The organism is Streptomyces bullii, assembly GCF_042657145.1.
GTDB classification, from domain to species: Bacteria; Actinomycetota; Actinomycetes; order Streptomycetales; family Streptomycetaceae; genus Streptomyces; species Streptomyces bullii.
This window is the reverse complement of sequence record NZ_JBHSNY010000003.1, coordinates 55209-112879: the sequence shown is the minus strand read 5'-3', so window position 1 is coordinate 112879 and position 57671 is coordinate 55209. Positions and strand designations below refer to the sequence as shown.

At 71.7% G+C, this 57671-nt stretch carries 48 protein-coding genes and 8 tRNA genes (1 of these 56 only partly in view); 22 read left to right on the top strand and 34 right to left on the bottom strand.

From position 1 onward, the window contains the following. The first annotated feature begins 132 nt into the window (after positions 1-132). On the top strand, positions 133-1641 hold the full coding sequence (locus ACFPZJ_RS08405; RefSeq protein ID WP_381019190.1) for a N,N-dimethylformamidase beta subunit family domain-containing protein: 1509 nt from the start codon (positions 133-135) through the stop codon (positions 1639-1641). A gap of 119 nt (positions 1642-1760) precedes the next feature. Next, positions 1761-2660, top strand: a complete 900-nt coding sequence (locus tag ACFPZJ_RS08400; protein ID WP_381019188.1) for a phosphoribosylaminoimidazolesuccinocarboxamide synthase — start codon at positions 1761-1763, stop codon at positions 2658-2660. Between the two features lie 74 nt (positions 2661-2734). On the opposite strand, the gene ACFPZJ_RS08395 is transcribed toward ACFPZJ_RS08400, so the two are convergent. The 8 genes from ACFPZJ_RS08395 to ACFPZJ_RS08360 form a co-directional block, all read right to left on the bottom strand. After that, positions 2735-2807, bottom strand: a tRNA-Gly gene (locus ACFPZJ_RS08395). A gap of 23 nt (positions 2808-2830) precedes the next feature. Continuing rightward, complete coding sequence (locus tag ACFPZJ_RS08390) at positions 2831-3451, bottom strand: response regulator (protein ID WP_381019186.1); 621 nt, start codon at positions 3449-3451, stop codon at positions 2831-2833. Next, positions 3448-4830, bottom strand: coding sequence for a sensor histidine kinase (locus tag ACFPZJ_RS08385; RefSeq protein ID WP_381019185.1), 1383 nt, complete (start codon positions 4828-4830; stop codon positions 3448-3450). The genes ACFPZJ_RS08390 and ACFPZJ_RS08385 overlap by 4 nt, the downstream gene beginning before the upstream one ends. 65 nt (positions 4831-4895) lie before the next feature. After that, positions 4896-5675 (bottom strand): ABC transporter permease, encoded by a 780-nt coding sequence (locus tag ACFPZJ_RS08380; RefSeq protein ID WP_381019183.1) that lies wholly within the window; start codon positions 5673-5675, stop codon positions 4896-4898. Between the two features lie 23 nt (positions 5676-5698). Then, the gene (locus ACFPZJ_RS08375) at positions 5699-6652 is read right to left on the bottom strand and encodes an ABC transporter ATP-binding protein (RefSeq protein ID WP_381019182.1); all 954 of its coding nucleotides are present in this window, start codon (positions 6650-6652) and stop codon (positions 5699-5701) included. 131 nt (positions 6653-6783) lie between these two features. Next, a tRNA-Gly gene (locus ACFPZJ_RS08370) sits at positions 6784-6856 on the bottom strand. A gap of 80 nt (positions 6857-6936) precedes the next feature. Beyond that, positions 6937-7008 (bottom strand) — tRNA-Gly (locus ACFPZJ_RS08365). 123 nt (positions 7009-7131) lie between these two features. Beyond that, a complete protein-coding gene (locus tag ACFPZJ_RS08360; protein WP_381019180.1) occupies positions 7132-7449 on the bottom strand; it encodes a histone-like nucleoid-structuring protein Lsr2 in 318 nt (105 codons plus the stop codon). A 349-nt stretch (positions 7450-7798) separates the two neighbouring features. Here ACFPZJ_RS08360 and purS point away from each other — a divergent pair, with 349 nt between their 5' ends. The 9 genes from purS (at position 7799) to purM (ending at position 16864) form a co-directional block, all read left to right on the top strand. Beyond that, entirely contained in the window at positions 7799-8062 is a 264-nt protein-coding gene (purS, locus tag ACFPZJ_RS08355) for a phosphoribosylformylglycinamidine synthase subunit PurS (RefSeq protein WP_010045045.1), read from the top strand. Continuing rightward, positions 8059-8739, top strand: coding sequence for a phosphoribosylformylglycinamidine synthase subunit PurQ (gene purQ, locus ACFPZJ_RS08350; RefSeq protein WP_381019178.1), 681 nt, complete (start codon positions 8059-8061; stop codon positions 8737-8739). The genes purS and purQ overlap by 4 nt, the downstream gene beginning before the upstream one ends. Then, on the top strand, positions 8736-10994 hold the full coding sequence (gene purL / locus ACFPZJ_RS08345; protein ID WP_381019176.1) for a phosphoribosylformylglycinamidine synthase subunit PurL: 2259 nt from the start codon (positions 8736-8738) through the stop codon (positions 10992-10994). The genes purQ and purL overlap by 4 nt, the downstream gene beginning before the upstream one ends. 110 nt (positions 10995-11104) lie before the next feature. Continuing rightward, positions 11105-11605 carry an ArsR/SmtB family transcription factor gene (locus tag ACFPZJ_RS08340; protein ID WP_381019175.1) on the top strand — a complete coding sequence of 167 codons (501 nt, stop codon included), beginning with the start codon at positions 11105-11107 and terminating at the stop codon, positions 11603-11605. Between the two features lie 68 nt (positions 11606-11673). Then, complete coding sequence (locus ACFPZJ_RS08335) at positions 11674-12507, top strand: M23 family metallopeptidase (RefSeq protein WP_381019173.1); 834 nt, start codon at positions 11674-11676, stop codon at positions 12505-12507. 10 nt (positions 12508-12517) lie between these two features. Beyond that, on the top strand, positions 12518-13315 hold the full coding sequence (locus tag ACFPZJ_RS08330) for a maleylpyruvate isomerase family mycothiol-dependent enzyme (protein WP_381019171.1): 798 nt from the start codon (positions 12518-12520) through the stop codon (positions 13313-13315). Between the two features lie 47 nt (positions 13316-13362). Continuing rightward, positions 13363-14148 (top strand): META domain-containing protein, encoded by a 786-nt coding sequence (locus ACFPZJ_RS08325; RefSeq protein ID WP_381019169.1) that lies wholly within the window; start codon positions 13363-13365, stop codon positions 14146-14148. A gap of 62 nt (positions 14149-14210) precedes the next feature. After that, complete coding sequence (gene purF, locus ACFPZJ_RS08320) at positions 14211-15740, top strand: amidophosphoribosyltransferase (protein WP_381019167.1); 1530 nt, start codon at positions 14211-14213, stop codon at positions 15738-15740. A gap of 44 nt (positions 15741-15784) precedes the next feature. After that, positions 15785-16864: a phosphoribosylformylglycinamidine cyclo-ligase gene (gene purM / locus ACFPZJ_RS08315; RefSeq protein ID WP_381019165.1), complete on the top strand. Its 1080-nt coding sequence runs from the start codon at positions 15785-15787 to the stop codon at positions 16862-16864. A gap of 68 nt (positions 16865-16932) precedes the next feature. Here purM and ACFPZJ_RS08310 read toward each other — a convergent pair whose 3' ends face one another. Beyond that, complete coding sequence (locus tag ACFPZJ_RS08310) at positions 16933-17181, bottom strand: DUF3073 domain-containing protein (RefSeq protein ID WP_381019164.1); 249 nt, start codon at positions 17179-17181, stop codon at positions 16933-16935. A 300-nt stretch (positions 17182-17481) separates the two neighbouring features. Beyond that, positions 17482-18579 carry a Leu/Phe/Val dehydrogenase gene (locus ACFPZJ_RS08305; protein WP_381019162.1) on the bottom strand — a complete coding sequence of 366 codons (1098 nt, stop codon included), beginning with the start codon at positions 18577-18579 and terminating at the stop codon, positions 17482-17484. 222 nt (positions 18580-18801) lie between these two features. On the opposite strand from ACFPZJ_RS08305, the gene ACFPZJ_RS08300 reads away from it, so the two are divergent. Beyond that, positions 18802-19644 (top strand): DUF8083 family protein, encoded by an 843-nt coding sequence (locus tag ACFPZJ_RS08300; RefSeq protein WP_381019160.1) that lies wholly within the window; start codon positions 18802-18804, stop codon positions 19642-19644. 566 nt (positions 19645-20210) lie between these two features. Beyond that, complete coding sequence (bldC, locus tag ACFPZJ_RS08295; protein ID WP_003949541.1) at positions 20211-20417, top strand: developmental transcriptional regulator BldC; 207 nt, start codon at positions 20211-20213, stop codon at positions 20415-20417. A 448-nt stretch (positions 20418-20865) separates the two neighbouring features. On the opposite strand, the gene ACFPZJ_RS08290 is transcribed toward bldC, so the two are convergent. The 6 genes from ACFPZJ_RS08290 to ACFPZJ_RS08265 all read right to left on the bottom strand — a co-directional run bounded on the left by ACFPZJ_RS08290 (position 20866) and on the right by ACFPZJ_RS08265 (position 30547). Next, on the bottom strand, positions 20866-21057 hold the full coding sequence (locus ACFPZJ_RS08290) for a DUF6274 family protein (protein ID WP_381019158.1): 192 nt from the start codon (positions 21055-21057) through the stop codon (positions 20866-20868). Between the two features lie 228 nt (positions 21058-21285). Continuing rightward, a tRNA-Asp gene (locus ACFPZJ_RS08285) sits at positions 21286-21360 on the bottom strand. 94 nt (positions 21361-21454) lie between these two features. Beyond that, the gene (gene hrpA, locus ACFPZJ_RS08280; protein ID WP_381019157.1) at positions 21455-25408 is read right to left on the bottom strand and encodes an ATP-dependent RNA helicase HrpA; all 3954 of its coding nucleotides are present in this window, start codon (positions 25406-25408) and stop codon (positions 21455-21457) included. Positions 25409-25648: 240 nt separating this feature from the next. Next, positions 25649-25722, bottom strand: a tRNA-Phe gene (locus ACFPZJ_RS08275). A 24-nt stretch (positions 25723-25746) separates the two neighbouring features. Then, positions 25747-25821 (bottom strand) — tRNA-Asp (locus tag ACFPZJ_RS08270). A 163-nt stretch (positions 25822-25984) separates the two neighbouring features. Further along, positions 25985-30547: a CHAT domain-containing protein gene (locus ACFPZJ_RS08265; RefSeq protein ID WP_381019155.1), complete on the bottom strand. Its 4563-nt coding sequence runs from the start codon at positions 30545-30547 to the stop codon at positions 25985-25987. Between the two features lie 79 nt (positions 30548-30626). Here ACFPZJ_RS08265 and ACFPZJ_RS08260 point away from each other — a divergent pair, with 79 nt between their 5' ends. Both ACFPZJ_RS08260 and ACFPZJ_RS08255 read left to right on the top strand, forming a co-directional pair. After that, complete coding sequence (locus ACFPZJ_RS08260; protein WP_381019153.1) at positions 30627-31016, top strand: hypothetical protein; 390 nt, start codon at positions 30627-30629, stop codon at positions 31014-31016. 30 nt (positions 31017-31046) lie between these two features. Further along, the gene (locus tag ACFPZJ_RS08255) at positions 31047-31949 is read left to right on the top strand and encodes a hypothetical protein (RefSeq protein ID WP_381019152.1); all 903 of its coding nucleotides are present in this window, start codon (positions 31047-31049) and stop codon (positions 31947-31949) included. 99 nt (positions 31950-32048) lie between these two features. Here the strand turns inward: ACFPZJ_RS08255 and ACFPZJ_RS08250 are convergent. Together ACFPZJ_RS08250 and ACFPZJ_RS08245 are read right to left on the bottom strand one after the other, a co-directional pair. Next, a tRNA-Glu gene (locus ACFPZJ_RS08250) sits at positions 32049-32124 on the bottom strand. Between the two features lie 102 nt (positions 32125-32226). After that, on the bottom strand, positions 32227-33777 hold the full coding sequence (locus ACFPZJ_RS08245; protein ID WP_381019150.1) for a metallophosphoesterase family protein: 1551 nt from the start codon (positions 33775-33777) through the stop codon (positions 32227-32229). A gap of 119 nt (positions 33778-33896) precedes the next feature. On the opposite strand from ACFPZJ_RS08245, the gene ACFPZJ_RS08240 reads away from it, so the two are divergent. The 6 genes from ACFPZJ_RS08240 to ACFPZJ_RS08215 all read left to right on the top strand — a co-directional run bounded on the left by ACFPZJ_RS08240 (position 33897) and on the right by ACFPZJ_RS08215 (position 41010). Beyond that, on the top strand, positions 33897-34247 hold the full coding sequence (locus ACFPZJ_RS08240; RefSeq protein WP_381019148.1) for a metallopeptidase family protein: 351 nt from the start codon (positions 33897-33899) through the stop codon (positions 34245-34247). A gap of 85 nt (positions 34248-34332) precedes the next feature. After that, positions 34333-34821 carry a hypothetical protein gene (locus ACFPZJ_RS08235; RefSeq protein WP_381019147.1) on the top strand — a complete coding sequence of 163 codons (489 nt, stop codon included), beginning with the start codon at positions 34333-34335 and terminating at the stop codon, positions 34819-34821. 318 nt (positions 34822-35139) lie between these two features. Beyond that, the gene (locus tag ACFPZJ_RS08230; RefSeq protein ID WP_381019145.1) at positions 35140-37275 is read left to right on the top strand and encodes a DEAD/DEAH box helicase; all 2136 of its coding nucleotides are present in this window, start codon (positions 35140-35142) and stop codon (positions 37273-37275) included. A gap of 422 nt (positions 37276-37697) precedes the next feature. After that, on the top strand, positions 37698-40031 hold the full coding sequence (locus tag ACFPZJ_RS08225) for a FlgD immunoglobulin-like domain containing protein (protein WP_381019143.1): 2334 nt from the start codon (positions 37698-37700) through the stop codon (positions 40029-40031). Between the two features lie 248 nt (positions 40032-40279). Further along, positions 40280-40352: transfer RNA gene (locus ACFPZJ_RS08220), tRNA-Lys, on the top strand. Between the two features lie 424 nt (positions 40353-40776). Beyond that, positions 40777-41010, top strand: a complete 234-nt coding sequence (locus tag ACFPZJ_RS08215) for a helix-turn-helix domain-containing protein (protein WP_381019141.1) — start codon at positions 40777-40779, stop codon at positions 41008-41010. A 273-nt stretch (positions 41011-41283) separates the two neighbouring features. Here ACFPZJ_RS08215 and ACFPZJ_RS08210 read toward each other — a convergent pair whose 3' ends face one another. Next, entirely contained in the window at positions 41284-41652 is a 369-nt protein-coding gene (locus ACFPZJ_RS08210; RefSeq protein ID WP_381019139.1) for a hypothetical protein, read from the bottom strand. A 332-nt stretch (positions 41653-41984) separates the two neighbouring features. On the opposite strand from ACFPZJ_RS08210, the gene ACFPZJ_RS08205 reads away from it, so the two are divergent. After that, positions 41985-42740 (top strand): GntR family transcriptional regulator, encoded by a 756-nt coding sequence (locus tag ACFPZJ_RS08205; RefSeq protein ID WP_381019137.1) that lies wholly within the window; start codon positions 41985-41987, stop codon positions 42738-42740. A 203-nt stretch (positions 42741-42943) separates the two neighbouring features. On the opposite strand, the gene ACFPZJ_RS08200 is transcribed toward ACFPZJ_RS08205, so the two are convergent. The 15 genes from ACFPZJ_RS08200 to ACFPZJ_RS08130 all read right to left on the bottom strand — a co-directional run. Beyond that, positions 42944-43666 (bottom strand): collagen-like domain-containing protein, encoded by a 723-nt coding sequence (locus tag ACFPZJ_RS08200; protein ID WP_381019135.1) that lies wholly within the window; start codon positions 43664-43666, stop codon positions 42944-42946. Continuing rightward, complete coding sequence (locus tag ACFPZJ_RS08195) at positions 43663-43929, bottom strand: hypothetical protein (protein ID WP_381019133.1); 267 nt, start codon at positions 43927-43929, stop codon at positions 43663-43665. The genes ACFPZJ_RS08200 and ACFPZJ_RS08195 overlap by 4 nt, the downstream gene beginning before the upstream one ends. A gap of 9 nt (positions 43930-43938) precedes the next feature. Continuing rightward, positions 43939-44133 carry a hypothetical protein gene (locus ACFPZJ_RS08190; RefSeq protein ID WP_381019132.1) on the bottom strand — a complete coding sequence of 65 codons (195 nt, stop codon included), beginning with the start codon at positions 44131-44133 and terminating at the stop codon, positions 43939-43941. 3 nt (positions 44134-44136) lie between these two features. Next, positions 44137-44997 carry a peptidoglycan recognition protein family protein gene (locus ACFPZJ_RS08185; protein ID WP_381019130.1) on the bottom strand — a complete coding sequence of 287 codons (861 nt, stop codon included), beginning with the start codon at positions 44995-44997 and terminating at the stop codon, positions 44137-44139. A gap of 61 nt (positions 44998-45058) precedes the next feature. Next, positions 45059-47590, bottom strand: a complete 2532-nt coding sequence (locus ACFPZJ_RS08180) for a right-handed parallel beta-helix repeat-containing protein (RefSeq protein ID WP_381019129.1) — start codon at positions 47588-47590, stop codon at positions 45059-45061. 10 nt (positions 47591-47600) lie between these two features. Beyond that, positions 47601-48233, bottom strand: coding sequence for a hypothetical protein (locus tag ACFPZJ_RS08175; protein ID WP_381019127.1), 633 nt, complete (start codon positions 48231-48233; stop codon positions 47601-47603). Between the two features lie 10 nt (positions 48234-48243). After that, positions 48244-49170, bottom strand: a complete 927-nt coding sequence (locus ACFPZJ_RS08170) for a hypothetical protein (RefSeq protein WP_381019125.1) — start codon at positions 49168-49170, stop codon at positions 48244-48246. A gap of 1 nt (position 49171) precedes the next feature. After that, on the bottom strand, positions 49172-50317 hold the full coding sequence (locus ACFPZJ_RS08165) for a phage tail protein (protein WP_381019124.1): 1146 nt from the start codon (positions 50315-50317) through the stop codon (positions 49172-49174). 1 nt (position 50318) lies between these two features. Beyond that, a complete protein-coding gene (locus ACFPZJ_RS08160; RefSeq protein WP_381019122.1) occupies positions 50319-51212 on the bottom strand; it encodes a hypothetical protein in 894 nt (297 codons plus the stop codon). A 10-nt stretch (positions 51213-51222) separates the two neighbouring features. Continuing rightward, a complete protein-coding gene (locus ACFPZJ_RS08155) occupies positions 51223-55509 on the bottom strand; it encodes a phage tail tape measure protein (protein WP_381019120.1) in 4287 nt (1428 codons plus the stop codon). A gap of 4 nt (positions 55510-55513) precedes the next feature. Next, positions 55514-55822, bottom strand: a complete 309-nt coding sequence (locus ACFPZJ_RS08150; RefSeq protein WP_381019118.1) for a hypothetical protein — start codon at positions 55820-55822, stop codon at positions 55514-55516. Between the two features lie 113 nt (positions 55823-55935). Beyond that, on the bottom strand, positions 55936-56259 hold the full coding sequence (locus ACFPZJ_RS08145) for a hypothetical protein (protein ID WP_381019117.1): 324 nt from the start codon (positions 56257-56259) through the stop codon (positions 55936-55938). Between the two features lie 104 nt (positions 56260-56363). Beyond that, positions 56364-57023, bottom strand: a complete 660-nt coding sequence (locus tag ACFPZJ_RS08140; RefSeq protein ID WP_381019116.1) for a phage tail tube protein — start codon at positions 57021-57023, stop codon at positions 56364-56366. Positions 57024-57084: 61 nt separating this feature from the next. Beyond that, positions 57085-57468 (bottom strand): hypothetical protein, encoded by a 384-nt coding sequence (locus ACFPZJ_RS08135; RefSeq protein ID WP_461095915.1) that lies wholly within the window; start codon positions 57466-57468, stop codon positions 57085-57087. Further along, positions 57468-57671, bottom strand: partial view of a hypothetical protein gene (locus ACFPZJ_RS08130; protein WP_381019112.1) — the 3' portion only. Its footprint extends 102 nt past the window's final position; only the last 204 of its 306 coding nucleotides appear in the window; its start codon lies beyond the right edge, outside the window — the gene reads right to left on this strand; the stop codon is at positions 57468-57470. Before ACFPZJ_RS08130 ends, ACFPZJ_RS08135 begins: the two co-directional genes overlap by 1 nt.

Genomic DNA, 57671 nt, shown 5'->3' with positions numbered 1-57671 from the left:
CACGCCAAGCGAAACACGCGCGACCGCAAGAGCCCCGGCACGGGGCAGCACCACGCGCCACCCAGCCACACACATCCACACCGCACCACGACGACCGCACCACCACGGGGGCGAAGGGGAGGGGAGCCAACCATGGGGTCGGAGCAGATCCGCCGCTGGGAGTCGGGAGCACTCGCGCACGCCGTGACGGATCCCTTCGGACAGGGCCCGGTCCCCTGGCTGCGCGGCAGGGAGACGTACTTCGCCGAGTCGGGCCAGGTCGTCCCCTGGTACGTCGACCCGGTGGAACCGGAACCGGTCCCCGCGCCCCGGAAGCAGGGCAGGGCGCGGATCCCCGCACCCCGTTCCTCCGGCGGCCCCCGCTCGGCCGACGACGTGCACCGCCAGATCAAGGGCTTCACCGCCACCGGCGCGGCCGCGCCCGGCGAGGCGATCGACTTCCACATCACCGTCGACCCGCCCCAGGAATTCAGCGTCGACATCTACCGCATCGGCCACTACGGCGGCGACGGCGCGGCCAAGATCACCACGAGCCCCCGCCTGTCCGGCATCGTCCAGCCCCCGCCGCTCACCGCCGACCGTACGGTCTCCTGCCACCACTGGTGGCTGTCCTGGCGGTTGCAGATCCCGTCGTACTGGAGCGTCGGCGCGTACGTCGCCGTCCTGACCACCGCCGACGGCTACCGCTCCCACGTCCCCTTCACCGTCCGCGACGACCGCGCCGCGGACCTGCTCCTCCTCCTGCCCGATATCACCTGGCAGGCGTACAACCTGTACCCCGAGGACGGCCGCACCGGCGCCAGCCTCTATCACGCCTGGGACCACGACGGCCGACTGCTGGGCGAGGCCGACGCCGCCACGACGGTCTCCTTCGACCGCCCCTACGCCGGCTGGGGCCTGCCCCTGCACGTGGGCCACGCCTACGACGTCATCCGCTGGGCCGAGCGCTACGGCTACGACCTCGCCTACGCCGACGCCCGCGACCTGCACTCCGGCCGCGTCGACCCGACCCGCTACCGGGGCCTGATCTTCCCCGGCCACGACGAGTATTGGTCCATCCCGATGCGCCGCACGGCCGAACGCGCCCGCGACCACGGCACCTCGCTGGTCTTCCTCTCCGCCAACACCATGTACTGGCAGGTCGAGCTCGGCCCCTCCCCCTCCGGTGTCCCCGACCGCCTGCTGACCTGCCGCAAGCGCAAGGGGCCGGGCAAGCCGGTGCTGTGGCGGGAGATCGACCGGGCGGAGCAGCACCTGCTCGGCATCCAGTACGCGGGCCACGTCCCCGAGCCGCACCCGCTGATCGTCCGCAACGCGGATCACTGGCTGTGGGAGGCGACGGGGGCGCACGAGGGCGACGCGATCGAGGGACTGGTCGCGGGCGAGGCCGACCGCTACTTCCCGCGCACCCCGCTGCCCGAGCACGACGAGCGGATCCTGCTCGCCCATTCCCCGTACACGGACAAGGAGGGCGTCGTCCGCCACCAGGAGACGTCCCTGTACCGTGCTCCGTCCGGCGCCTGGGTGTTCGCGTCCGGAACGTTCGCATGGTCCCCGGCCCTGGACCGCCCCGGCCACGTCGACGCCCGTGTCCAGCGCGCCACCGCCAACCTCCTGGACCGCATCTGCAAACGCGACTGACCCACTGTCCGCGATCATCTGCCCGTACGGGACAATCGGAGCACTGGCCCGCCCGTCTCCCACCACCACCCTGATCGAGCCCTGCGGGCACCCCATTGTTCGAACCACGGGGAGGAACCGTGTCCGGATTCGTCGAAAAGCCTGAGCCGACCCAGGTTCCGGGCCTGGTGCATCTGCACACCGGCAAGGTGCGTGAGCTGTACCAGAACGAGGCGGGCGACCTCGTGATGGTCGCCAGCGACCGCATCTCCGCCTACGACTGGGTGCTGCCGACCGAGATCCCCGACAAGGGCCGCATCCTCACGCAGCTCTCCCTGTGGTGGTTCGACCAGCTCGCCGACCTGGTCCCCAACCACGTCCTGAGCACCGAACTGCCCGCCGGCGCCCCCGCCGACTGGCAGGGCCGCACCCTGGTCTGCAAGTCGCTGCGGATGGTCCCGGTGGAGTGCGTGGCGCGCGGCTACCTCACCGGCTCGGGCCTCGCCGAGTACGAGGAGTCCCGTACCGTGTGCGGCCTCGCCCTCCCCGAGGGCCTGGTGGACGGCTCCGAACTGCCCGCCCCGATCTTCACCCCGGCCACCAAGGCCGCCGTCGGCGAGCATGACGAGAACGTCTCCTACGAGGAGGTCGCCCGCCAGGTCGGCGCGGACACCGCGGCCCGGCTGCGCCAGGCGACCCTCGCCGCCTACTCCCGCGCCCGCGACATCGCCCGCGAGCGGGGCATCATCCTGGCGGACACCAAGTTCGAGTTCGGCTTCGAGGACGACAACCTCGTGATCGCGGACGAGGTGCTCACCCCCGACTCCTCCCGTTTCTGGCCGGCCGACCAGTGGCAGCCGGGCCGCGCGCAGCCGTCGTACGACAAGCAGTTCGTGCGCGACTGGCTGACCTCCCCGGAGTCCGGCTGGGACCGCAGGAGCGAGCAGCCCCCGCCGCCGCTGCCGCAGCACGTCGTGGACGCCACGCGCGCCAAGTACGTGGAGGCGTACGAGCGGCTGACGGGCATGAGCTGGAGCTGAACGGGCACCCGGGCTCCACGCGGGTGCCCGGGGACGCCGAAGGCCCCGGTCGATGACCGGGGCCCTGGGAACGGAGCGGACGACGAGGCTCGAACTCGCGACCTCAACCTTGGCAAGGTTGCGCTCTACCAACTGAGCTACGTCCGCGTTGCGCCGTGGCGCGAGAGCAACTATACCCAACCTCGTTCCCGCGCGAGACGCACTGCCGCGTGACGGTTCTCCGCCCCCAGTTTCGAGACGGCCGCCGACAGGTAGTTCCGTACGGTCCCCTGTGACAGCGCGGCCCGCTCCGCGATCTCCGCGACGGGCGCCCCGTCGGCGGCGAGCTCCAGCACCTCGGCCTCCCGCGCGGTCAGCGGCGAGTCCCCGGCGGCGATCGCGTCGGCGGCCAACTCGGGGTCGACGTACCGGTTTCCGGCGTGCACGGTACGGATGATCTCCGCCAGCCGCTGCGCGCTCACGGTCTTCGGTACGAACCCCCGCACGCCGGCCGCCAGCGCCCGCTTGAGATGCCCGGGCCGCCCGTGGCTGGTCACGATCAGCACCTGGCAGTCGGGCAGTTCGGCCCGCAGCGATGTGGCGACCTTCACACCGTCCGCGCCGGGCATCTGCAGGTCCAGTACGGCGACGTCGGGCGCGTGGGCCCGGGCCATCGCCAGCGCCTCGGGCCCGCTGGCGGCCTCGGCGACGACCATGAGGTCGTCCTCCAGGCTCAGCAGAGCGGCCAGCGCGCCGCGGATCAGATGCTCGTCGTCGGCGAGCAGCAGACGAACGGGCGCGGCGGACGTCATGACGTGACCTCGCTCACGGGATGACCAACGGACGACGTGAGCGCGGGGCCCGAGAGCGCGGCCTCCGCCGGCGCCGGAGCAGCCTCCCCATCAGCAACGGCAACACCCCCGTCCCCGCCGGCCACACCCGAGGGCAGCGGTACCTCGGCGACCAGCCGGAACGTCCCCCGCCCGGCGGGCCCGGCCCGCAGCGTCCCGCCGATCTCCGTCAGCCGCTCCCGCAGCCCGGCCAGCCCGGACCCACCCCGGATGCCCCCGCCGTCCCGGCCACCCCCGACACCCCCACCCAGCCGCTGCCGCTCCTGCGGCACCCCGTCGTTCTCCACCGACAGCACCACCCGGCCCTGGGCCACCCGCAGCTCCACCGCGCAAGTTCGGGCGTCGCCGTGGCGCAGGACGTTGGTCGCCGCCTCCCGGACGGCCCAGCCCAGCGCGGACTGCACCGCGACGGGCAGCCCGGCGGCCGATCCGGTGACTGTGCAGTCGATGCCGGCCGCTTCCAACACGCCCTGCGCACCGGCGAGTTCCGTGCCGAGGTCGGCCTCGCGGTACCCGCGTACGACCTCCCGCACCTCCCGCTGCGACTCCTGTGCCAGGCGCTGCACCTCGACCATCTGCGCCACGGCCTCCGGCCGGCCCCGCTGGGCGAGCTGCACGGCCAGTTCGCTCTTCAGCGCGATGACCGCCAGGTTCCGGCCCATCACGTCGTGCAGGTCCCGACCGAACCGCAGCCGCTCCTCGGCGACGGCGAGCCGGGCGCGGGTCTCGCGGGCCTCGTCGAGTTCGTAGACGGCGTTCAGCAGCCAGACGGAGAAGACGTAGGTGAAGGCCACGAAGCCGCCGCCGGCCAGTACGGCGACCGCCGCGACGAGCGCGGCGGGCCCGGGGATGCCCAGCGGGAAGGACACCAGTCCGGCTCCCACCGCGACGCCCCCGACGACCGCGAAGACCCGTCGCCGGTTGGGAACCCCGAGCGCGATGATCCCGGCCCCGAAGCACAGCACACCGCCGAAGACCTGCCCGGCCGCGGTCTGCATGTCCTTGCCGCCGGGGCCGTGCTGGGTGAGGAGGATCGCGGCGATCGCGATGACCGCGGTGACGGCGCCCACTCCCCACAGGAGCCGTACCGGCCGTTCACGGCGGCCCCGCGTCCAGTCCAGCGCCCGCGACGCGGTCACCGCGCAGAGCGCGGCGTGCGCGGCGACGAGCAGGAACAGCAGGAGTGCGAGCCGCGGTTCCACCTGGTCCGCCTGGCCGAAGGCCGGGAGCCCGATCGCGGTCAGCTCGATCAGTCCGAAGAAGTGGAACGACCAGCGCGTGTAGGTCTCGACCTTGGCCGGCGTGCTCTTGCGCCGCCACCATCCCCCCGGCTTCCGCATCTGCGCGCTCTCCCCGTTCTCCCCGCTGGTGCCGTCTCCCCCGGGGCTCGGTCGGTCCCCGTACGTCAGCGCCGTGGCTCCCAACGGAACCACCGCCGTACAGCAAACACCGCCACGGCCGTCCAGGCCACCGCCACGGCGATGGCGCCCAGCGCCTCGGCCGCCGCCAGGTCACCGGTCCAGCCGCCGCGCACCAGTGTGATGGCGGGTGTCAGCGGCAGCAGCTCGCAGACGGAGGCCATCCGGGCGGGCAGCAGTTCCAGGGGGATGGTGACGCCGGAGCCGAGCATCGAGACGAGCATCAGGGGCATGGAGGTGACCTGGGCGCTCTCGACGGTCCTGGTGAAGCTCGCGGTGAGGGCGGCGAGCGAGGCGCACAGCACGAGTCCGAACAGCAGGCCCAGGACGGCCAGGTGAGGAGCCGGCGGCGCGGGGACGTCCAGCAGGACGGTGCAGCCGACGGCCAGCACCGGCGACTGGACGAACCCGGTGGCGGTGGCCGGGAGCGCGCCCCCGGCCAGGATCTCGGCGTCGCGCGGCTCGCCGGTGCGCAGCCGCTTGAGCACGAGTTCCTCACGCCGGGCGACGAACGCGCCGACGAGCGCCCCGTACACGGCGAACAGCAGCGAGAAGCCGATCGCGGCGGGCAGGACGACCGTGCCGACGGTCAGCCCCGCCTCCTTCAGGTCCATCTCCTCGGCCCAGGTCCGCACGCTGACCGGCAGCACCAGCGGCACGAACAGCGCGGCGACGAGCGTGCCCTTGCTACGGCCCAGCAGCGTCAGCTCGGCCCGGGCGAGAGCCGCCATACGGCTCACCGGTGTGGTGGTGGCCATCCCACTCATCGCACCACTCCCACTCGCTCCACTCACGCCACGTACTCCTCGACAGACTCGGACGCCTCGCGGGCGATCCCCAGAAACGCCTCCTCCAGCGACGCCGACCGCACATCCAGCCGGCGCAGCTCGACCCCGGCCCGCTCGGCCCACACCAGCAGCCCGGTCGCGGCCCGCTGCAACTCCCGGGTGCGCAGCCGTACGACACGCCCGTCTGTCTCGTGCCCGCACACGCCGAGCTCGGCGAGCGGCGGCAGGTCGCCGAGGAAGTAGCCGTCGGGCAGGTCGAAGGAGATCCGGGACGGCTGGGAGGCGGTCACCTCGGCCGGTGTCCCGGCGGCGGCGATGCGCCCCTGGTGGAGGATGGCCAGCCGGTCGGCGAGGTTCTCGGCCTCCTCCAGGTAGTGCGTGGTCAGCAGCACCGTCGTCCCGCCGTCGCGCAGCGCCCGCACCAACTCCCAGGTGTCGCGGCGCCCTTCGGCGTCCAGGCCGGTCGTCGGCTCGTCCAGGAACAGCACCTCGGGCTTGCCCAGCAGGGCCAGCGCCAGGTCCAGCCGCCTGCGTTCACCCCCGGACAGCTGTTTCACCCGTACGTCGGCCTTCTCCACGAGCCCGACCAGCCGGAGGGCCTCCTGCGGCGGGCGCGCCCCGCTCACGCAGCCCGCCCACATCCGCGTGGTCTCGGCGACGGTCAGCTCGGACGGAAAGCCGCCCTCCTGCAGCATCACCCCGGTCCGGGGCCGTACGGCGGCCCGGTCGGCGTAGGGGTCGTGGCCGAGGACCCGGACCCGGCCGCCGGCCGGCGGTGCGAGGCCCTCCAGCAGTTCGACGGTCGACGTCTTGCCCGCGCCGTTGGTGCCCAGCAGGGCGAAGATCTCCCCGCGCCGCACGGCGAAGCCGATGCCGCGCACCGCCTCGAACCCGCCCCCGTACACACGCCGAAGGTCAGTGACCTCAATCACGTGTTCGTGTTCGTTCGGTTCCATGCCCCCAGCGTCCCGGCGGCGCGGGCCCGGCAGCAGTGCGCGCTGTCATCACTCGGCATGACAAATGTCAGAGGAGGCCGTATCGGAGCACGAAAAGACCCCGGCCCATCAGGACCGGGGTCTCATTCCCGAGCGGACGACGAGGCTCGAACTCGCGACCTCAACCTTGGCAAGGTTGCGCTCTACCAACTGAGCTACGTCCGCATTGCCTCCGACCGGCTTTCACCGATCGGTGCGAGCACCAGCCTACCTGATCCACAAGAGTGCTCGGTACGGCGATGCAGAGCGGGTGACAGGAATCGCACACTGCGCCTTCCCCCTGGAAGGGGGATGTTCTACTACTGAACTACACCCGCGCGACCTGAGTGAGCTGGGCCTTTCGGCCTCGCCCCTCGGCGTGCTCCAGACTCTAGCTGATCAGCGGGGGTGCTGCGCAAGTCGGTTGTCGCGAGGGGCGGCTGACCGGGCGCCAGGCGGGCTCACTGGGCCGCGGCGAACGCCTCGTAGACCTTCTTGGGGATGCGGCCGCGCGCGGGGACCTCCATCTTGTTGGCCTGGGCCCAGGCCCGCACGGCCGCCGGGTCGGGGGCGACCTCCGTCTGCCGGTAGGCCCGGCCGGACCGCGTGCGCTTGCGGCCGGCCGCGACGTACGGCGCGAGCGACTTGCGCAGTTTCCTGGCATTGGCTTCATTCAGGTCGATCTCGTACGACTTGCCGTCGAGTCCGAAGGCGATCGTTTCCGCCGCTTCCGAGCCGTCCATGTCGTCAAAGAGCGTGACCACGACCTTCTGCGCCACGAATATCGGTCCCTTCGTGCGACATCCCCGATGGCGTCTGCGATGACGTGCCGGGACGTCGCGGAGATGTCGGCTGTCCGCCTGTAATTGGGCAAAGTATCCGCTAATGACAATTCATTTGTACAGTGCCCGGCAATGCAAAGTGAAGCCCGACTAAATCTGCCCGCGTGTCCCGGCGCAATAGGGATACGTGACCGAACGGGGATCTTTCCCGGAACTTTTCACTCCTTCCTCCCTGCGATGCGGAATCGTGACCGGGCTCACGTAGATTCCTACAACTCTACTCGCGTAGAAATTTTGTGCGGGTAGTCTGAAGGAACCTGCTCAGCACCACACACCGGGAGTGCCAGTGGCACGCGTCGTAGTCGACGTCATGCTCAAGCCGGAGATCCTCGACCCCCAGGGCCAGGCGGTGCAGCGCGCACTGCCGCGGCTGGGTTTCGAAGGGATCTCGGACGTCCGCCAGGGAAAGCGTTTCGAACTGGAAGTTGACGGGCCGGTCGACGAGGCCGCCCTCGCCCGCATCCACGATCTTGCGGAATCCTTCCTCGCCAACACCGTGATCGAGGACTTCACCGTCCGGGTCGAGGAAGTCGCGGAGGCCGTGAAGTGACCGCTCGTATTGGCGTCGTCACTTTCCCGGGCTCTCTCGACGACCGGGACACGCAGCGTGCGATCCGGGTCGCGGGCGCCGAGCCGGTCGCCCTGTGGCACAAGGACAAGGACCTCAAGCAGGTCGACGCCGTGGTGCTGTGCGGTGGTTTCTCCTACGGCGACTATCTGCGGGCCGGAGCCATCGCCCGCTTCTCGCCGGTGATGGAGCCGCTGATCGAGCAGGCGAGGGCCGGTCTGCCGGTCCTCGGCATCTGCAACGGCTTCCAGATCCTCACCGAGGCCCACCTGCTGCCCGGCGCCATGCTCGGCAACGACCACCTGCACTTCATCTGCCGCGACCAGAAGCTGCGGGTGGAGAACGCGGACACCGCCTGGACCACCGACTACACGGCCGGCCAGGAGATCCACATCCCGCTGAAGAACATGGACGGCCGCTACGTGGCCGACCAGTACACGCTGGACAAGCTGGAGGCCGAGGGCCGGGTGGCGTTCCGCTACCTGGACTTCAACCCCAACGGCTCGCTCAACGACATCGCCGGCATCACCAACGAGGCCGGCAACGTCGTGGGCCTGATGCCGCACCCGGAGCACGCCGTGGAGCCGCTCATCGGCACCGGCCGCACCGACGGCCTCCCCTTCTTCACCTCGATCCTCAAGAAGCTGGTCAACGCATGAGCCGGACGCCTCTGGACACGGTCGAGCACGCGGCCGCGACCCCCGACGTCGAGCTGCCCTGGGCCGAACTGGGCCTGAAGAAGGACGAGTACGAGCGCGTGGTCGAGATCCTCGGCCGCCGGCCCACCGGTGCCGAGCTCGCCATGTACTCGGTCATGTGGTCCGAGCACTGCTCGTACAAGTCCTCCAAGGTCCACCTCCGCCAGTTCGGCGAGAAGGCCCCGGAGAACGACGCCCTGCTCGTCGGCATCGGCGAGAACGCCGGTGTCGTCGACGTCGGGCAGGGCTACGCGGTCACCTTCAAGGTCGAGTCGCACAACCACCCGTCCTACGTCGAGCCCTACCAGGGCGCGGCCACCGGTGTCGGCGGCATCGTCCGCGACATCATCGCGATGGGCGCGCGGCCGGTGGCGGTCGTGGACCCGCTGCGGTTCGGCGCCGCCGACCACCCCGACACCAAGCGCGTCCTGCCGGGCGTCGTCGCGGGCATCGGCGGCTACGGCAACTGTCTGGGCCTGCCGAACATCGGCGGCGAGGTCGTCTTCGACGCCTGCTACCAGGGCAACCCGCTGGTCAACGCCGGCTGCATCGGCGTGATGCGGCACGAGGACATCCACCTCGCGAAGGCGTCCGGCGCCGGCAACAAGGTCATCCTGTACGGGGCCCGGACCGGCGGCGACGGCATCGGCGGCGCCTCGATCCTGGCCTCCGAGACCTTCGACGACGCCAAGCCGTCGAAGCGCCCGGCCGTCCAGGTCGGCGACCCCTTCCAGGAGAAGCTCCTCATCGAGTGCACCCTGGAGGCCTTCCGGGAGAAGCTGGTCGTCGGCATCCAGGACCTAGGCGCGGCCGGACTGTCCTGCGCCACGTCCGAGCTGGCCTCGAACGGTTCCGGCGGCATGCGCGTCACCCTGGACGACGTACCGCTGCGCGACTCCACGCTCTCGCCGGAGGAGATCCTCATGAGCGAGTCGCAGGAGCGCATGTGCGCGGTCGTCGAACCGGACAAGGTCGACCGCTTCCTGGAGATCTGCGACAAGTGGGACGTCATCGCCACCGTCATCGGTGAGGTGACCGACGGCGACCGCCTGGAGATCTACTGGCACGGCGAGAAGATCGTCGACGTCGACCCGCGCACGGTCGCGCACGAGGGCCCCACCTACGAGCGCCCCTACGCCCGCCCGTCCTGGCAGGACGAGCTCCAGGCCGACGATGCCGGCAAGCTGCCGCGCCCGCAGACGTCCGAGGAGCTGAAGGACCAGGTCCTGAAGCTGGTCGCGTCCCCCAACCAGGCCTCCAAGTCCTGGATCACCTCCCAGTACGACCACTTCGTGCAGGGCAACACCGTCCTCGCCCAGCCCGAGGACTCCGGCATGATCCGCATCGACGAGGAGACCGGCCTGGGCGTGGCCATCGCCACGGACGGCAACGGCCGGTACGCCAAGCTCGACCCGTACACGGGCGCACAGCTGGCGCTGGCGGAGGCGTACCGCAATGTCGCCACCACCGGTGCCAAGCCGCTGGCCGTCTCCGACTGCCTGAACTTCGGTTCGCCCGAGGACCCGGCCGTCATGTGGCAGTTCGCCGAGGCCGTGCGCGGTCTCGCGGACGCCTGTCAGCAGCTCGGCACGCCGGTGACCGGCGGCAACGTCTCGCTCTACAACCAGACGGGCGAGGCCGCCATCCACCCGACGCCGGTCGTCGCCGTCCTCGGCGTGATCGACGACGTGGCCCGCCGCACGCCCGTCGCCTTCCAGGAGGAGGGCCAGCTGCTCTACCTCCTCGGCGACACCCGTGAGGAGTTCGGCGGCTCGGCCTGGTCGCAGGTGATCCACGACCACCTGGGCGGCCTGCCCCCGCAGGTCGATCTGGAGCGTGAGCGGCTGCTCGCCGACATCTTGGTCTCCGCCTCCCGCGACGGCATGATCGACTCCGCGCACGACCTGTCCGACGGCGGTCTGGTCCAGGCCGTGGTCGAGTCGGCGCTGCTCGGCGGCAAGGGCGCGCGGCTGGTCGTACCGGACGGGCTCGACGCCTTCACCTTCCTGTTCTCCGAGTCGGCCGGGCGCGCGGTCGTGGCCGTGCCGCGCTCTGAGGAGCTGCGCTTCACCGACATGTGCGGCGCCCGGGGCCTGCCGGCCACCCGCATCGGCGTCGTCGACGGCGACACGGTGGAGGTGCAGGGCGAGTTCACGCTCTCCCTGACGGAGCTGCGCGAGGCACACGAGGGCACGATCCCGGCGCTGCTCGCGTAACCGATCCGAGCGCTCCCCGAAGCCCCCGTCCGGTCCGCCGGGCGGGGGCTTCGTCGTGTCGCGCGGAGCCTCTCTTGCATTGGATTACGTAGTTACGTAATGTCGTAGCCGTGGATCTCGAACAACGCGTCGCCGATCTCGAGCGCCGGCTGGCGGCCCTGGAGGCCGCGGGGCGGACCGCCCCGGGTATCGGCGAGGGCGACTTCTGGGCCCTGGAGGGGCTGAAGGAGCAGCTGGCCGAGCTCGGCGCGGCGGACGGCGGCGTGCTGTTCACCGGCGCCGTACGGCTGCCGACCGGGGAGCGGTACGAGTGGCAGCACGGCACGCTCGTCGAGGGCCTGCTGGGGGAGGACTGGCCGTCGGCCGCCGAGTCGTTCGCCGCGCTCGGACACCCGGTGCGGCTGCGCCTGCTCCGCGAGATCCTCGGCGGCCGGCGCACCGCCGCCGAACTCGCCGAGTCGGAGGAGGTCGGCACGACCGGCCAGATCTACCACCACCTGCGCCAGCTGACCGGCGCCGGCTGGCTGCACACCACCGGACGGGGGCGCTACGAGGTGCCGCCGGGCCGTGTGGTGCCGCTGCTCGTCGTCCTGTCCGCGGCCCGGCCCTGAGGAGGCCGTGGCCTGTCCGCGGCGCCGGCCCTGACCAGGCCGGCGCCGACACCACGAGGGGGGAGTCCATGTCCGGACGCACACTGGCCAATATCACCTACCGAGGTCTGCAACTGACCTTCTTCGTCCTGGTCGCAGCCCACATCACGCTGGATCCCGGCTATCCGTGGTGGTGGAACCTGCTGCCGCTCGTCCTGTCGTGGGCCCTTCTCGTCGCGGCCCACCGGTGGGGCGGCGCCCCGGACAGCCCGCGCGCCGCCCGGGAACCCGTCGAGGTCGCCCCGCCCGTGACGGGCCGCTGGACCGCGCGCAACAGCCCGGCCGACCGCACGCCCAGCCACGGCACCCACGCCTACGGCCAGACCTTCGCCATCGACGTCGTCGCCGAACCGGAGCAGGGCACCCGCCCCGGCTTCCGCCCGCTGTGGCCGCTCGCCCGCCGCGCCGACGCCTATCCGGCCTTCGGCGCCCCGCTCCTCGCGGTCGCCGACGCCACCGTCGTACGGGCCACCGACCGGCAGCGCGACCACCTCAGCCGCACCTCGCTGCCGGGGCTGCTGTATCTGATGTTCCTGGAGGGGGCCGTGCGCGACCTGTTCGGCGCCACCCGGATCGTGGGCAACCACGTCGTCCTCGATCTCGGCGACGGCACCTACGCCCTGTACGCCCACCTCCAGCGGGGTTCCCTCGCCGTCCGCGAGGGCGACCGGGTGCGTCCGGGGCAGCTCCTCGCCCGCTGCGGGAACTCGGGCAACTCCTCCGAGCCGCACCTGCACTTCCAGCTGATGGACGGCCCCGACCCGGACACCGCCCGGGGCGTCCCCTTCACCTGGCAGGGCATCGGTGTGCCCCGCGACGGCGAGGTGTTCGAGGCGCCCTCGACGGCCTCCCGGCCCGCCTAGGCTGATCTCCATGCCACCGGCCAAGAAGCGCACCCGCACCTACGACCCCACCAAGATCCGCGCCGCCGTACTGGCCCAGTTCGGGAACGTGCGGTCGGCCGTCGCCGCCCTCACCCCCGACCAGCTCGCCCTCCCCACCCGGCTGGGCGACTGGACGGTCCGGGACCTGGTGGCGCACCTCGGGGCGACCCTGCGGGCGGTCTCCCACCTGGTCGGCCTGCCGGAGCCGGCCCGGCAGGACGGGACGCTGCTGGACTGGCCCTTCGCGATCGCCGCCGAGGCGCCGGACATCGCCGCCCACGCCCGTGAGCTTGCCGGGCGACACCCGGACCCGGACGCCTACCTCGCCGCCACCGAGGAACGCTTCACCGCCGACCTCGCCGCCCACCCTGGCACCCGGCTGCTCGCCACCAGCGCGGGCGCCCTGCCCCTCACCGACTACCTCGTCACCCGCACCGTCGAACTCGTCGTCCACACCGACGACCTCAACGCCGCCGTACCCGGCCTCGACGTCCCCTACGACCGCCAGGCCCTGGCCGCCTGCACCCGGCTGCTGGCCGACGCGCTGGCCGCCAGGGCCCCCGGCGGCTCGACGGAGGTGCGGATCCCGCCGTACGCCGTCGTGCAGTGCGTCGAGGGACCCCGGCACACCCGCGGCACCCCGCCCAACGTCGTCGAGACCGACCCGCTGACCTGGGTCCGTCTGGCGACCGGGCGGCTGACCTGGCGGGAAGCGGTCGACAACGCCGAGGTCAGGGCCAGCGGAGAGCGGGCGGACCTGTCGGCGTACCTGCCTGTCCTGGCCTGAGGTCCGCCGACGGGGAACCGATCACTCCGGCTCCCCGTCGAAGGGGCATGTACAGGCAGAAGCAGCGCATGACCCTGGCGGCCACCGCCGTGCTCGTCCCGCTCCTCGCGGCCTGCGGCAGCGAACAGGCGGGCGGCGGCAGCGGCTCGGTCGACGCCGGGACATCCGACAAGCCCGTGACCGGCGTCCTGTGGAGGGTCGACACGGTCACCGTCGACGGCACCGCCCACCGGGCCCCCGCCGACGCGCACGTCACCATCGGCGAGGGCGGCCGGGCCGAGGGCAGCTTCGGCTGCAACCACTTCAGCGCCCGGGCCGCCGTCGACGGCGACCGGATCCGGCTCAGCGACACCACGGCCACCGGGATGGCCTGCGAGAAGCAGCCCATGGACTTCGAACGGACCCTCGCCCGCACCCTCGTCGATGGCGCACTCAAGGCCCGGGGCGACGGCGACCGCCTCACCCTCACCACCGACGACGGCGACACCGTCCGCCTGACCAGGTCCGAGGACGCCCCGCTGTACGGCACCCAGTGGACCGTCACGAACCCGGCCGGAGCCGGCCGCGCCCAGCTCACCTTCGACGAGAAGAGGGGCACCGTCGCCGGCCGGCTCGGCTGCAACCACGTGAACGCCCAGGCCACCGTCGGCGACGGCACTATCACCCTCGGCCGCCCGTCCACGACCCGAATGGTGTGCGAAGACTCACTCATGGACACCGAGAAGACCCTGCTGCGCCTGTTCGACGGGCGTGTCAGGTATGAAGTCGATCACCGCACTCTCACGCTGACCAGCGAAAACGGGACAACCGTCCGTGCTGTCGCCGACCAGTGATCCACTTCTGAGGGCCCCTCCCCCATTCGGACCAGCGGTCGATCTCGCCTACACTCGGTGGCGTGCCACGTGGTGACGGACGACTCAACCACGACCTGCTCCCCGGTGAGAAGGGCCCCCAGGACGCCTGCGGCGTCTTCGGTGTCTGGGCTCCGGGCGAAGAGGTCGCCAAGCTCACGTACTTCGGGCTCTACGCCCTCCAGCATCGGGGTCAGGAATCCGCGGGTATCGCGGTCAGTAACGGCTCCCAGATCCTCGTCTTCAAGGACATGGGCCTGGTCTCCCAGGTCTTCGACGAGACCTCGCTCGGCTCCCTCCAGGGTCATATCGCGGTCGGTCACGCCCGCTACTCGACCACCGGTGCCTCCGTGTGGGAGAACGCCCAGCCGACGTTCCGCGCCACCGCGCACGGCTCCATCGCGCTCGGCCACAACGGCAACCTCGTCAACACCGCCCAGCTCGCGGAGATGGTCGCCGACCTGCCCAAGCAGGAGGGCGGCCGCACTCCGCGCGTGGCGGCCACCAACGACACCGACCTCCTCACCGCGCTCCTCGCGGCCCAGGTCGACGACGACGGCAAGCCGCTGACCATCGAGGAGGCGGCCGGCCAGGTCCTGCCCCAGGTGCGCGGCGCCTTCAGCCTCGTCTTCATGGACGAGCACACCCTGTACGCGGCTCGCGACCCGCAGGGCATCCGCCCGCTGGTCCTCGGCCGCCTGGAGCGCGGCTGGGTCGTCGCCTCCGAGACCGCCGCCCTCGACATCACGGGCGCCAGCTTCGTCCGCGAGATCGAGCCGGGCGAGTTCGTGGCCATCGACGAGAACGGCCTGCGCACCTCCCGGTTCGCGGAAGCGAAGCCCAAGGGCTGCGTCTTCGAGTACGTGTACCTGGCCCGCCCGGACACCGACATCGCCGGCCGGAACGTCTACCTCTCCCGCGTGGAGATGGGCCGCCGGCTCGCCAAGGAGGCCCCGGTCGAGGCCGACCTGGTGATACCGACCCCGGAGTCCGGCACCCCGGCCGCGATCGGCTACGCGGAGGCCTCCGGCATCCCCTTCGGCGCCGGCCTGGTGAAGAACGCGTATGTGGGCCGCACGTTCATCCAGCCCTCGCAGACCATCCGCCAGCTCGGCATCCGCCTGAAGCTGAACCCGCTCAAGGAAGTCATCAAGGGCAAGCGGCTGGTCGTCGTCGACGACTCGATCGTGCGCGGCAACACCCAGCGCGCCCTGGTCCGCATGCTCCGCGAGGCGGGCGCCGCCGAGGTCCACATCCGGATCTCCTCGCCGCCCGTGAAGTGGCCCTGCTTCTTCGGCATCGACTTCGCCACCCGCGCCGAGCTCATCGCCAACGGCATGAGCATCGACGAGATCGGCACCTCGCTGGGCGCCGACTCCCTGGCCTACATCTCCATCGACGGCATGATCGAGGCGACCACCATCGCCAAGCCGAACCTGTGCCGCGCCTGCTTCGACGGCGAGTACCCGATGGAGCTCCCCGACCCCGAGCTCCTCGGCAAGCAGCTCCTGGAGACCGAGCTGGCCGCCGGTACGGCCGCCCCGGCCGCGGTCGACGCGATCCGCCGCCCGTAGTCAGCCCGTTTCACCTGCCGTACGACACGAAAGCTCTCACAGCCATGTCTGAGACCCACAGTGCCGAGGGCGGCGCCAGCTACGCAGCCGCGGGCGTCGACATCGAAGCGGGCGACCGCGCCGTCGAACTGATGAAGGAGTGGGTGAAGAAGACCCAGCGCCCCGAGGTCCTCGGCGGCCTCGGCGGTTTCGCCGGCCTCTTCGACGCCTCCGCCCTCAAGAACTACGACCGGCCGCTGCTCGCCTCGGCCACGGACGGCGTCGGCACCAAGGTCGACATCGCCCGCCAGATGGGCGTCTACGACACCATCGGCCACGACCTGGTCGCGATGGTCATGGACGACATCGTGGTGTGCGGTGCCGAGCCGCTGTTCATGACCGACTACATCTGTGTCGGCAAGGTCCACCCCGAGCGTGTCGCCGCCATCGTCAAGGGCATCGCCGAGGGCTGCGTCCTGGCCGGCTGCGCCCTGGTGGGCGGCGAGACGGCCGAGCACCCCGGTCTGCTGGGCCCGGACGACTTCGACGTCGCCGGTGCCGGTACGGGCGTCGTGGAGGCCGACCGGGTGCTGGGCGCGGATCGTATCCGTAAGGGTGACGCGGTGATCGCCATGGCGTCCTCCGGGCTTCACTCGAACGGGTACTCCCTCGTCCGGCACGTCCTGCTGAACCAGGCGGGCCTCGCGCTGGACGCGCACATCGACGAGCTCGGCCGCACCCTCGGCGAGGAACTCCTCGAACCGACGAAGATCTACTCGCTGGACTGCCTGGCCCTGATCCGCACCACCGACGTGCACGCCTTCAGCCACGTCACCGGCGGCGGCCTCGCGGCCAACCTGGCCCGGGTGATCCCCGACACGCTGCACGCCGTCGTCGACCGCTCCACCTGGACCCCCGACCCGGTCTTCGACCTCGTCGGCAGGACCGGCCAGGTCGAGCGCCTGGAGTTGGAGAAGACGCTGAACATGGGCGTCGGCATGATCGCGATCGTGCCTCAGGAGTCCACGGACGTGGCCCTGGCGACGCTGGCCGACCGCGGGGTGGACGCGTGGGTGGCCGGCGAGATCACGGACAGGGGTGAGCACACCACCGGTGCCGCCCTGGTGGGCGACTACTCCGGCTGAGACCTGCGGGCAGCACAGAACCCGGTCGGTGACCGAGGTCACCGACCGGGAAAGTGCTCAGTGCAAGGTCAAGCGCCGCGACGCTGTTGCGAGGACTGGCCGTCCTCGTCCTCCTCGTCGTCCTCGTAGAGGTCGGCGTACCGTGCGTACAGGTCGTCGTCGTGCTCATCGTCCTCGAACCGGTCGCCGTTCGGCGACATGTTCGACGTCGATGCGCCCAGCTCCTCGGCCAGGCGTGCGAGGTCCGTCCCACCGCTGTTGTACTTCAGCTGGCGGGCGACCTTCGTCTGCTTGGCCTTGGCCCGGCCGCGCCCCATGGCTCGACCCCCTCAACGACGGGGCTCGACGGCCCCAGAGTCTTGACACGCGTTCATGGTCCAGAACGGACTCTCCGTGGAGAGGCCGATCCGTAGGGCTTCCACGGTACCTGAGCCCGCGCCCATACGGTACGTCGCCCGCACGACGTGCCCGCGCCCAGGACCTTCGAGGCGCCCCGTCCTCGCTGGTCAACCGCGATTTTAACCACTTATCGGCGGTCGACCCGCCGGTGGAAGTGAGAGTTCTCTCTAAGTGCCCACCGACGGGTACCGGTCAAACCTGTCTCCCGGTCTCCCGGATCAACGCCTCCGGCGTGCCTCCGCCATCCGCTGCTCGGCGATCCGGTCGGCCGCCGCGGCCGGCGGGATGCCGTCCGCCTTCGCTCGTGCGAATATGTCGAGCGTGGTGTCGTAGATCTTCGCCGCCTTGGCCTTGCACCGCTCGAAGTCGAAGCCGTGCAGCTCGTCGGCGACCTGGATGACGCCGCCGGCGTTCACCACGTAGTCGGGCGCGTAGAGGATCCCGCGGTCGGCGAGGTCCTTCTCCACGCCCGGGTGGGCGAGCTGGTTGTTGGCCGCGCCGCAGACCACCTTGGCGGTCAGCACCGGCACGGTGTCGTCGTTCAGCGCCCCGCCGAGCGCGCACGGGGCGTAGACGTCCAGGCCCTCGACGCGGATCAGCGCCTCGGTGTCGGCGACGGCCGTCACGCCCTCCGGGTGCCGGTCGAGGATCCGACGCACGGCCTCCTCGCGCACGTCCGTGACGACGACCTCGGCGCCCTCGTCGCGCAGGTGGTCGACCAGGTGGTGGCCGACCTTGCCGACGCCGGCGATGCCGACCTTGCGACCGCGCAGCGTCGGGTCGCCCCACAGGTGCTGGGCGGAGGCGCGCATGCCCTGGTAGACGCCGTAGGCCGTGAGCACGGAGGAGTCCCCGGCGCCGCCGTTCTCGGGGGAGCGGCCCGTCGTCCAGCGGCACTCGCGCGCGACGACGTCCATGTCGGCGACGTACGTGCCGACGTCGCAGGCGGTGACGTAGCGGCCACCGAGGGAGGCGACGAACCGGCCGTAGGCGAGGAGCAGCTCCTCGGTCTTGTCCCTCTCCGGGTCGCCGATGATCACGGCCTTGCCGCCGCCGTGGTCGAGACCGGCCATGGCGTTCTTGTACGACATCCCGCGCGCGAGGTTCAGCGCGTCGGCGACGGCCTCCGCCTCGGTCGCGTACGGGTAGAAGCGCGTACCGCCGAGCGCGGGGCCCAGGGCGGTGGAGTGGATGGCGATGACGGCCTTGAGGCCGCTGTCGCGGTCCTGGCAGAGCACGACCTGCTCATGGCCCCCCTGTTCCGACCGGAAGAGGGTGTGCAGTACATCAGCAGGTGCGCCGGTTACGTCGGTCACTGTGGTGACTCCTGAGTAAGTAGCGGCGGGTGGAGACCAGCTCCCGTGCGGGTGGCGGGGGCTGTGAGCATGAGATTAGAGCCTGGAGTGCCCGTCGGCCGCACAGTGCTCAGGATCACCTCCGAGCGGAGTACGTCCGTGCGACGATTTGCATAGATTTCCCGCGCGTTTGTGAGTGGGTTCCGCAGGTTTTCGCGACGGTGCGCGGGGGAGGGAGCAGGCGTGCCCAAGGTGTCCTCGGTGATCGTCCCCTACGCGACCTACCTTCGCGTCTACGAACCGCTGGCCGCCTTCCCGGAGCCGGAGCGCAGCCACTGGGCGCGCTACGCCCGCCGCACCGACCGCCCCTCGTACCAGGACGAACTCCGCCGCGCGCTGGCCGACTTGGCGCCGACCCCGCCGGTCCCGGTGCCGGTGCACGAGAGCGAGGACGCCTTCGTGCTCGATGCCGACGGGGTGCTGTGCGTCTGCCCCTGGCGCACCCGGCTGCGCGGCTGGCAGGCCCTGTCCGAGATCGCCGAGGAGCTTCCGCCGCCGGTCCTGGACGCGGTGCTGCCCCCGGTCCTGCGCCGCCAGGCCGCCCAGGACTACGAGCGCTGGCTGACCGACAACCCGGACGCCCGGCCCTGGATCCGCACGGCCACCTGGCAGGTCCCGATCAACTGGTTCGTGCTGGTCTCCGACGACGAGCGCGAGTACGACAAGGGCTCCGCCGACGAGGCCCCGGTGCTGCGCTACCGCACCCCGATGGTGCAGGCCCGGCGGCGGGTGGCGCGGGGTCTGCGGGCCCTGAAGGAGGCCATGGACGAGGGGCCGCTCATCGAGGGCCTGGTGGACGTGGGCCGGTGGCTGGAGGAGTTCCACCCACGCTCGTACGTGGAGCTCGACTACGGCGGTCTGGTGCACGCCCTCCCGGCCGGCGCGCTGGAGGACGACCATTCGGCGGCGGACGTGGCCGAGGGCATCGCGGCCCTGCGGCGCGGCGACGGGCCGGCCGCGGGGGCGGCCTACGGGCGGCTGGTGGAGCGCTGGCGGTCGGTGCGGGACCTGCGGTCCGCTAACTGAGGGCGGCCGGCCGCGCCTCCCGCGGCCCGTTTATAACGAACTGACGTTTGACGTGGCGCCCGTTTTGGGGTTTCGTCCTCGCACCGAGGTTCCTGAGGCGTCGTCAACAGGGGACGTAGGTCCCGTTCCGGGCGTATGTGTCAACCGTCTCATGCGTGACGGACTGCACTTACAAGACCCTTGCGCCCCTTGCCCCCCCTCGTGCCAAAATAGGACAAGGAGTCCGGGGAGGACTCCTTCCGTCCCGCTGCGGCCGGAATCTCTCGACATTGCATGCTTTGGGGGGTTTTGGTGACTCCAGAGCACCACTGTGACTGATCGTCACAGTGGCGTGACTGTCCGCTATGGCATGGTCCATCGGCTTCCGTCGCTGATGAACACCTGGGAGGGCAATTCCATCGGTTTGGCCGTGGCGGCTGGACAGATGGTGTAGTTGTAGTGCCGAGGACAAGCCGTTCGTCCTATAACCGACTCGACTCGCGTCCGCCATTTCGGGCAACGCGGGTCAAGGTGCAGAATTTAGAGGAAAGAACCGAGAAGGTTCGGTTCTCCCGAGGAGGCCGCTCATGACCGCTCGCACCCCTGATGCCGAGCCGCTGCTGACCCCGGCTGAGGTCGCCACCATGTTCCGCGTCGACCCGAAGACGGTCACGCGCTGGGCGAAGGCCGGCAAGCTCACGTCGATCCGCACGCTCGGCGGGCACCGCCGCTACCGCGAGGCCGAGGTCCGCGCTCTGCTCGCGGGCATCCCGCAGCAGCGCAGCGAGGCCTGAACAACTGAATAACCGGGCGGAACCGGCTGGTCCCCCAACTGGCCGAGACGTCCGGAACGACAGCTCCAAGCGACGCGGGTCCTGCCCCAACAGGCCCCACGCCCAAGCCGATCAGAGCTTTCCAGGCACGTAACAGGGTGCGTCGTCGATCGCGCTGGACTCCGCCGGGTCCAGCGCGATCTTTTTTGTGCGCCGGCCGTGGGGCGGGCAGAGCCCCTGTGAGCGGCCTTGTCGGAGTCTGGGGAGGGGTGTGGGGCCCCCTGTGGGAGACCGCTCAAGAGTGGTGCAATTGCACATATTAAATTGACCGGTTGTAGGCGAGGTGTAAGTACCGCCCTTCCCCAAACTCATGCGGTGACACCCGTCACATGCCAGAGAACTTGTTGCCACTGGCGTATGTGCGTTACGGGAAAGGGGTGTTGGGGTCGACGGCGGCCCTGCGGGGCGGTCAGGCGGTGGTCGGGGCCTCGTCCTCGACGGCCTCTTCCGGGCGCTCCGCGGGGCGCGGAGCGGAGGCCATCGCCAGCCGCAGCAGGTGGTGGCAGATCGGGCAGTGGCGGGTGAGGTGCCCGTAGGACGACGCGGCCGCCAGGTGCGCGCGGAGCAGTGCCCGGGTCTCGTGCCTAGCCGATGCCGCCATACGCCACCTCCAGGGGGCCCGTACCGAGAACAGGCCCTGGTTTCTGGGTACCGAGCGAATGTGACGCCGTCAAGACGCGGGGAGGGGCGGCCGAGGGGCGTACGGGGGCCGGGAACGGCGGTGGTCCCGGAACGGCGAAGTGCCGAGGGCCGGAACTGCTGAGGGCCGGAACGCGGAAAGGCCAGAACGCCCAAGAGCCCGGATCCGAAGATCCGGGCTCTTTCGATGCGGTCCTGACGGGATTTGAACCCGCGGCCTCCACCTTGACAGGGTGGCGAGCACTCCAAACTGCTCCACAGGACCAGGTTTCGCGGCGCCATTCGTGCGGTGCGCTGCGAGAAGAGACTGTACAGGAGGGTGAGCCCCCGGGTCGAACTCACCCTCCGTGCGGACGTCGTTACGGCGCCAGCGCGTCGATCGCCTTCACGATCCGCTTGTCGGAGACGGGATACGCCGTGCCGAGCGCGTGGGCGAAGTAGCTGACGCGGAGCTCCTCGATCATCCAGCGCACGTCGAGGACCTGCTGCGGGATCGGGCGGCCCTGCGGCATCTGCTCCAGCAGCCAGGCGTACTCGTCCTGCATCTCGTGGACCTTCTCCATGCGGGTGGTGTCCCGCTGGACGTTGGTCGGCATCTGCTGGAGGCGGCGGTCCGCGGCGATCAGGTAGCGCATCAGGTCCGGGAGCCGGCGCAGGCCGGCCTCGGTGACGAAGCCGGGCTTCACGAGCCCGTCCAGCTGCTTACGGACGTCCTGGAGGTTCGGCAGCAGCGCGGGGCTCCGTACGGCCTTCAGGCGGCGCTCACAGGCCTGCCAGGCGGCCAGGACCTGTTGCACCTGGCCGACCGCCCGGACGGTCGTGTCGACGATCTCGGCGCGGACCTTGTCGAACAGCTTCCGGTACGACTCCTCGTCCCAGGCCGGCCCGCCGAAGTCGGCGATCAGCCGGTCGGCCGCGGCCATCGCGCAGTCGTCGAACAGCGCCTGGACCGAGCCGTGCGGATTCGCGGACAGGGCGAGCTTCTGGGCGTTCGTCAACTTCTCGGATGCGAACTTCGCCGGATTGACCGGGATGTTGCGCAGGATCAGGCGGCGCGTGCCCTTCCACATGGCCTCGGCCTGCTCGGCCTCGGTGTCGAAGAGGCGTACGGAGACGGTGTTCGCGGTCGGTCCGTCGTCGACCAGTGCCGGGTACGCCTTGACCGGCTGGCCGGCGCGGCGTGTCTCGAAGACGCGGGTGAGCGTGCCGATCGTCCAGTCGGTCAGGCCCTCACGCTCCAGGGACTCGCCGCCCCGGCGCTCGGCGGTGGCCGCCGCGGCCTGGGAGAGGGCCTTGCGGGCCTTCGGCTTCAGTTGCAGCTTCAGCGCTTCCAGGTCCTTGTCCTCGGCGAGCTTGCGGCGTCGCTCGTCGACGATCCGGAAGGTGATCTTCAGATGGTCGGGGACCTTGGACCAGTCGAAGTCGTCCGCCTCGAAGGGCACGCCGACCATGCGCTTCAGCTCGCGCGCCATGGTCACCGTCAGGGGCTCCTGCAGGGGGACGGCCCTGTCCAGGAACGCCTTCGCGTAGTTCGGAGCCGGGACGTAGTTGCGGCGGATCGGCTTCGGCAGGGAACGGATCAGCTCGGTGACCAGCTCCTCCCTCAGACCCGGGATCTGCCAGTCGAAGCCCTCGTCCGTGACCTGGTTGAGGACCTGGAGCGGGATGTGGACGGTCACGCCGTCGGCGTCCGCGCCCGGCTCGAACTGGTAGGTGACGCGGAACTTCAGGTTCCCCTGCCGCCACGAGTCGGGGTAGTCGGCCTTGGTGACCTCGCCCGCCTTCTCGTTGATGAGCATCTCGCGCTCGAAGTCGAGGAAGTCGGGCTGCTCGTGGCGCTTGTGCTTCCACCAGGAGTCGAAGTGGGCGCCGGAGACGACGTGCTCGGGGATGCGCCGGTCGTAGAAGTCGAACAGCGTCTCGTCGTCGACCAGGATGTCCCGGCGCCGGGCGCGGTGCTCCAGCTCCTCGACCTCGGTGAGGAGTTTGCGGTTGTCGGCGAAGAACTTGTGGTGCGTGCGCCAGTCGCCCTCGACGAGCGCGTTGCGGATGAACAGCTCGCGGCTGACCTCCGGGTCGATGCGGCCGTAGTTGACCTTGCGCTGGGCGACGATCGGGACGCCGTACAGCGTGACCTTCTCGTACGCCATCACCGCGGCCTGGTCCTTCTCCCAGTGCGGTTCGCTGTACGTCCGCTTGAGGAGGTGGCCGGCGAGGGGTTCGACCCACTCGGGTTCGATTTTCGCGTTGACGCGCGCCCACAGGCGGGAGGTCTCGACGAGTTCGGCCGACATCACGAAGCGCGGCTGCTTCTTGAAGAGGGCCGAGCCCGGGAAGATGGCGAACTTGGCGTTGCGGGCGCCCAGGTACTCGTTCTTGTTGCCGTCCCTCACGTCCTTCATCCCGATGTGGGACAGGAGGCCGGCCAGGAGCGAGATGTGGATGCGGTCGGTCGGGGCGTCCTGCTCGTTGAGGTGGATGCCCATCTGCTTGGCGACCGTGCGCAGCTGGGTGTAGATGTCCTGCCACTCGCGGATGCGAAGGAAGTTCAGGTACTCCTGCTTGCACATCCGGCGGAAGGAGGACGAGCCCCGCTCCTTCTGCTGTTCGCGGAGGTAACGCCACAGGTTGAGGTAGGCCAGGAAGTCGCTCGTGTCGTCCTTGAAACGGGCGTGCTGCTGGTCGGCCTGGGTCTGCTTGTCGGCGGGGCGCTCGCGCGGGTCCTGGATGGACAGGGCGGCGGCTATGACCATGACCTCGCGGGCGCAGCCGTTCTTGTCGGCTTCCAGGACCATTCGGGCCAGACGCGGGTCGACGGGCAGCTGGGCCAGCTTGCGGCCGGTGTCCGTGAGCCGCTTGCGCGGATCCTTCTGGGTGGGGTCGAGGGCGCCCAGCTCCTGGAGGAGTTGGACACCGTCCCGGATGTTGCGGTGGTCCGGCGGGTCGATGAACGGGAACTTCTCGATGTCACCGAGGCCGGCCGCGGTCATCTGCAGGATGACGGAGGCGAGGTTCGTCCGCAGGATCTCGGCGTCCGTGAACTCCGGGCGCGCGTCGAAGTCCTCCTCGCTGTACAGCCGGATGCAGATGCCGTCGGACGTACGGCCGCAGCGGCCCTTGCGCTGGTTCGCGCTGGCCTGCGAGATCGGCTCGATGGGCAGCCGCTGGACCTTGGTGCGGTGGCTGTAGCGGGAGATACGGGCGAAGCCGGGGTCGATGACGTACTTGATGCCGGGGACCGTCAGGGAGGTCTCGGCGACGTTGGTGGCGAGGACGATCCTGCGTCCGGTGTGCGGCTGGAAGACGCGGTGCTGCTCGGCGTGCGAGAGCCGGGCGTAGAGGGGCAGGACCTCGGTGAACCGGTAGTTCTTCTTGGTGAGCGCGTCGGCGGTGTCCCGGATCTCCCGCTCCCCGGAGAGGAAGACGAGGATGTCGCCGGGCCCTTCGGCCATCAGCTCCTCGACGGCGTCCGTGATCGCGGTGATCTGGTCCCGGTCGGAGTCCTCGCCGTCCTCCTCCAGGAGCGGGCGGTAGCGGACCTCCACCGGATACGTACGACCGCTGACCTCGATGATCGGCGCGTCGTCGAAGTGCCGGGAGAAGCGCTCGGGGTCGATGGTGGCCGAGGTGATGACGACCTTGAGGTCGGGGCGCTTGGGCAGGAGCTGGGCGAGGTAGCCGAGCAGGAAGTCGATGTTGAGGGACCGCTCGTGGGCCTCGTCGATGATGATCGTGTCGTAGGCGCGCAGCTCGCGGTCGGTCTGGATCTCGGCGAGCAGGATGCCGTCCGTCATCAGCTTGATGAAGGTGGCGTCCGGGTCGACCTGGTCGGTGAACCGCACCTTCCAGCCGACGGCCTCGCCGAGGGGCGTGCTCAGTTCCTCCGCCACGCGCTCGGCGACGGTCCGGGCCGCGATCCGGCGGGGCTGCGTGTGCCCGATCATGCCGCGCACGCCCCGCCCGAGTTCCAGGCAGATCTTGGGGATCTGCGTGGTCTTCCCGGATCCGGTCTCACCGGCGACGATCACGACCTGGTGGTCGCGGATGGCCTCGGCGATCGCGTCCTTCTTCTGGCTGACGGGCAGCTGCTCGGGGTACGTGATCGCGGGTACGCGTGCACGCCGTTCGGCCATCCGCTGCTCGGCCCTGTCGACCTCCGCCTCGATCTCGCCGAGGACGGCGGCCCGGGCCTCCGGCTTACGGATCTTGCGCGCGCCTTCGAGCCTGCGCCCGAGCCGGTGCGCGTCGCGCAGGGACAGCTCGGTCAGACGGGGGGCGAGAGCGCCGAGGGCGGGGGCGGGGTGCGTAGACATACGGGATCCAGGATCTCATCCTCGGCAAATTCGTGGCTAACGCTTTTGCCTCCGGCGGCGGAGCCGGATCCCTGGGACGGCCTGGCCCTAGGACGCCATCGGGGCTGACGGCGAGCGACCGAGTCGGAGGTCACGACAGCGCACTGATCGCACTCGCCGCGGGCCGACGGGCCGAGCCAACACGAAAAACACCCCCTCTCGGGAGATCCCGAAGGGGGTGTTTGCCCTGAGGGGCGACGGTGGCTGGGGCCGGGGTCGAACCGGCGACCTTCCGCTTTTCAGGCGGACGCTCGTACCAACTGAGCTACCCAGCCACGAGGTTTCACGTGAAACCTCAGCGGTCCTGACGGGATTTGAACCCGCGGCCTCCACCTTGACAGGGTGGCGAGCACTCCAAACTGCTCCACAGGACCAAGCTGTTGCGTACGACAGTGTCGCACACGGCGATGTGGGTCTCCAAAACCGAGTGAAGAAAACCGCCGGAAGTTCGATCCCGTTGGCTGACCTGCACTTTGTCGGTGCCCGATGTCGCTGGATCAGCATATCAGAGCGTGGATGGTGCCCCGTACCGGTTAATCAGGGGCCCGTGTGGACGTACGCCGCCCACCACAAGGGGTCGGCGTTCCGGCGGCGCAGATCGTGGACGGCGTCGTGCAGGGCGTGGGCGGCGCGGCTCGGGTCCAGGGGGTGGTCCGGGGTGCGCAGGCCGGTGTAGAAGCTCTCGGCCACGCGCAGCGCGCAGGCGTCGTCCACCGCCCACTGGGCGGCCACCACGTGCGTGAACCCCGCCAGCTGCAGGGAACCGGCCAGGTGGACGGCCTCGTCGGGCAGCACGGCGGTGCCCCGCGCGGTCTCGCACGCCGACAGGAACGCCAGCCGGGCGTGCTCCAGCCGCAGCCGGGAGATGTCGGAGACCGTCAGCGGCCCGGCCTGCTCGTGGTCGTGCAGGTACAGCGCGCCGCCGGCCGAGTCGGACGGGTCCTGGGTGCCGTGGCCCGAGAAGTGCAGGAAGGCGTGGCCGGGCAGCGCGTGCAACAGGGCCCGGCGGGAGGCCTTAGGGCCGGTCAGGACGGTGGCGCCGGGGATCCGTCCGGCCAGCTTGCGCACCTCCTCGCGGGCGTGGGGCAGCGGGGGCAGACCGGGGGTGTCGGACTGGTCGACGGCCAGCATGCGGGCGCCGGCCGTCGCGCGGTGCTCCCGGGCCTGGGTGGCCAGGGCGCGCAGGGTCGTCGTGTACGAGCAGACGTACCGGTCCGGCAGGACGCGCGACCCGTCGCCGGCGGGGCCGTAGTGGCCGGCCGCGTGCAGGGGCAGCAGGGAGAGCAGGCCCGTGGGGCACCACCACAGGCGGGAACCGGTGGGTTCCCGCAGGGTGGCCAGGACGGGCTCGGCCACCACGTCCCAGAGCCAGGCCAGCGTGTGGGTCAGGACCCGCTGGGCCCGCCAGGCGTCCGCGGGGGAGCGGCCGAGCGCGGCCAGCGCGTCCAGCAGGGCCTCGGCCCGTTCGAGCAGTCCGCCCTCGTCGGTCAGGCGCAGGTCGGGCAGGGGGACCACGTGCAGACCGGCCCGGGTGACGACGAGCGCGTCGCAGCGCAGGGTGCTGGTGTTCACGACCACGACGGGGCCGTGCTCGGCGGCGTCCCGCAGCCGTTCCAGGGAGGGCAGCCGCAGGAAGTCCTCCAGCCCGGGCAGCCGGCGCGCCCGGTCGACCAACTCGTCCATCTCCCGGGCCAGTTCGCGGCGCTGCTCGGCCGCCCTGCGCTGCTCGCGCAGCAGGCGGGCGGGGTCCGCCCCGCTCGCCGGGTTCGGGTCAGGGCCGGATGTCTCCAGCAGGGTCCGGATCTCCCGGATGCGGTCGGCGAGCCGTGGGTCCCGCTCGCGCAGGTCCGTCATGTCGTCGCGGGCGTCCAGCGCCTGCGCCAGCAGTACGCCCCGGCCCTGTTCCAGCAGGCGCAGGGCCTCCTCGGAGCGGCCGGCGTTCAGGGCCGCGGCGGCCGCCTCGCCGGCCAGGCCGACCGCCCGGCCGAGCGCGTCGATCCGGTCCTCACGGTCCAGGCCGTGCCAGGCCACCAGCGGCAGCTCGGCGACGGCGGCCCGGTGGGCGTCCAGCGCCTCGTTCCAGTCCCCGGCGGCACCGGCCGCCCGGCCCCAGGCGCGCGCGGCCCGTAACCGTACGGACGCCGGGGCCGTGGTGACACCGGTGGTCTCGCGGTACAGGTCGTACGCCAGCAGCAGGTCGTCCGGGTCCCCCTCCACGCGCGAGCGCATGACCAGGGCCGAGGCGAGGTTGACCAGGGCGGTGAAGCGCTGCGGATCGCCCTCGGGGGAGATTCGCAGGGCGGCGCGGGCGGCACGCGCGGCCTCCGCGACGTCGTCGGCGTCCGCGTCGGTGGCGGCCCAGGGGTCGCCGTCGCCGCAACGGGACATCAGCGCCATGGCGAGGTTGGACAGCAGGAGCGCGCGCTGCGGATGGCCGGCCGGGCAGAGGCGCACGGCGTGCCGCAGGCATTCCACCGCCTCGGCGGCGTCGGCCCGCCGGCCCGTGCTGTGAAAGCGGCGCCGCAGCGCGAGCGCCAGATTGCTCAGGCACGTCCCGCGCTGCGGGTGGCCGTCGGGCGTGGCGTCGGCGGCGGCACGGGCCGCCTTGATGCCTTCGTCCAGGTCGGCGGCCGAGCGGGTCCGCCGGTGGCGGGACAGGAGGGCCAGGGCGAGGTTGCCCAGGTGCAGGGCGCCGTCCACCTGCCCGTCCGGCAGGGCCGCGACCGCGGCGCGGTGCGCCTCGATCGCCTCGTCCAGGTCGGCCAGGGCCCCCGACAGCTCGTGGCGCCGGCGCAGCACGGTCCCGAGGTTGGTCAGGTGGACGACGCGTGCGGAGGTGTCCGTGGCGGGGGTGGCGTCCACCGACTCCCGGCTCGCCCGGATCGCTTCGGCCAGGTCCTCCTGAGCTCCGTAGCGGGAGTAGCGGGCGAGGAGCGTCGTGCAGAGGTTGGAGAGGTAGGTCGCGCGGTCCCGGTGGTCGTGCGGCAGGACCGTGAGGGCCGCGCGGCTCAGCTCGACGGACCGGTCCAGGTCCGCGCGTGTTCCCTGGCGCTCGGCGCGGACCCGCAGCACCGCGCCCAGGTTGGAGAGCGTCATCGCGCGGCTCATCGGGGAGCTGTGCCTGGACCGGGGCGCGTCGTCGGCGCGCAGCGCACCCTCGAACCGTTCCACGGACTCGTCCAGGACGGCGAGATCGTCGGACTGCTGGTACACCGTCTGAAGGGTGCGGCCGAGGTTGAACAGCACCTGCCCGGCGTGCGGGTCGTCCTCGCCGGTGAGCCGTTCGAAGGCACGGCGGTTCCAACGCACCGCCGCCTCGAGGTCGTCCGGGTCGCCCCGGCGGTTGAACCGCCGCATCAGGACGGCGCCGAGGTGGGACTCGTCGACGACGCTGTCCGGGTCGTCGGGCTGGAGGGCGATCGCCTCCTCGAACGCGCCGATCGCCTCGTCCAGGTCGGCCGGTGACGTGGTGAGGTCGAAGCGGCGGCTCAGGGCGAGGCCCAGATAGGACAGGCACGTGACGCGGGCACCGGGATGGAACCCGGTCAGCAGCGCACGGGCCCCGCGCAGTGCCGCGACGGCCTCCTCCGCGTCGTCCGGCGAGCCGGTCCACTGCGCCCGCGCGAGCAGCGCCTCCCCGAGGACGGTGAGCGGCACGCCCCGCTGCGTGCCCTCCTCGGTGCGGCGGACGCTGTGCCGCAGCGCCTCGATCGCGTCGGCGACGTCGGCCGGTTCGCCGTACTCCCGGAACCGGGCCAGCAGGATCCGGCCCAGGTCGTAGAAGTGCTCCGGGGCGCTGTCGCCCCGGGTGCTCTCCCGCAGCAGGGCCACGGCCTCGTCGATGTCCGCGCGCCGGCGCAGCCATCGGAACCTCAGCCGCAGGGCCAGCGCCAGGGCTCCCGCGACGCCGGTCCGGTCGGAGCTCGCGGCGGGTACGGTCGCCAGCGCCCGGCGCGCGGTGTCGACCGCGGCGTCGAGGTCGGCGGTCGCCCCCGTCGTGCCGGCCCGGGTGCGGAGGATGCCGCTGAGGCCGACCAGATGACCGTGGTGGCCCGGGCGGCCCGGAGGGCACTCCGCCACGGCCCGCCTCGCCGCGTCGACGGCGGCGTCCAGGTCGTCCTGCCGGCCGTGCCGCAGGAACCGCTGGTCCAGCGCGCGCCCCAGGTTGGCCAGGAACACCGGCCGCTGCGGGTCGCCCGGCGCCGCGTGGTGTACGGCGCGGCGGAGCTCCTCGGTCGCCGTGTCGAGGTCGGTGAGCGCTGCGGTCCGCTCGTACCGCAGCAGCAGCGCGAAGCCCGCGTTGGAGTGGAACAGCGCCTGCGGCTCGGGCGCGACCCGTACGGACTCCAGGCCCGCGTCGACGGCGGCGTCCAGGGCGGCGGGGTCCTCGTTCAGCGCGAACCACACGGTCAGCGCGCCGCACAGGTTGGCCAGGTACATGGCCCGGCCGGGGTCGTCCGGCGAGGCCAGTTCCAGGGACTGCCGGCCCAGCGCGACCGCCTCCACGAGGTCCGTCTCGTCCCCGCGCACGCCGTGCCGGAACCGCAGCGCGCAGCCCAGGTTCGACAGGATCATGGCACGCTCGGGATGCGACGTGGCCAGCAGACCGTCCAGGCTGCGCCACAGGGCGATCGCCTCGTCCAGCGCGTCGGCGTCCCCGGCCGTCTGCCAGTGTGCGAACACCTCCAGCGCGCGCAGGGACAGGCTCTCCAGATCCTCCACGGGCGGTACGGGAACCGTGGCGACGGCCTGCCGCAGGTCCTCGGGCACCTCCTGCGGTGCGAACCGCGCGACCAGGGCGAACAACGTCAGCGTCCGCTGCGCCTCGGGCCTGCCCGCCACGGAGTCCGGCCCCAGGAGCACGCACCGGGCGTGGTGCAGATGGGCGAGCGCGGCCAGCACGAACCGGTCCAGGACCAGCAGCGGACCGCCGTCCCGCTCCGGCCCGCGCAGCACGAAGGCACGCAGCTCGTCCGCCTCGGCCAGGGCGGCCGGGTCCAGCACCGCGTCCTGGACGCCCTCCGTGTGGAGCACCTCCAGGCGCCGGCCGAGCCGTTCGGCGAGCAGTTCGGCCCGCGCCCAGCCACTGTCGTCCCGCATCGTCCGCCCCCGTAGGCCGCCCTCGCGTCACGTCCAGGGCATCATGATGGTCCATCAACTCCCCGGGGGAGGAGAGGACATGGAGACGGCTGAGCTGCTGGGCGTGTTGTGCCGGGCCCTTCCCGAGCTGCGGACGGTGGCCGAGGAGACCGGTGACGGCACCGCCCTGGAGGAGCTCCTGGCGGCGGCCCGGCGCGGCGAGCCGGTCATCGACCGGCTGCGGCAGCTCGGGCTGCTGGAGCTGCTGGACACCTGGGCGCCCCGCCGGCCGCCGGCCGACGTGCGGGGGCCGGCGTCGCCGCCCGGCGGGGGCGGGCTGGTCGCCCTGCCCGGCGTGGACGGCTCGGGGCACGTCGCCCACGGCCGCTACCGCTGCCCGGCCCGCACCTGCCGCCGTGCGGAGCTGCCGCGCCCCGGTGACGACCTGCCGATGTGCGCCCTGCACGGCCGCCCGCTGCGCTTCGGCTGACCGAGTGGACGCCGGGGAGGGACGGAGCCGATGAACGCGGTGCTGGCCGAGCTGGGCCGCAAGTACGTGGAGCGCTGGGTGACGCTGCTCGTCCTGCCCGGACTGCTGTACGTGGCGGGCGCGGCGGCGGCGTACCGGCTGGGCCACGCCCACTGGGCGGACCTGGGGCGCCTGACCGGTCTGCTGGACCGGGGCGGCCCGCTGGACGGCCGGAGACCGTCGTCGGTGTGGCTGCTCGCGATCGTGGTGCTGCCGCTGCTGTCGGCCGCCGCCGGACTGGCCGCCCAGGGTGTCGCCGCGGCCCTGGGCCGGCTGTGGTTCGAGCCCTGGCCCGCCGGGGCGGACCGGCTCGCGCGGCGGTGGACGGCGGCCCGCGCCGGGCGGTGGGCGGCGGCCGACCGGGCGTACCGGGAGGAGCTGGAGCGGGCCGGTGCCCGGCCGTCGGCCGCGGACCGGGCCCGGCTCGACGCCCTCGCGGCCCGCCGCAACGGCATCGCGCTGCGGCCACCGTCCCACCCCACCTGGACGGGGGACCGGCTCGGCGCGGTCGACGCCCGGGTGTGGGGGTGGTACCGGCTGGACGTGGTGTTCGCCTGGCCGCGGCTGTGGCTGGTGCTGAACGAGTTCGAGCAGGGCTCCCTGCGCGCCGCGCGCACCGAGCTCGACGCGGCCGTCGCCCTCGCGGGCTGGGGCGTGCTGGCGGTGCTGCCGGGACTGTGGTGGTGGCCCGCGCTGTGCGTGGCGGCGGTGCTGTTCCTGGTGGGCCTGCGCCGGACGCGCGGGGCCGTGGACACCCTGGCGCATCTCACCGAGGCCGCGTTCGACCTGCGGGGCGCCACCCTCGCGCGAAGGCTCGGCTTCGACGTACCGGCGGGGCGCCTGGACCCGGAGACCGGCGCGCAGGTCACGGCGCATCTGCGCAAGCACGCGTGAGCGCGGGCGGTCCTGAGGACGCCCGGGCACGCTGCGAGCAGCGCCCGGGCACACAAAAGCCCACTCTCACGCGGAGAGTGGGCTCGTGTACGCCTTCGGTGGTGCCCCCAACGGGATTCGAACCCGTGCTACCGCCTTGAAAGGGCGGCGTCCTAGGCCGCTAGACGATGAGGGCTATCGGCCCGCCTGGGCGCTTCTCAGCGCGTCGGGGACGTGAGAAGCATATGGGATGGCGGGGGGGATCGCCAAAACGGTTTACGTAGATCGCCGCGGCGGTTCACGGCGAACCGCTCGGAGCGGGCGTCGACGGCGTGGGCGACGGCGTCGTCGCGCCCGGCTGGTTCTCCTCCGCGAGGTGGCGGCTGACCTCGGCGGTCGTCAGGCCGAGCCCGCCCAGTTCGATGGCGTCCCAGGCCTGGAGACGGCGGGTGTCGCGGTCGAAGTACAGGATCGACGCCTCGATCGGGTCCGGGTACTTGCCCTCGATCGCGCGCAGGCCGCTGCCGCCGGTGGAGCCCTCCACGCGCAGCCGCGTGCCGTACTTCATGATCTCCATCTCCTCGTGGTGGATGTGGCCGGCCAGGACCAGCGGCACCTCCCCGTCCACCTCGCGGGCCGCCGACGGCTCGTGGGCGATGGCCACGTCGACCGGGGTGCCGGCGGCCCGCTGGTCGCGCAGCGCCGAGGCCAGCCGGGCGCCCGCCAGTTCCTGCGACTGCTGGGCGCCGGGCTTCTTCGAGCGGTCGGGGGTGAACTGCGGGTCGCCGATGCCCGCGAAGCGCAGTCCGTCGATCGTCTCCGCCCGGCCCTCGTCCAGGACGTGCACGTTCTTCAGGCCCTCCAGGTAGCGCTGGGTGACCATCGAGTCGTGGTTGCCGCGCACCCAGACGTACGGGGCGCCCAGGTCCTCGATCGGGTCCAGGAAGCCGTTCTCGGCGGCGGTGCCGTGGTCCATCGTGTCGCCGGAGTCGACGATCACGTCCACCTCGTACTGCTCCACGAGCGAGGCGATGATCTTCCAGCTCGCCGGGTTGAGGTGGATGTCCGACACGTGCAGGACCCGGATGGTGGACGGGTCGGGCGCGTAGGCCGGGAGCGTGGACGTGGCGTCGTACAGCTTCGTCACGTTGGTCACCAGGCGCGCCAACTCCTTCTGGTAGACGTCGAACTCGGTGACGATGCTGCGTGCGTTGCCGACCAGCGACGGGGCGGACGACAGCAGTCCGGAGAACTTCGGCTCCAGGACCGAGTCGGGGCGCCAGGTGGCGTACGCCGTCCCGCCCGACGCGGCCAGGAGGGCGAGGGCCAGTCCGCCGGCGGCCAGGGCGCGGCGCGGACGGCGGTAGACGGCCAGGCCCAGCGCGGTCGCGCCCGAGACGACCGCGACGCAGGAGCGCACGGCCAGGTCGAGGGTGCCGCGGCCGACGTCCCGGGTGACCTCGTCCTGGAGGCCCGAGAGGCGCTCGGGGTGGTCGACCAGGGCCTGGGAGCGGACCGGGTCGAGCTGGTCGACGTTGACGTCCAGACGCACGGGGGCCACGTGGCTGTCCAGCCTCAGGGCCCCGAGGGGCGAGACGTTGATCTTCGTGCCGCCCGTGAACGAGGGGCGCAGAGTCATCGTCGTGTCCATGGGCCCCACCGGGACCCGTACGTTGCCCACGATCAGCAGGCCCAGCCAGGCGCCGAGCAGCACGACGGCGACGAGCCCGACGGCACGGACCCACGGGTGCGGCTGCGGCACCAGCTCCATCGTCGTGGGCGCCTGACGGGAACGGTAGTGGCGGGCGAGGGCGCGCGGGACCCTACGGATGCGGTTCTGGACGCTCATGAGCTTCGGGACTGCGGCGGGGACGCGGGCACATTGGTCCCGTATGCCCAAGTCCCACCCCGGATATGCGAACCGTCCGGCGGCTCTCGTACGGCTGTGTCGTACCCGACAATGGGACTGTGCTGGAGATGACGCGCGAGGAGTTCGAGGAGCTGGTCGCCGAGGCGCTCGACCGGATTCCGCCGGAGCTGACGCGACTGATGGACAACGTCGCGGTGTTCGTCGAGGACGAACCCCCGGCGGACGATCCCGAGCTGCTCGGGCTGTACGAGGGGACCCCGCTGACCGAGCGTGGCGAGTGGTACGCCGGTGTGCTGCCGGACCGCATCACCATCTACCGGGGGCCGACGCTGAGGATGTGCGCGTCGCGGGAGGACGTCGTCGCCGAGACGGAGATCACCGTGGTGCACGAGATCGCGCACCACTTCGGCATCGACGACGCGCGGCTGCACGCACTCGGGTACGGCTGAGCAGCCGCCGAGGCGGGGCGCGTGTCCTCTTGCGGGCGGCGGGAGTTGGGCACGTCGACTCGTCACTCGCCCCGGAGGTGGCCCCGTGCGCCCCTTGAACGTACCCGCTCGCCTGGCCGCCACGGTCGTGGCCGTCGCCGCTGCCGCCGGTTGCATGAGCGTCGGCCACGACGGCGCGGGCGGGAGCGCCAGGTCGCCGCACTCCGCCGGGCAGCAGGGCGGCAAGGCGCCCGACGGCGGGTCGGCGGTGTCGGGCGGCGGCGCCGGGTACGACGCGGCGGCGGACGGCGAGGACGGGCCCGGCAAGGGGAAGGGCAAGGACCGCAAGGGCAAGGACCGCAAGAGGAAGCCGCCGGCCCCCGGGGCGACGCCGTCCGCCGTGGCGAGCGGAACCGCACCGGCGGACGACAAGCCGGGCGAGCCCGCCGGGCCGACCCCCGAGCGGCCCGCCCCGCCGAGCCCCACCCGGACGGCCGAACCGGAGCCCACGCCCACACCCCCTGAGCCGTCCGCCACCCCGGAGCCGACGGTGCCCGAGCCGTCGTCCTCGGCCAACGAGCCGCCGGGGCCGTAGCCGGCCCACCGGGAGCCGGCACCGCAGGCGGGGGCACCGGCGTAGGAATAGGCGCCCGGGCCGCCGCGTTGGTGTGGGACACTGTCCTTCTGCTGTCGTACGCCTCATCTGCCGCCCGGTTTGCCTTCGGGGGCCCGGGGTGCGTATGGTGGCAGATCGTTTGATCCCATTTGCCCGGCGCCAACGCAGAGCGCGCCGTGTGGCGCGTACTCTCCCTTGCCGTGGTGGACCGCATCGAGGCGGTCGTATTGCGAATCGCGAATCACGGAGTTGACGGGCGCGTGCCGACGAGACGACTCCGGAAGGTTTCGCATTCGCATGTCCATCGCCAGTACTGATCACGTCGTCGTGCCCGAGAGCACCGAGGACATCCCCCAGGCCGCCGAGCTCACCTTCGCGGACCTCGGGCTGCCCGAGGGCGTCGTGCGCAAGCTCGCGCAGAACGGCGTGACCACCCCCTTCCCGATCCAGGCCGCGACCATCCCGGACGCCCTGGCCGGCAAGGACATCCTCGGCCGTGGCCGCACCGGCTCCGGCAAGACCCTCTCCTTCGGCCTGCCGACCCTGGCCACGCTGGCCGGCGGCCGCACCGAGAAGCACAAGCCGCGGGCCGTCATCCTCACGCCGACCCGTGAGCTCGCCATGCAGGTCGCCGACGCGCTCCAGCCGTACGGCGACGTCCTCGGCCTGAAGATGAAGGTCGTCTGCGGCGGCACCTCCATGGGCAACCAGATCTACGCCCTGGAGAAGGGCGTCGACGTGCTGGTCGCCACCCCGGGCCGGCTGCGCGACATCATCAACCGCGGCGCCTGCTCCCTGGAGAACGTGGAGATCGCCGTCCTCGACGAGGCCGACCAGATGTCCGACCTGGGCTTCCTGCCCGAGGTCACCGAGCTGCTCGACCAGGTCCCGTCGGGCGGCCAGCGGATGCTGTTCTCCGCGACCATGGAGAACGAGATCAAGACCCTCGTCGACCGCTACCTCAACGACCCCGTCTCGCACGAGGTCGACGCGGCGCAGGGCGCGGTGACGACCATGTCGCACCACATCCTCATCGTGAAGCCCAAGGACAAGGCGCCGGTCACCGCGGCCATCGCCTCCCGCAAGGGCCGCACCATCATCTTCGTCCGCACCCAGCTGGGCGCCGACCGTGTCGCCGACCAGTTGCGCGAGGCCGGTGTGAAGGCCGACGCGCTGCACGGCGGCATGACCCAGGGCGCCCGCACCCGGACGCTGGCCGACTTCAAGGACGGGTATGTCAACGTCCTCGTCGCGACGGACGTCGCCGCGCGCGGCATCCACGTCGACGGCATCGACCTCGTCCTGAACGTCGACCCGGCCGGCGACCACAAGGACTACCTGCACCGCGCCGGACGGACGGCGCGTGCCGGCCGCACCGGCACGGTGGTCTCCCTCTCCCTGCCGCACCAGCGGCGCCAGATCTTCCGGCTGATGGAGGACGCGGGCGTCGACGCCACGCGCCACATCATCCAGGGCGTCGGCGCCTTCGACCCGGAGGTCGCCGAGATCACCGGCGCCCGGTCGATGACCGAGGTCCAGGCCGAGTCCGTGGGCAACGCGGCGCAGCAGGCCGAGCGCGAGGTCGCCCAGCTCACCAAGGAGCTGGAGCGTGCCCAGCGGCGCGCGACCGAACTGCGCGAGGAGGCCGACCGGCTGCTTGCCCGGGTCGCGCGGGAGCGGGGCGAGGTTCCCGAGGCCGTGGCCGCCGAGTCCGCCGAGTCCGTGGAGGCCGGGGCCGGCGTCGAGGTCTCGGTGCCGGCGCAGCCGACCGCGCAGGACGTCGAGTCGGGCGACCGCGAGGAGCGCACGAAGCCTTCGTACGACCGGCGGGACGAGCGGCGGGACGAGCGGGGCGGCTTCGGCCGTGACCGGTACGCCGACCGTGACCGTGGCGGCCGTTCCTTCGAACGGCGCGACGAGCGCGGCGGGTTCAACCGCGACCGTGACCGGGACCGTGGTGCCGACCGCCGGGACGGCGACCGTGGCGGCTTCCGCCGTGACGACCGGGGTGACCGGGGCGACCGCGGCGGGCGTTCCTTCGACCGTGACCGCGGCTACGAGCGCCGCGACAACGACCGGGGCTTCCGCCGGGACGACCGCGGCGGTGACCGTGCCGGCTTCCGTCGCGACGACCGGGGTGACCGGGGCGACCGCGGCGGGCGTTCCTTCGACCGTGACCGTGGCGGCCGTCCCTTCGAACGGCGCGACGAGCGGGGCGGGTTCAACCGCGACCGCGACCGTGGCGGCTTCCGCCGGGACGAGCGCGGTGGGCACCGCGGCAGCGACCGTCCGTTCAACCGCGACCGCCAGGGCGACCGCCCCGGCTTCCGCACCGGCGGCCACGAGCGTCCCTACGGCCGCCGTGACGACCACCGCGGCGGCGGCTCCTTCGGCCGCCGCGAGGACAAGCCGCGCTGGAAGCGCAACGGCTGACGCCTCCGACTGATCCCGGAAGGGCCCGCACGACTCAGGTCGTACGGGCCCTTCCGGCGTTCCGGCGCTCCGGGCTCCCGCGTCGCTCCTGCGTCCCGGGCTCCTGCGCCGTGCGTCCCGGCACCGGCGTCCCGTGGCGGGAGCAATCGCTCTCTTTTTCGCTTCCTTCACATCAATGGCCGTTGTTAACATCCCTTGACCATGCATGGGGGTGCGCGCCGAGGGGGAACGACGTGGTCGCGCACGGCGGCGGGGGCAACCGACTCCCGGTCACCATGCGTTCACGTTTCCCGGGGGTACCTCTGATGCGACCCGTCCACCTGACCTCCGCACACCGCAGATCCGTCTTACGCGGACCCGTCTCACGCGGATCCGCTTCCCGCGGGTCCGTCCGCCGCGCCACGGCCGCCGCCGGTGTGCTCGTGCTGACCCTCGGGCTCACCCCGCTCCTGGCCGCGCCGGCCGCCGCCGCGGAAGCGCCCGCCCGGCTGGACGTCACGCCCAACTGGCGTACCGTGCCCCGCGAGGACTCGCTGGGCTCCTTCGGCGCGACCGGGTTCGCCCACGCGCCCGAGGACGCGGACCCGCACTCCGGACAGGAGTTCCAGTGGACCCGGCTCGACACCGGGGAGACGACCACCCTGCTCGGGCACGGCAACAACGAGGACGCCGCCTTCGGCGAGTTCGGCGCGGAGTCGGACTACGTCGCCCACCACCACCTGGGCCGGATCGACATCCGCAGCATGGCTGACGGCGGCTCGCACCGGCTCGACATCCCGTCCGAGGACTCCTTCACAGGCCTGGTCGGCTCCTCCGTTCTGGTCCGCGACCAGGCGCGGAACGAGGAGGGCGGCTCGCCGGTGCTCACGGTCGAGGGCTGGTACGTGCTGCCCGCGGACCGTCCGGCCGCCGACGCCAAGGTGCCCGTCACGGGCTGGCCGCAGGGAGCGGACCTGCAGTACGCCCGGCTCGTCGCGGGAGACGCGGACGAGGCGGTCGTACGGTTCGCCACATCCGCCGAGCAGGCCGAGTCCGGGCGGTTCGACCGGCTGGGGTTGATCGACCTCAGCACCGGGACACTGCGGTCCGTCCCGGCCGCGACCGGCTGGGACACCTCCGTCGTGGTCGCCGGGGAGACGCTGGCGTGGGTCGACACCGACGGCCTCGCGCACGTCCGCTCACGCGCCGATCTGGCAGCGCCCGAGCAGGTGTTCCCCTTCCCGGCCGACCTGGACCGCTCGAAGCTCGGGCTGCTGGACGGCTGGCTGCTCGCCTTCACCCGGGCCGACGGCACGGACGCGGCGCTGAAGCGCGCCCTGGTCGCCGTGTCGTCCGACGGACAGCAGCGGCGCACGCTGCTGGAGAAGGCCGACAAGGAGGCCGTGCAGGTCGCGGGCGGTGGCGTCGCGGTGATCGGCGGGACCTCCTCCGTGGACTGGCATCTGCAGAAGGCGACCGTCGGCGCGGACGGCCTGCCGCGCCTGGAGAAACTGCGGCGCGTCGCCCCGGTGGCCGCGGGCGTCGACGCGCTCGCGCTGAGCGCGGGCACGCTCTCCACCGTCGAGAAGGACGGCCCGCAGGGCGCCGGCTTCTACCACCGCACCGTCGGCCCCGCCGCCGTGTCCGCCCCGGTGTGGGCGGGGCGGGAGAGCGGACGGTCGTACGACCACACGGTCTGCGGGCAGCACCTCTGCACCCGGCTCCTCGGCAGCGGTGACGGGCGCACCGTCTACCAGGTCCGCAACCACGAGACCGGCCGGTCGCAGGTCGAGGTCGTGGGCCGGCGCGGCCCCGACCAGGCGGACCGGGCGCTGACCGGTGACGTCGACGGGTGGCTGACGGACTCCTCCGGGCGGTACGCCGTCTACCAGAGCGGCCGGCCGACGGTGCCCGGGATGCCCGTGACGGACGGGAAGACCATCGTCGTCGACCTGGACACCGGCACGGTCGTCGACCAGCGGGCGCAGACGGGCGCGACCGTCTGGGGCGGCACGCTGTACGCGGCCACGGCGACGCCGGGCACCGTCGCCCGCAAGGACCTCGCGACCGGCAGGCAGACCGGCACCGTCGACACGGGTGCGCCCTGCGTCCCCGTCGAGCTGCAGAGTGCCGGGCGGTGGCTGTACTGGACGTGCGAGCAGTTCCGCCAGCACGGTGTGGTCGACCTCACCACCGGCGAGAAGATCGCGCTGCCCGCCGGCCGGGGCGGTCTGCTCGGCGACGGCTACTTCGTCAACCAGCGCTACACGGGCGCCACCCTGCGGCTGACCGAGTTCCAGAGCGGCGGCACGGCCGTCACCCGCGACCTGGGCATCCCCATGCCGACGGACGGCAGCGACAGCCGGCGCCGCACCTGGGCCGTGGACCGCTTCGGCGGCGGCCTGGCGTACGTCGACCAGGAGAACGTCGTCCACGTCGTGGCGAGCGGAGTGCCCGCCTCGCCGCTGGCCGCGGCCTCGGCCTCCACACCCACCGCCTTCAAGGCGGCGGACGGCTGGAAGGCGTCCTGGCAGCTGTCGAGGCCGGCCGCCTCCTGGAAGCTGACGCTGAAGAGCACGGCGAACGGTACGACCGTGCGCACGCTCACCGGCGGCCGGACCAGCGGAACGGCGCTGAACGCCGTGTGGGACGGCAGGACCTCCGCCGGGGCGTCCGCGGCGAACGGGACGTACGCCTGGACGCTCACCGCGCAGCCCGCCGACGGGCAGGGCGCGGCACTGACCCTGTCCGGGAAGGTGACCCTGTCCGGGCGGTGAGGCAGTGCGCCGCGACCATGGCGGGGAGGACGGCTTCGGCGACGTGCCGGCCCGGGACAGGGCCGGCCCGTTCCTTCGTCGACCGCACGAAGATCGCGGCCGGCCGCCGGCAGGGGTACGAAGGGCCGTTCCGGGCAAGGCTCGGGGAGGCAGGGCACGGCCTTTCGGCCGACCCGGCGCGGCCGCGTCCCGATACCCGATCGGAGACGCGGCTTCCTCCGGCTATGCTCGGGTAGGCAACATCGCCTGGGCCCTTAGCTCAATTGGCAGAGCAGTGGACTTTTAATCCATTGGTTGTGGGTTCGAGTCCCACAGGGCCTACAGGTTGGACCCCAGCTCAGTGCGGGAATGAGCTGGGGTCCTGTCCGTTTTGACCAGGCGTCATGATCGTTAGCTGGCCCGTAGCTGGCCCGAGAGTCCAGCGATCACGCCGAACGCGCGGCGGCCCCCAGCCGGGTCGGGGGTCCCAGCTGGGGGCCGCGCAACTCCCCTATGGGGAGCGGGTGGTCGCCCTCAGGGGCGACCACCCTCCTGCCTCTGGCGTCCTCTCCGGAGCCGCTCTGCGACCCCAACGCCGTCGGCAGGCTTGTCTCGTCACCAGCGCCTGGCGGGCGACGGTGACGAGGGCCAGCGTGTGGGGGGCGCGGCACCGGATTCATGGAGCCCGTTCCCACCCACAACAAGATCATTCAATTTGCCCTGACAGGCAAAGACAAGAGGGAAAGATCGTTACAGCGTTGGCGGGGTGCCACTCGATCCGCTGCCTGACTGGGTCCTCGCCCGACGCCGGGAGGTCGGGATACGCATCCGCGAGGCGCGACTGGCGGCGAACCTCACACAGATGGAGCTCGGCGCTCGCATCGGCCGTGACCACCGGACGATCCACCGATGGGAGTACGGACAGCGCGTTCCGAACCTGGACGACTTGGTGCTGCTGGCGGACACCCTGGACACCTCGGTCGGCGACCTTGCTGGGTGAGCGGCCCGCCCCGCGGGGGGAGCCTTCCGGGGCGGGCCGCTCGGTCCCGCCGCTGGCGCGGCCGGCGCACGCGCCAGAGACGGGAGTCTGGAATCTACGACCTGCGGTCTGGCTTATGAGGGTGGCGACGGATGCGGACGTTGCAGTCGGACACCCGCGACACGTCGCCCGCCATCCTCGCTTCTTCCCGCTCGCGGGCGAGCTGGCCGCACTCGCGGCAGCCGGTCACCGGCTCCGGTTGGACAAGCGGCATCCCCATCTGGACCTTCATACTCACCGGCCCCCTTCCTGCGTGGCCGTTGCGGGCGCGGACCATCGCCAGCCCTCGCGCATCAGGCGGCGCACCTCCACGGCGAACGGGCAGTCCGAGCGGCTCTCACATGTCACGCACACGCCCGTCTGCGCGTGGTCGAACAGGGCGATGAATGCTTGCTCGCCGACGCACTTCGGGCAGCCGCGGGGGAACCAGTTGTACTCCCCGTCGAGGCGCTTCTTGCGTTGCGGGCCGAGGTCCACGGCGTCCACGGGGAGGGGCACGTTGCACCAGACGCAGGCGGCGCCGCGGACTTGGTCCTCGGTGAGGCCGTCGAGGCTGGGCAGTTGCAGGGCCTGTAAGACCATGCCTTTGTCGTCTATGTCCATCGGCTACCCCTCGTCCACTTGGGCCCATATCTCGGGGGCGCCGTTCGCGTCGGTACTCCCCCAGACATCCGCGCTGCGGAGTGCCTCAAGGACCCGCGGCCACGCGGGGTCGCACCGGTCCGGCGCGTCGGCGTACATGCGTGTGCCTCGCCGGGTGGCGAGCAGGTGCACCGGCTCGCCCAGCGCGCGCTCTAGCGCGGTGCGCAAAGCCGCTGCTCGCAGGCTGATAGACACAGGACATCCCCGCTCTCGTGCGAGAGACTGACTCTCGTACGAGAGTAGCGACCGGCCCACTACTCTGTCACGCAAGTCACACGGAAGGGAGGCGGACGGTGACGGACACACCGCTGTACCTGCGCGTCGCGGAGGAACTGCGCGCCCGCATCGAGTCCGGCGAGCTGGCCCCAGGCACCCGACTCCCATCCGTCGCCGAGCTGATCCAGCAGTACGGCGGCAGCAACAGCGTGGCCACCCGGGCGTACCGGCTCCTCGTCGACGACGGCCTGGTCGTGTCCCGGCACGGCGCCGGCCACTACGTTCGCGGCACCGACACTCCCGAGCTCCTCGTCCGCCGCCACCGGCGCCGGTCGGAGGACTCGCCGTTCGCGCAGGGCGCGGCCGAGCAGGGCGCGGTGGGGACGTGGCGGCACGAGTCCACTACCGAACAGGCCACGGAGACGGTGGCCGTCCGGCTCGGCATCGAGCCCGGCGACGCAGTAATGCACACCTCGTACGTGTACCTCGCCGACGACCGGCCGGTGCAACTGGCCGAGTCGTGGGAGCCGCTCGCCCTCACCGGCCAGTCACTGATCGCGCTGCCCGAGGTCGGGCCGTACGCCGGCGTCGGGGTGGCTGCGCGGATGCGGGTCCTCGGAATTGAGGTCGGCGACCCGGTCGAGCGGGTCCGTGCCCGTATGGCCACGCGCGCCGAGGCGCAGGCGCTCGGCATGACGCCGCCCGGGCCCGTGCTCGCGATCGAGCGGACCTACTACGACCAGGAGTCGGGTCGGCCGGTGGAGACGGCGGACGTCGTCATGCGCGGGGACCGGTGGGTGGCGGTCTACGGCCAGGACCCCGATCCGAGCTGACGGCATGACGAAACGCCCCCTGCACGGCCCGCGTAGGGCCGTGCAGGGGGCTGTTTTGTAGGGCGGAAGGTGCCGCCGCTGGGTGCGCAGGTCAGCGGCGGCACCAGGGGCTTGCCGGCTGGCGACTGAGAGAGCCGGTAAGCCCCGCACATACAGCCTGACCAGCCTGTCACGGCTGCGCCAGCGGAGTACGCCCAGACGGGTCACGGGTACTGGCGGCGGTAGGGATCGAGGCCCACTGCGAGCAGGCCCGAGCTGGAGGGGGAGGGCTCGGGGTCAGGGGCACCGTTCCGTCGGCAGACCAAGGCGTCGGGGTCCCACGACGGGGCTTGGAGGCTGTACCCGTCGGGGCAGTCCGGCCCGGGCGGGCCCTGCTCACCGCGAGGTCCCTGCTCGCCTTGCGGGCCTCGCTCGCCGGGTGGTCCCTGTTCGCCCTGGGGGCCTTGCGGTCCTTCTGGTCCCATCGGTCCCTGCGCGCCGTCTTGGCCGGGTTCGCCGGCGGCGCCTGGCTCGCCTGGGGCGCCGTCGCTGCCGTCCTCCCCTGGGGTACCAGGTGCGCCGTCCTTGCCCGGGCGGCCGGGCTCGCCCGGGTCCCCCTTCTGGCCAGGGATCGGTACCGGTACCTCGGCCCGCGCGGGCAGGTCCTTGATGGCGTCGGACGGGTCTGGGGCTACGGGCTGTTCGCCCTCGCTCCGTACCTGCGCGCGCAATGCGCGCACGTCGCCGGCGAGTGTCGACACGGCGTCGCCCCTGCGGTTCGCCTCGGCGACCGCTTCTCTTGCCTCGGCAGTGGCGTGCTGGCGTGCGGTCGCCTCGGCGTCGATGCGTCCCCAGATGATGACGACCGCGCCGGACAGGGCGACCAGCCAGCACAGCAGCGCTACGGGGCGCCAGCGGCGGGCCAGGGCCCGCTCTGTCCGGGTCACGGTTGTCCTCCGAGAGAGATGATGATGCCGCGTAGCCGAGTAATCTCCGCCTGGTCGGCGGCGCGCAGGCTGGACTGCTCGGCCAGTTCCTTGTGCAGCTCGGTCACCTTGGCGTCGAGCCGGTCCCGTTCCTTTTGCAGGGTGCCGGTGAGGTTCGTATAGCCGGTGAGGGCGTTCTCGCCTCGCTTGCCGAGGTACGCCACCACGCTGCCGGACAGGACCCCAGCGAACGCGAGGATCGCGCCGATGGTGGTGGCGTCCAAGGTGGCTCCCTACAGGTCGCGCGGAGGGGTAGTCGTCGGCCGGTTGGGCACGGCGTAGGTGATGCCCCAGGCGCCGAGGACGGCCAGGGCGACGGTGACGCCCTCGCCGGTGGTGATCGTGCCGTCCTGCGCGGCGGTGACGAGCGCCGCGGACCCTGCAGCGATACCGGACACGATGGCCTTGGCGATGCTGGAGATTCTCATGGGTCAGTCCTTCACAGTGAAGCCGTAGGCGGAGCCCAGGCGAGTGAGTGATTCCCGGCCGAAGTAGCCGTCGGCGGCCTGGCCGGGCTTGCGGCCGCGGAAGCCGCACCGCTCCTGCCACTCGGACACGGCCGGCCGGGTCCTGGAGCCGAGGGAGCCGTCGACCCACCGCTTGGCCAGCAGCCCGGCCTTGTACAGCGCGGTCTCGACGATCAGCCCTTCGGCCCGGTAGGTGGTGCCGCCCTGCGGCAGGCCCGGGTCACGGCGCTGCGCGGCCTGGATGTGCGCCAGAGAGACGACCGGCCGCTTCGACGGGGCGGGCGCCGGGGCGGCGGGCTTGCCTGCGCGGGCGACGATGGCGGGCAGCAGCTCGGCGCGGAACTGGGCGGCGCGCTTGTCGCCGGGGCACTTGGTGCCGGACGGCGACCACTGCGGGAACATGCGGTGGATGCCGAAGCCGCCGGCGGATCCGCTGCTGCACGCCTTCAGCGGGATGGCGTGGGTGCGGTGGGCCCAGACGCCGAGGTCGGTGAGCGTCTCCAGTTGCTCGTCGGTCCACGGGTCGGAGGCCTGCGTGTTGGAGGCGGTCTCGGCGCTGATGGCGCCGGTGCCGTCCGCTCTGCGGTTGGCCTGGTAGTTGGCGTCGGCGCGGGTGGTGGTGGACAGGTACTGGCCGAGCGACCCGTCGAAGTCGACACCGAAGTGCGACTCCAGGGACGTCGAGTTCTTCCAGTAGGCGTACAGGCGGTGCTCGTCCCACGGCGCGACGATGCTGTGAAAGATCATCTGCGTGGGGCGGATGGTCGGCTGGTCGTGGGCCTCGGGGAGCAGCTCCAGGCGGACCGCGTCCTTGAACCAGGCCATTGGGCCTCCAGACATGAGAAAAGCCCCGACCGGTCGGTGCGGGGCGTGGGGTGGACGGCTGTCAGGCGACGTAGCCGTGGGCGAGGATTCCGGCGCCGGCGAACGCTGCGGCCGTGAACGCCCCGCCGGTGACGGTGGGCGGGGTGGTCTGGCCGCTGTTCGTCGGCCCGAACCCAGGGCTGGTGTTGGCGAGGCCGGCGGGCAACGACCCCTCGCCCACGATGTTCGGCACGGTGGTGGCGGCGACCATGAAGCCCAGGTAGTGCAGGCCGCTGTACGTCGTGGTGTACGACGTCGCCGACCCTGCGGTGGTCTGCGCGATCGCCAGCGTCTTGGTCGTGTTCGACGCCCAGGCCGCCGTCGTCGCGTCCGCCGTGCGGGCCAGCGCCACCCTGCTGCTGTTGTGCAGCGTGAACCACTGGTTCGTCGGCGACGCGGCCGCGGTGCCGCCCGAGGTGAAGCTGATGCTGGAGATGACCAGGCCCTTGGGCAGCCAGATCGGCACCAGGTACAGGGCGCCGCTGACCGGGGTGGAGGCGGTGCCGCAGCGCAGCCGTGACGTCGTCTCGTACCGTCCGGCCGGCGACATGGCGGCCTCGAGCGCAGGGACTGGCGTCAGGTCCCCGTCCACGGCGTTCGACCCGGGCAGGGCGGTCATGCCGCCGGGGCCGGTGACGGGGGCCGCCGTTGACACGCTCATGGCTGCTGAGGCGTTCCAGCCGTTGCCGGAGAAGTCGTTGTCCAGCACGCTGCAGCTGGTCGCCGAGGCGGCCATGGACAGGGCGCTGGTGGCCGCCCCGGTGCCCTTGCGGACCTTGTTGCCGGTGACGAGGCAGCCGGTGGCGTTCGTCGACAGGCGGATGCCGGAGCTGGCGGGAGCGGTGATCTGGTTGCCCACCACGACGGTGTCCGTGCTGTTCGTCGAGCCGTCCGAGCCTTGGCCGACGAAGATGCCGAAGTTGCTGCTGGTGCCGTCGACCACGTTCCCGGTGATGCTGGCGCCGGCCGTGCCGGAGACGTTGAGGCCGTTGCTGCCGACGGCTCGGGCCGTGTTCCCGGCGAGGGTGGTGCCGTCGCTGTAGTGGGCGTAGATGCCCGTGGATGTCGTCGACTCAACGCGGTTGCCGGTGATGTTCGGGGCCTGGCAGTGCTCGGCGTGGATGCCGTTGCCGGTGACCGAACGGATGACGTTGCCGGTGATGTTCACGCCCGGGTACTTGTAGGCGGCGTAGGAGATGACGCGGATACCGGAGTCGTCGCCGCACCCGTCGATGATGTTGTCCGAGACGTCCATCCCATACGGTGCGACCGAGGTCGTGGCCGGGTCGGTGAGGGTGGCCAGGATGCCGCTCTTGCCCGTTCCCGTGATCACGTTGCGGGAGATGACGGCGCGCTTCCAGCCGTAGGGGTGGATGCCCTCCTGAAGGGTGCCGTCGATGCGGTTGTCCAGGACCTGGATGTTGTCGTAGGTGACGCCGGCGGCGAGGGTGTGGGAGCCGACGGCGCGGCCGAACGCGCCGAGTCGGGTGGAGGGGCCGAAGTAGCAGCCCTCGACCAGGATGTTGCGGGCCGGGGTGTTGTCGAAGTCGCCGATGCTGCTGCTGCCGCTCTTGGACATGTCGACCTGGACGGCCTCGGAGAAGCCGCGGGTGCCGCCGGAGCTGTTGTCCTTGAAGCCGAGGAAGCGGCAGTTCAGGGCGCGGCCGCCGTCGCAGGCGTTGAACTCCAGGGCGTGGGCGGTGCTGACGTTCATCAGGACCGCGTCCCGCACGGTGATGTCCTGGCAGTGGACGAAGTTCATGATGTTCGTCTCGGCGGTCACCGTGCCGACTCCGGCGTCGGCGGCGTTGCCGTCCCAGGTGCCGCCCAGGACGCGGATGCGGGAGCGGCCGGTGTACCCGGCGAAGAGGTCCGTGCTCTGGAAATTCCGCAGGATGCCGCTGTTGCCGATGGCCTTCAGGGTGGCTCCGTAGGCCCAGATCGTGGTGTCGCTGTAGACGACCAGGAACGTGGAGATGCCGTAGGTCTTGCCGGGCGGCAGGAACACGATGCCGCCGCCGGCGTCGCGTGCTGCGTTCAACTGGGCCTGGATGGCGGCCCGGTCGTCGGCGACGCCGTCACCGGTGGCGCCGGTGACGACGAACCAGCGGGCCGCACTCTGGTCGCCGAGGTTGGGGGCGCTGATCGGGGAGCTGAAGTCCACCGGACCGGCCACGGTCTGGGGGTCTGTGGTCTGCGCGTCCAGCTTGGTGTTCGCCTCGGCGAGGGCCTGGGCGGCGGCGTCGCGCGCACCGGAGGCGACCTCGCGCCCGACCTGGTACCAGCGAAGCGGGGTGCCGCCGGGCCCGAGGTACTCGTATTCGATCTCCGAGACGTCGGCGGCCTTGAAGGTGCGGATGGCCCCGGGCGCGGGGGAGCTGGACGGGTTGGAGCGCAGCTGCGCGATGGGGGTGGTGCCGTCCGCCTCGAACAGCGCGGTGACTTCCGCGCCGGTGCCGGCCGCGCGGACCACCAGGGGGTAGTCGGGGATCACGTTGCCCTGGTCGTCGGTCAGGACGTCGGACGGCGTGCCGCCGAAGGTGTAGAGGGGCATTGCCGTCCTCTCAGTCGAGCCAGTAGGAGCCGGAGATGTCGATCCACATCAGGCCAGGCGTGCCGCCGTCCTGCTGGCCGTCCTGGGACCAGGCGATGACGGAGCCGCGGCCGCCGAGGGAGTTGGCGTCCTGGTCCGGGCTGTAGACCTCAAGGCGGCAGGTGCCGGTCATCGCGTCGCCGGTCATGGAGGCGGGCGCGGCGCATCGAGCGATCTGCTTGGGGATCATCGCGGTGGGGACGGTGGCCAGCTTCACGCCGTTGGCGGAGATCAGCTGTCCGTCGGTGCGCTGGATCGTGCCCCGGAGGTGGACCTGTCCGCGGTCGATGCGGCCCTCGGCCAGGGTCTGCCCGGACTCGTATCCGGCGGCCAGGGTCAGGGGTTGCCAGGCCTGCAGGGGTTCCCAGTGCGTCACCCAGGTGTTCGTCGTGGCGCTGATCTTCACCCAGGTTGTGCCGTCGGGGGCCAGGGCGACGGTCTGCACGGGGGCCTCGGACAGGCGGGTGTCGCGGTCGGCCAGGTTGGTGACGTGCTGCCACAGGTGGGGGTCGATGGCCGCCGCCAGTTCGGCGAGGTGTCCGGGTGTGGTGGGGCTGTCGCCGCCGCCCGGGATGGGCAGTTGGGCGTATCCGATGGTCGCCAAAGGGGGCCTCCTAGGAGAACGTGATGGTGATGCGGCCGCCGGTGACGGACATGTAGTCGGTCCGTCCGGAGGCGTAGATGGCCAGGCCTTTGGCCGCCCCGGACGCCAGGGCGGTGACCCAGGACTTGGGCAGCGTGGCCGTGCCCTTGGCGCCGGCGGACAGGCGCAGCAGGTCCTCGGGGCCGTTGCCGAGGTTCAGCTGGCCTGAGGGGGCCGAGGCGTGCGCGTGGAGGTAGAGGTGCAGTGGCCGCTTGGCGTTGACGCCGGATCCGGTCTTGCGGGTGAAGGCCACGGTCATCTTCGCCACGGTCTTGCCGGAGCAGGCGTCGCTGATGCGGCTGCCGTAGAACCACGCTCCGCGCCGGTTGCCGCGGCCGGTCCAGTCGCCCTGTGTGGGGGCGGAGGCGTACTCGTCCGGGCGGCCGCTGCGCCAGGTGCCGGAGTCCGTGGGGCTGACCGTGACCGGCTTGGGGGCTGGGACGGAGGGCGTGCCGGGGGAAGGGTCGGAGGCGTCGGCGACCTGGAAATAGACCTCCAGGCGGCCGTCGACCTTGCGCATGTAGACCGCCGTGGCCGCCTGCCAGCCGGTGCCCGAGGGGGCGCCGGTGCCGTAGGTGGCCGCGCGGACCACCTGGGCGTCCTGGGCGGCCTGCTGGGCGATCTGCTCGACGTTCGCCTGCTCGGTCTCCGCCGGGTCGTCGCCGAGGCGCCACAGGACGACGGGGACGGCGCCGCGGCGCACAGCGACCGTGTCTCCGGCCTTGCGGTTGCGGTAGGCGTCCGTGCAGGCGACGTTGTAGATGTCCGCGCCCATCATGTGGATGTTCACGGTGCCGGCCTCGGTGACGTCGATGACCTCGGCGGTGACGGTCTGCAGGCCGCCGCCCTCGGTGTCGAGGCCGGACAGGTCCTTTCCCAGCTGGTCGCGGATGCCCAACTCACAGCCTCCTTGTGCTGGTGCGGGTCTGGCAGGTCATCGACACGCCGCCCAGGGTGTAGGGGTTGGAGTCGATCAGGTGCCGCTCCCATACGCCCTCGGCGACCTCGGCCAGGACGACGTCGCCCGGCTCGATGGCCGGGTTGCAGACCGCGGTGAAGGACAGCGAGGCCTGGACGCCGAGGGAGTTGGCCAGCTGTGCGGCCGCCACGTCGTTCGCCTGGTCCAGGCTGGTGATCAGGGCGGAGCTGTAGCGGCCCGTGCGCACGCGCACCTGGGGCAGTCCCAGACGCTGTGGTGCCAGCGGGTCCTCGACGGGGTTGGGCCCTGCGTAGGTCAGGGAGTCGGGGTTGTCGTCCCACCGGAAGACGGGGCCGATGACCTTGCCGCCACTGCCGGAGTCGCCGGTGACGGCCCACAGGTTTCTCAGCCCCTCGCTGGTCTCCTCCTCGGAGGGCTCGGCAGTGACCAGGTGCCGGGGGATCTCCCACACCACCGGATCGTCCAGGGTGGGCACCGGGGCGAAGGTGGGGATGCCCCGGGCGTCGCAGTAGACCTCCGCGCCGAGGGAGTCGGCGATGCCGGTGGAGGTGCCGGAGGAGTCGGTGCCGCCGGAGACGGCCGCCCACCGGTCCTCGTCGACCACGAACGCGGGCATCTGGGTGTCGGCCTTCACCCCGGAGTGCCAGGCGACCGGGGAGCCGGGCAGGGCCTCGGCCAGCAGCTGCTCGGCGCAGGCCTGGGCGGTGTCCGGGCCAATGGTGCGGGCGGTCGGCAGGTCGGCGCCGCGCACGATGTCCTCGCGGCCGAGCAGGTCGAGGCTGACGCCGAGCCGGGTACGGCGCAGCCGGTCGATGGTGTAGCGGCCGGCCGGGATCCATTCGACGTCCAGCCTGGGGACCTTGATGCCCTGGAACAGGCGGATCTCGGTGGAGACCGAGTTGATGCCGTGGCGGCCGCGCGGTGCGCTGAGCAGCTCCACGGCGGCCGCGTAGCGGACCTCCGCGGTACGGTCCGGCGTTACCTGGCCGGAGCCGAACGGCACGGGCGTCCACGTCACGCCGCCGTCGTTCGACCATTCCGCGCGTACCGGGCGGGCGGTGGCCTGCCCCAGGGCCGCCAGCGCGGCCGCGGAGATGGGCAGCACGTCAGGTCACCGCGCCGTTCGTGGCCAGGGCCGCGTAGCTGGGGTACGAGGCGGCGACGGCGTCGTAGGTGCCGAACGCTGCGGCGAGGGCGTCGTAGGACCAGGCCGGTGCGCGCATCGGCTGGCTGGTGGTGTGGGGCCGCTCGATGGGCACGATGTCGAAGGTGACGGTGTAGCCGCCCGTCGATCCCAGCTTGCCGGTGGGCTTCTCCGAGACGTCGCCGGGAACGAAGAACCGGTCCGGCTTCTGGTAGCCGGGCCGGACCTGTGCCAGCAGCACCCCGGAGCGGATCAGCTGGCGGAAGCGCTCGATGTCCTCGGCGAGGACGTCCACCGACACGGTCTCCGCGGGGGCGGAGGCGGTGTCGTAGGCGACGGCCGTGTACGGGGTGCCGGTCAGGGCCGTGGACTCCTGCCGGGCCGTGCTGGTGCTCCCCTGGTCCGGGCCGTACATCACGCGCATGGACAGGCCCGGGGTCTCCACCGACTTCAACCACAGGTCCTTGGTCTCCGCCGGCGCGGGCGCGGGCACGACCAGGCCCAGCGCGGACTGCGGCCCCCAGGTGCCGTCCGCGTACTGCGGCCGCGCCATGTAGGCGACGGCCACGCCCAGGGGGGCCTCGTGGTCGTAGGCCTGGCCGACGCCTTCCACGGCCCAGGCCAGGTCCCCGGAGCGGACCCCGACGGGCGCGGCCGCGCCGGGGTCCTGCCGGGTGATGGCCACCTTCATGACCTGGGCGGCACCCGCCAGCGGCGCGGCGCCGCCCAGGTAGTCGACGGCCAGGTAGACGCCCGCCCACTGTGCGTCCACGACCGCAGTCAGCCAGCCGTCGGGGCTGGTGATGGTGGTGGGCGGGCTGATCTGCGGCGCCGACGGGTCTACGATCATCGGCATGCGGGGCCTCCTACTTCTTGCCGGACCGCTTGGCGCGGCGCACATCGGTCAGGGCGTCATCGACCCGGTCGGAGACGTAGCCGCTCAGCTGCGTGCCGTCGTCCAGGACGATGTAGAGGCGCTGTCCGTTCAGGCCGCCGGGTGCGGTCTGCGCGGACGCCCCGGAGGTCACCGGCACGACGCCGGCGGGCACGGCGGCCGCGCCCATCCGCGCGGCCGCGGACTCGACGGCAGGCCCAGCGGCGGCCATTCCTGCGACCAGGCCCGCCCCGAGGTCGGCGCCTGCCTGCTCGCCCTTGCGGCTGGGGCTGCGGGCGTCGAGACCCTTCTTGGAACGGATCGCCTTCACCGCGTCGGCGCCGATCTTCGCCATGGCCTTCTGGATGGCCTTCTGGTCGGCCATCAGGCCGGTCAGGAAGCCCTTGCTGGCCATCTTCCCGGCGTCGTACATGGCGTCGGCCATCGTGTTGCCGTAGCTGGACGACAGCTTCACGCCGTTCTGCGCCATGGCGTTCAGCTGCTGGATCTGCGAGGCGTTCGCTCCAGCGAGGACGCCCGCCAGTTCGCTGTCCGGACCCATGGCGACCAGCTGGCTGATCAGGTCCTGGGACAGGCCCTTCTTGGACAGGGCGGCGATGGTCGACTGGAACGAGGACACGGTGGCCTGGCGTTCCATCATGCCGCCGAGGACGTCGCTGATGCTGGTGGCCCCCGACAGGTTGGACAGCCCGAGGAAGTCCTGGGCGGTCTTCCTCTGGTCGGCGGCCGCCGACTTGGCAGCGGCGATCCGGTCGGCGATCACGTCGCGCTGCTTGGCCAGGGCCTGCAGCTTGGCGGACGCCTTGGCGACGGAGATCGCCAGGGTTTTGCCGCCGACGCCTGCGGCCTTCAGGTCCTTCACCAGTTCCTTGGTGGCCTTGGAGATGTCCGCCGCGGAGCCGGTCAGGGACTTGGTGAAGTTGGTCAGGTCGCCGGGGATGTCCTTGCGGGCCTTGGCCCTCGATGCGGCGGTTCCCTTGGCGAAGCCGCGGGCGCCGAGGCCCTCCCACATCCGCATGGACTCGCGGGTGTTGTAGACCTCCTCCCCGCCACGGAAGCGCACCAGTTCGGGGCCGGCCTCGCCCACCCAGGCGATCTCGCCCGGGCGCGGCTTGCCGCCGTCGGCGTAGCCCTTGGCCGCGAAGCCGTACCGGTGGGTGAACAGCGAGTCGCGGTACGAGCGAGCGCCGGCGCCGACTACCACGCCATCGCCGCCCCTGCTCTCGACGTTGACGCCGTTGAGGGTGCCGGCCGTGTGGCCCACACCCGCGTTCGTGATGCCGATCATGTACGGGCTGCGCTTGTTGAGCACCCAGCCGGGCGGGGCCGTCGCACCGGAGAACGCCATCGTGGCCCAGCGGCGATGCGGCTTCTGGCCCCGGATGACGGACTCGATGGCGGACAGGAAACCCGAGCAGTCCCACGAGGGATCACCGTTGCCGCCCCACTGGTAGGGCTTGCCGTGCTGCGTGCGCGCCCAGGACAGGGCCGACTTGAAGCCCTTGCCGCCGATGCCGGCGGCCTGAAGCTTCTTATCGGCCTCGCCGGAGTAGCCCAGAATCGACTTGATCATGCGGCGCGGAATGCCGCTGATCATGTCGCGGTAGACCGACGCCGAACCGGCGATCTTGTCCAGCAGCGGCTCCACGACGCTGTTCAGGCCCGCCTCGGCGGATGCCTTCACGCCGTCCTTCAGCCAGTCGACGCCAGTCTTGGCCAGGTCCACCGTCCTGGACGCCGCACTCTTCACCCATCCGAAGATGCCGCCCTCGGCGAACCCCCCGCCCTGGTACGGGCGCAGGGACTGGCCGCGCATGGCGGCCTTGTTCACCGCGAACAGCCGGGCCCGCTCATACGGGTCGCGCATGGCCTCGGAGACGTAGACGCCCTCGCCCTTGCGCATCGGCACCAGCTGGTCGTCGCCCTGCCGGTACGAGGACTGTCCGGGCAGCAGGCCGCCGCGGGCGAAGCCCTTGATGGGGTCCAGGGTCGGGGCGCCGAAGACGTCCGCGACCTTGTTCCACACCTTGACGATGCCGCCGTTGTAGACGGTGTCGATGATGAACTTCACCGGGGTCTTGGCGATGCCCTTGACCTTGTCCCAGGCCAGTTTGATGCCCTTGCGGGCCGTCTCGAAAGCGTCGGAGACCTTGCCGGTGGCGGCCTTGATCTTTTCGAACACGGGCCGGATGCCGGTCTCCCAGACAGTCGAGATGACCGACTTCACGCCGTTGAACGCGGGCTTGACGCCGTTGGTCCACAGCCATTTGAACCAGCCGCCCACCGTCTTCAGCCCGGTCATGAAGTAGCCGAAGATGATGGTCACTCCGGCCCACAGCAGCTTGGCTCCGGCGGCGACCCAGCCGAACACGGGCTTGGCCGCATTCGTCCAGAGCCAGCGGAACCAGCCGCCGACCGTGCGCAGGCCAGCCATGAAGTAGCCGAAGATCAGCGTCACGCCGGACCAGAGCAGCCCGGCCCCGGCAGAGATCCATCCGAACACGGGCTTGATGGCTGCCGTCCAGAGCCAGCCGAAGACGGCCCCCAGCAGCTTCACAGCCAGGTAGATCGGGCCGAACACGACGATGGTCAGGATGGTGGCCAGGATCCGCGCGCCGGTGTCGATGGCGGAGAACACCGGCTTCAGCACCGTGTTCCACAGCCACGACGCGGCGTCGCCCACCCAGCGCAGGCCTGCCATGAAGCCGTCGACCATAGGCTTGATGCCGTTGGTCCACAGCCACATCGCCCCGGTCTGGATCGCCGCCCAGACGCCCATGACGATGTTGCGGAAGGTCTCCGACTTCTTCCAGGCGACGACCATGGCCGCGCCGAGGGCGACGACGGCGATGGCGACCAGGACGAACGGGTTGAGCGCCATCACGGAGTTGAGCAGGCCCTGGACGACGGCCCACCCCTGGGTGATGAGCACGACGCCGCGCACGGCCAGGGAGTAGGCGCCCATCACGCCCATGGCGATGCCGGTGGCGATGGCGTTGGCGCTCAGGGCGATGGTCAGGCCGCCGATGATGACGCCCAGCGGGATCAGCCAGGCGCCCCACTTGGAGAACCAGGCGCCGGTCGCCTCCAGGACGTCGTCCAGCGACCGCACGCCGGTGATCAGCCCGTTGATGGTGGGCAGCACGACCGCGTTGACGGCCGTGCCGAACGCGCCTGTCAGCTGGCGCTTGAGGACGTCGATGCGCGTGGTGGTGTTGTCGCGGATGGTGTCGCCGACCTGCTTGGCCGCCCCGCCCACCTTGCCCAGGCTGTCGGCGGCCGTGGACACGTCCATCTTGTAGAGGGCGTCACCGAGGTCTTCTGCCTGGGTTCCGAACAGGGCGACGGCCGCGGCCTCGCGCTTGACGGGGTCCTCGATGGCCCGCAGCCGGTCCAGGGTGAGGTCCAGCGCGGCGGTGGCCACCGATCCGCCCTTGCCGAACTTGGCGGCCATGTCGCTGGCCTCCAGGCCCAGGGCCTTGAAACCGTCCTTGGTCGTGTCCGAGCCGTCGATGGCCCTGATGCTGAACTCTTTGATGGCGTCCGCGGCGATGTCCGCGTCCCGGGCGCCGCCCTGGATCGCCTGGTTCAGCAGGCCGATGCCAGTAGCACCGTCCAGGCCCATCTTGCGCCACTGGGTGCCGTATTCGTTCACGGTCTCGGCGAGGTCGTCGGCCTTGTTCGCCGAGGTCTGGAACCCCCTGGTCAGCAGGTCCAGGGCCTGCGTGCCGTCCTTGGCCAGCCCGGTGCGGATCATCTGGGCGGCCGCCGCCGAGGTCATCGCCAGGTCCTGGTCGAACGTTGTCGCCAGGTCGCTGACCTTGGTGGTGATGGCCTCGATGGACTTGGTGCTGGCCTTGGGGTCGATCAGGCCCGACCCCATGACCTGCCGTACCGTCTCGGCGCCGTCCTCGAACGAGTCGACGACGGCCTTGGAGTAGAGGTTGCCGGCGACCTTCCCGGCCTTCTCCGCCTGCTTGCCGGACACGCCGAGCTGGGCGGCCAGCCGGTCGCCGGTCTTCTCCTTCTCCAGCTGCTTGACGGTGGAGGCGGCGATGGCGGCGCCCAGCGCGATACCGACCGCGGCGCCGCCCGCCTTCACCTTCTCGCGGAAGCCGCCCACCATCTCCTCGCCGCCGGCCTCGCCAGCAGCCCGGGAGGCCTGGGCGACAGGCTCCCCGATCTCCCGGGACAACTGCCGCCCGAAGCCCGACATGTTCGGCAGGACATCGACCCACACAGCACCAGCGCGGGGCATACGATCACCCCTTCTCTGCGTACTGGGGGGTCACCTGGGCGACGATCCGCAGGTAGCCGGACCGGGCCTCGGCGGCCTCGCGGCGGGCCTTCTTCTGGCGCTTCTTCTTCGCCTTCGCCGACTCCGGCCGCCACACCGGCTCGGGGTACGGCGCGGGGGCGGTCTTCTCCGCGCGGTTGGCGTTACGGAAATCGGTGATCAGCCGAGCCATGGCGTCGACCAGGTCGGCCAGCATGAAGTCGCTGTGCTGCCAGTGGTGGCCGGCCGCCCGGCGAGCAAGGGCGCCGTTGGGCGGGAGGCCTTCCACCAGCACGCGCAGTTCGCGCAGGGTGATCTCACCGCGCCAGTACTCCCGGATCGGGCGACGCGGCGCGTAGTGGTGGTTGAGGTCCGCCTCGACGGCCTCGGGATACTGCCCGAGGACGTCTAGGACCGTGTAGGGCGCTTCTTCACCTGGTCACGCATGTCCTGCTGCACGGCCAGGAACAGCAGCCCGATCTCCGCGTCGGCGTGGCCGGCGGCCACGTACTTGTCGTACTGCTCGTCACCGAGGATGGCGTGGGCCTTCTCCCGGTTGGTCTCGGCCTCGTCGACCTTGGTAGTCCACTCGTCGTCCGCGAACAGCGGGTGGGGGAAGGTCAGGACCTCCCCGTTGTCCAGCTCGAACTCGACCTGGTCGCCGCCGAGGGCCTCGGTGAACTGCGCCTTGACCTCGGACAGCTTGTAGCGCTTGCGGTTGGGCTTGCTCATGGTCTTCTCTCGCTTCTGGGGGGCCTCGGGGTGAACCGTTGGAGGCTCGGCGGCGGCAGGGCTCACCCCAGGCCGCCGCCGCCGAGCCGGTTTGCGGGAGGACGTCACGGCGTCACCGGCGGGGCGAAGTCACGCCAGCCGGGGCCGTCGATCCACGTCTGGGAGTCGGTGCCAAGGTCGTCGTCGATGTACGCCTGGTACGTCACGCCGCGGCTGATTTCGGCCGTGCGGGTCCACTGCTCGTCCTCACGACCCGTGCGCAGCGCGCTGGGGAAGTGCCTGACGATGTAGATGGCGTTGCCGGTCTCCTTGTTCAGGTCCTCGGCGATGAACACCAGGCGCCGGTAACGGGTCGGCGGCGTCTTCGGACGGGACCAGGTCCACGTCGCGGTGCCGAGGTCCGGCAGCGCACCAGCCCCGCTGAGCGGCAGGTTCTCGTACAGGGCGACCGCCGCGGCGTTGGTCTCCTGCGGCACCCAGGCCGCGGTCGCCGTGTCGGTCTCCACGTCGGAGCGGGTCGGGGAGGACGACTGGCCGGACTCCACATCGGAGTTGGACAGGTCACCGGAGAACGTGACGCCGTCGGTGGTGGTGTAGCCGACCGGCAGGTACCCGGCGGGCAGGGTCTGCAGGACGCCCCCGGCGTCGAACGGCGCGGTCACGGCCGAGGCCGTCGTGTCGGCCGCGAAGATCGCGTACCTGAGTGCCTTGCGGATGAGCGACTGGCGGAGCTCCGCCATCGCGGTGAAGTCAGCGGCCGGCATCGCGGCCCCCTTCCATGACGAAGCCCCCACCAGCGGCGGGGGCGTGGATGGTTGCTACGCGTCAGGGCCCGGTCCTGGCGCGGGTGGTGAGCCGGTAGGTGGCGATTGCCCGTCGCACGGCAGGGTTGCCGTAGGGCACCTCGACGGGCCGCTGGTCGGTGTCGACGGTGTCGATGACCACACCGCCCGCCATCGTGGCCGCCAGGGCGTGGACCGCGGCCCGGCCCCGCTCGGCGATCTCCCACATGGCGGCCCGGTCGGCACCGAACGCCTCAGTGTCGACGATGACGGTGTCGGAGATGCGGTCGTCCCCGCCGCCGGCGATGTGCACCACGAACACCGGCAGCAGAGTCTCGACCTTCGGCGGGACCTCGGCCGCCACGCGTACCCCGGACAGCAGCGGGCGCAGGCCCTTGAGGACGGCCACTTCCATCACCGGCCACATCAGCCCTCCCGGGTGTAGGCGGCCCGGCCGAGGATGCGGCGCCGCTCGGTGCCGGTGTCGCCGTACTCGTGGGCCTCAGCGTCGGGCCGGTCGGCTACCACCGCGGCGGTGGGCCGGCCGCGGGGCCGGATCTCCTCGGAGACGGTGATGGAGTCGGCGAAGTCCTCGCTGATCTCCGCCCGGGCCAGGGCCCGGGCCCGGGG

What these genes read in the sequence shown, in the direction of transcription:
- ACFPZJ_RS08405 (WP_381019190.1), top strand. Translation starts at nt 133, where the DNA reads ATGGGGTCGGAGCAGATCCGCCGCTGGGAGTCGGGAGCACTCGCGCAC.
- ACFPZJ_RS08390 (WP_381019186.1), bottom strand. Translation starts at nt 3,451, where the DNA reads ATGACGTCCGCCGCGCCCGTTCGTCTGCTGCTCGCCGACGACGAGCAT.
- ACFPZJ_RS08385 (WP_381019185.1), bottom strand. Translation starts at nt 4,830, where the DNA reads ATGCGGAAGCCGGGGGGATGGTGGCGGCGCAAGAGCACGCCGGCCAAG.
- ACFPZJ_RS08380 (WP_381019183.1), bottom strand. Translation starts at nt 5,675, where the DNA reads ATGAGTGGGATGGCCACCACCACACCGGTGAGCCGTATGGCGGCTCTC.
- ACFPZJ_RS08375 (WP_381019182.1), bottom strand. Translation starts at nt 6,652, where the DNA reads ATGGAACCGAACGAACACGAACACGTGATTGAGGTCACTGACCTTCGG.
- purL (WP_381019176.1), top strand. Translation starts at nt 8,736, where the DNA reads ATGAGCCGGACGCCTCTGGACACGGTCGAGCACGCGGCCGCGACCCCC.
- ACFPZJ_RS08335 (WP_381019173.1), top strand. Translation starts at nt 11,674, where the DNA reads ATGTCCGGACGCACACTGGCCAATATCACCTACCGAGGTCTGCAACTG.
- ACFPZJ_RS08330 (WP_381019171.1), top strand. Translation starts at nt 12,518, where the DNA reads ATGCCACCGGCCAAGAAGCGCACCCGCACCTACGACCCCACCAAGATC.
- ACFPZJ_RS08325 (WP_381019169.1), top strand. Translation starts at nt 13,363, where the DNA reads ATGTACAGGCAGAAGCAGCGCATGACCCTGGCGGCCACCGCCGTGCTC.
- purM (WP_381019165.1), top strand. Translation starts at nt 15,785, where the DNA reads ATGTCTGAGACCCACAGTGCCGAGGGCGGCGCCAGCTACGCAGCCGCG.
- ACFPZJ_RS08310 (WP_381019164.1), bottom strand. Translation starts at nt 17,181, where the DNA reads ATGGGGCGCGGCCGGGCCAAGGCCAAGCAGACGAAGGTCGCCCGCCAG.
- bldC (WP_003949541.1), top strand. Translation starts at nt 20,211, where the DNA reads ATGACCGCTCGCACCCCTGATGCCGAGCCGCTGCTGACCCCGGCTGAG.
- ACFPZJ_RS08290 (WP_381019158.1), bottom strand. Translation starts at nt 21,057, where the DNA reads ATGGCGGCATCGGCTAGGCACGAGACCCGGGCACTGCTCCGCGCGCAC.
- hrpA (WP_381019157.1), bottom strand. Translation starts at nt 25,408, where the DNA reads ATGTCTACGCACCCCGCCCCCGCCCTCGGCGCTCTCGCCCCCCGTCTG.
- ACFPZJ_RS08265 (WP_381019155.1), bottom strand. Translation starts at nt 30,547, where the DNA reads ATGCGGGACGACAGTGGCTGGGCGCGGGCCGAACTGCTCGCCGAACGG.
- ACFPZJ_RS08260 (WP_381019153.1), top strand. Translation starts at nt 30,627, where the DNA reads ATGGAGACGGCTGAGCTGCTGGGCGTGTTGTGCCGGGCCCTTCCCGAG.
- ACFPZJ_RS08255 (WP_381019152.1), top strand. Translation starts at nt 31,047, where the DNA reads ATGAACGCGGTGCTGGCCGAGCTGGGCCGCAAGTACGTGGAGCGCTGG.
- ACFPZJ_RS08245 (WP_381019150.1), bottom strand. Translation starts at nt 33,777, where the DNA reads ATGAGCGTCCAGAACCGCATCCGTAGGGTCCCGCGCGCCCTCGCCCGC.
- ACFPZJ_RS08230 (WP_381019145.1), top strand. Translation starts at nt 35,140, where the DNA reads ATGTCCATCGCCAGTACTGATCACGTCGTCGTGCCCGAGAGCACCGAG.
- ACFPZJ_RS08210 (WP_381019139.1), bottom strand. Translation starts at nt 41,652, where the DNA reads ATGGACATAGACGACAAAGGCATGGTCTTACAGGCCCTGCAACTGCCC.
- ACFPZJ_RS08190 (WP_381019132.1), bottom strand. Translation starts at nt 44,133, where the DNA reads ATGAGAATCTCCAGCATCGCCAAGGCCATCGTGTCCGGTATCGCTGCA.
- ACFPZJ_RS08185 (WP_381019130.1), bottom strand. Translation starts at nt 44,997, where the DNA reads ATGGCCTGGTTCAAGGACGCGGTCCGCCTGGAGCTGCTCCCCGAGGCC.
- ACFPZJ_RS08180 (WP_381019129.1), bottom strand. Translation starts at nt 47,590, where the DNA reads ATGCCCCTCTACACCTTCGGCGGCACGCCGTCCGACGTCCTGACCGAC.
- ACFPZJ_RS08160 (WP_381019122.1), bottom strand. Translation starts at nt 51,212, where the DNA reads ATGCCGATGATCGTAGACCCGTCGGCGCCGCAGATCAGCCCGCCCACC.
- ACFPZJ_RS08155 (WP_381019120.1), bottom strand. Translation starts at nt 55,509, where the DNA reads ATGCCCCGCGCTGGTGCTGTGTGGGTCGATGTCCTGCCGAACATGTCG.
- ACFPZJ_RS08145 (WP_381019117.1), bottom strand. Translation starts at nt 56,259, where the DNA reads ATGAGCAAGCCCAACCGCAAGCGCTACAAGCTGTCCGAGGTCAAGGCG.
- ACFPZJ_RS08140 (WP_381019116.1), bottom strand. Translation starts at nt 57,023, where the DNA reads ATGCCGGCCGCTGACTTCACCGCGATGGCGGAGCTCCGCCAGTCGCTC.
- ACFPZJ_RS08135 (WP_461095915.1), bottom strand. Translation starts at nt 57,468, where the DNA reads ATGTGGCCGGTGATGGAAGTGGCCGTCCTCAAGGGCCTGCGCCCGCTG.